The organism is Bacillus sp. BR3(2024), from assembly GCF_039134555.1.
Lineage (GTDB): Bacteria > Bacillota > Bacilli > Bacillales > Bacillaceae_G > Bacillus_A > Bacillus_A cereus.
On sequence record NZ_CP152433.1, the window covers coordinates 5,210,703 to 5,262,431 of the forward strand.

Consider the following 51,729-nt stretch of genomic DNA (forward strand, 5'->3'; position numbering starts at 1 on the left):
ACGAGATTTTTCTAATAAGAAAAACAAACTCAAAATTAAAGAAAGTAAAACTTGAAGGCCAAATTTACCAACATTCGTAATCGATTTATACAAAATGTCTACGCCTTGTCCTACATATTTAGAAAGCTCCATATGATTGACAGCATTAACTGCATACTTAATTAGTTCACTATCTGGTGGGTTTCTTAAAAATACATTGAATTGGTAAATCAGTTGTGAAATTTGTATCGTCAATACTGGTAAATATTTAAATAGTGTAATAGCAATTCCACCAATTAACATTACATATAGAAACGCTATAATAATTTTTCGATTAATAGGCATGAAATGATCTAATTTGCGTGAAATAAACTTTTGGAATCGATCCATTAAATACGTGAGAATAAACGTAATTAATATTAAATTCAACATACTTTGCAGCCCGTATAACACGAGAGCAAGTATTACTAATACGAGTAACCTCTGGAATCCTTTGCTTTGAAACAGGTTTTTTATTTGCATAATCGACGAATACTCTCTCCTGTCCTATAAACTAAAACGTTAATAAGTAGATTTCTCTCTCTTTTCTACTTTTAATTATTCATTCATATTAAGATTTTTATAAACTCATTATATGCCTACCTTAACAGGTATATAGTAGCTTACTTCTTATTTTACAATACAATGACCTAATTCAAAACGTATTCTACATAGTATTAATGAAGATTTAAGGAAACTTACATTTTTTTAAATAGGTCTTACCACTACTGTAACATAAAAAGCAAGCTATCAGTAGAAATCTGTCCTACAAATAGCTTGCTTTTCTTATTTTTTAAGTAAGTTTTACTATCCAATGAATGGCATGAACATTGGGATGACAACTACTGTTACAACCCCAACTACCGTTACAGCAATACTTGCCATCGCTGCCTCTACCTCACCCATTTCAATTCCTACTGCAACTCCTAATGCATGACCCGCTGTTCCAAGTGCTAAACCTTTTGCAATCGGATGTTTCACTCTAAATGTTTTTAAGAATAATGCTCCTAATGCGTATACGATAACTGCGTTGAAAATAACTGCAAACGATGTAATTGCTGGAATACCACCAATACTTTCTGAAATTGGTAACGCAATTGCTGTTGTTGCTGCTTGTGGTAGCATTGAATTCATTACTGCTGTATCTAAACCGATTGCTTTTGCAACAATGAACACGACAATTACTGAGCAAATAGATCCAACCACGATAGCTGATAAAATTTGCCACCAATATTTTTTCAACTTATCAACTTGTTTATATAGTGGGATAGCGAATGCAATTGTTGCTGGCTCTAAGAAGAAACTAATCATTTTTCCGCCAGTATTATATTCTTCAAAAGTAAAGTTACCTACCTTTAGAAATACAATCCCTAATACCATTGCTACGAATAATGGTGTAAATAGGAAGAACCCTTTTGAATGCTTGAATAATAATGTTCCGATTCCGTATGCGATTAATGAAACGACGATTCCGAAATATGGAGTCATTGTGCTTGCCATGTTCATTACCTCCCAACAATATATAAATACAATGGTTACGCAACCTTTCCGTGCTTGCGTCCTTTATTTACTACTTTCAATTCTTTTGTATCTTCTGTTTCTTTTTCATCTTTTCCTAAAATAAATTGTGCAAATAATCCTGTTACAGCGAGTAAAATAACTGTTGCTACAACAATTACAGTTAAAATTTGTACAAAGTATTGTCCCATTACACCAAGAGAATTAATAACTGAAATACCTGATGGGACGAATAAGAATCCAATAATACCTGTTAAAGCTGTTCCGAGTGATTCAACTTGCTCCAATTTAATAACTTTTAAACATAATAGACTAAATAAAATAACTAACCCGATTACCGATGAAGGCATTGGAATTGGTAAATGTGTTGCAATAATATTAGAAATTAACATAATAGCTGAGAATATGAATGCTTGTGATAAGAAACTATATACTTTTTTCGTACTCATTTTGGCCACCTCTTTCGATTTGGTACCTTTATTGTATAGGATATAACCGCCTGAGTAAGCGTTTACATAACAGAGCGTCAAATATACAGAATCAGTTACAAATATAAAAGGATGAAATACAAAAGCTGCTCCTTAAATACGAAGCAGCTTCTTGAGTTCTTTTGCATATGTACGGCTAACAGGTACTTTTGATCCTTCTTTCATGATTAAATTATAAGTAGAATTGAACCATGGCTGAATTTCAGTAATATGATTAATATTTGCAATAAAGCTACGATGAACACGCATGAAACTTACTTGCGGCAACTTCTTTTCCAAAATCACAAGTGTATCGTGTGTTACATATGTTTCCCTCATTGTTTTTACTGTCACTTTTCCGTCCACAAGTCCTACATATACAATATCTTCAATATTAACAAGTACGATTGATTCTTCAATTGGTAATGCTAATTTATGCATCTCTACTGTTACATCTGTCCCCTTTATTTCGTGCTTCGTTTCTATTTGCGATTGTTTTTGTTTTTTATACTTCTTTAATGTCTGCACAATACGCTCTTCATCAAATGGTTTTAAAATGTAGTCTAACGCATCTACTTCAAATGCTTGCAGCGCATATTGATCATAGGCAGTAGCAAATACAATTGCAGGTGGATTTTTCATCTTCTTTAATATATTGGCGATTTCAAATCCGTTATCATCGGATAATTGAATATCTAAAAACACAATATCTGGTCTACTTTGCATTAGTTCTTCTAATGCGTCTTCCACACAATCAGCCTCACCAATTATCTCAACTTCTTTCGTTCTCTCTAATAAATACTTTAGTTCATCACGTGCTAACATTTCATCGTCAACTACTAATACTTTTAACAATCTGTTCTTCCTCCCCTACTTTTTTTGGAATAACAAAAGTAATCTCTGTCCCCTCATTTAATTCACTTTCGATATGAAGCATCGTTTCTTTTCCAAATAATCCAATAAGACGTTCATTAATATTATATAAAGCTGTTCCAGTCCCTTTCTTTGACGAAACTACCATCTTTCCTAATTGTTCTAAACGTTCTTCCTCAATTCCCTGCCCATTATCTTTTACTTCAAAATGAACCATACCCTCTTTTTCAAAAACATGCACTTCCACTTCGCATACTGGTTGCTTCTTCGGAAAGGCGTGTCGCAACGCATTTTCAACCAATAGTTGAAGAACAAATGGTGGTACTAAAGTTGTCTTTAGCTCGTCCTCAATATACATCTTTACCTCATACTTATTTGGGAACCTTGCTTGTTCTAGGGATAAATATGCCTGTACATGGTTTAATTCTTGTTCTAGCGGAATCAATAACTGACGTGCCCCTTGCAAATTACATCGGAAATATACGCTAAGCTGTAATAATAACTTCCTTGCTTTTTCTACATCTGTTCGGCATAAAGCTGATACTGTATTAATCGCATTAAATAAAAAATGCGGGTTAATTTGTGCTTGTAATGCCTTTATTTCCGCATCTTGCAATAATTTACTTTGCAACTCAGCTTCACCTAATTCAAGTTGTGTAGAGAATATTTTTGCTAATCCTTCTGCTAATTCCTCTTCCACACGACTTAACTGGTTAGGATTTTTGAAATACAGTTTTAATGTCCCTATTGTATTTCCATGTGAAGTTAGTGGAATAACAATCGCCGCTTGCAAAGGGCAGCCTTCATGTTGACAATTAATAACCTCACGTGATTTTGCTTTCATTATTTTCCCTGTGTGTAACACTTCTTTCGACAAACCAGTTATTAAACTATGTGACGGAATATGGTGATCTGATGCTAATCCAACATGAGCTAATATTTTCTCTGTATCTGTTAAGGATACCGCATCTGTTCCTGTAAAGCGGTGAATAATTTGTGCCACATGCTTACACGATTCTTCTGTTAAGCCTTGGCGAAAATATGGTAACGTTTTATCTGCAATACGTAATACCTTATGAGTCTGAAGTGCCTTTGCGTTCTCTTCCTGACGCAAAATAGCTTGTATCATAGAAAGTAAAATAAAACTTCCAAAACTATTTACAAGGATCATTGGTATCGCAATTGTTTTCACAATGCTCATTCCATCCTCTACAATTAATAGGATCATAATCATTTCTAAAGAAACAATAAAAACACTTAAAATCGCTGAAAACTTAGGGGTAATTGTACGGTTATATTTTTTAAAAATGTATCCGATATAACCAGTTATAACGCCTGCTAAAATTGAAGAGATTGCACAACTTAGAGCTGTCGTCCCTCCAAGCATATAACGGTGAATACCAGCAATTGATCCTACCCCAATTCCGACGATAGGACCACCAAGCAATCCACTAATTCCAACACCCATAATACGTGTATTTGCAATGGTACTCGATGATGAAACACCTTGTAACCAATTTTCATTCATAATCGTATTTCCTGCTATTTCAATCCCAGTGTAATTGCTTACAATTGTAAATACCGAAAAAATACAAATAAGCTTAAGCTTATCTACATAGCCATCCTGTTTATGAAGGAGGCGTCTGAAAGTTTTAATATGAGAGAGTAAAAATCCTAAAATAACTATAAGTCCGACTCGTTCAATCATCATGAGTACTAAATTTAGCATCTTTGATTCATTCCTTTTTATTTAGTTAGTTTTATTATGGGAAAATAATGAAGTCGGCGTCAAGAAGAATGAAATGTTTTTTGAAATATTTTACACATAATAACTTCCTCTTTATTTGACAATACATATAGAAGAGTGCTAAAAATAAAGTAATATAATACAGTCCTTTAACCCAACCCCGTGAGGTTGAGAAGGAAGTCGGAATACAATATACGTATGTTCTTTTCTTGGGGATACGTATGCTTTTTTGGCCTTCTCATCATATCAGGTGAGAAGGCCTTTTGTTATTCTTCCATAGCGACTGTAGAAAATAAGGAGGAGTAATAATGAACGTCACTACTGATGTACAACAAACAACAGAGGAGACAAAAGCGAAAAGATATAAAACATTATTTGGTTCTGCGCTAGGATATGCAGCAGAAGGTTTAGATATGTTGCTATTATCTTTCGTACTTGTCTATATTTTAAAAGAGTTTCACTTAAGTCCTGTTGAAGGTGGAAACTTAACTTTAGCTACCACAATAGGAATGTTAATTGGTTCTTATTTATTTGGATTTATTGCTGATTTATTTGGCCGTATTCGTACAATGGCCTTCACAATCTTACTGTTTTCACTAGCAACCGCACTCATTTATTTCGCAACAGACTACTGGCAATTATTAATTCTGCGCTTTTTAGTTGGAATGGGAGTTGGTGGTGAATTCGGAATCGGAATGGCCATCGTAACAGAAACATGGTCTAAAGAAATGCGCGCTAAAGCGACATCTGTTGTTGCACTTGGATGGCAATTTGGTGTACTGATAGCTTCACTCCTTCCAGCATTTATTGTCCCACACTTTGGATGGAGAGCCGTTTTCTTATTTGGATTAATTCCAGCTTTACTAGCTGTCTATGTCCGTAAAAGTTTAAGTGAACCGAAAATATGGGAGCAAAAACAACGCTACAAAAAGGAACTATTGCAAAAAGAAGCTGCAGGTAAATTAACAACTACTGAAGCAGAACAACTAAAACATATAAAAAAATTTCCACTTCGAAAGTTATTTGCCAATAAAAAAGTAACAATTACAACAATTGGTCTTATTATTATGTCGTTCATCCAAAACTTCGGATATTACGGAATCTTCACATGGATGCCCACTATTTTAGCAAATAAATATAACTATACATTAGCAAAAGCAAGTGGCTGGATGTTCATTTCTACCATCGGTATGCTAATTGGAATTGCAATCTTTGGTATTCTAGCTGATAAAATTGGTCGCCGTAAAACTTTTGCAATCTATTATATTGGCGGTACAGTATACTGTCTCATTTACTTCTTCTTATTCACAGATTCAACATTATTATTATGGGGAAGTGCATTGCTTGGATTCTTTGCAAATGGAATGATGGGAGGATTTGGAGCAATTTTAGCTGAAAACTATCCTGCTGAAGCTCGCTCTACCGCCGAAAACTTTATTTTCGGTACAGGACGTGGATTAGCTGGATTTGGGCCTGTTATTATTGGCTTACTTGCTACAGGTGGCAATCTACTTGGAGCATTGTCCTTGATTTTTATCATCTACCCAATCGGGTTAATTACAATGCTACTATGTGTACCAGAAACAAAGGGAAAAGTATTAGATTAAACGTAAAAGAGGAAGCATCTCATTTAAGATGCTTCCTCTTTTACGTTTTTATTTATTTTGATTTACTAGCCTTCTGAAATAAGAATGCAGTTTTATCTTCTTCTTTTACAATACCTTGTTTTAATGCTAATTCTCCCGCAACTTTAGGCGCTAACCATAGCATTGGGAATAACAAAATTGATACCGGAACTGCCGTCACCACGATAAACGATTGTAGCGCATTAATACTTCCTTCACCCATATATAAAAGGATCGCTGCAACTGCGCCCATAATAAGCGACCAAAAAATTCGCAAACTAATTCTAGGATCTCCGTCTCCAGTCACTGCCATTGAAATGGAATACGCCATTGAATCTCCTGTTGTCACTACAAATAAAATTGTTAATAAAAGAAATGCTGGTCCAATAATATTAGAAAGTGGCAATTGCCCTGTAATTGCAATCATAGCTGCCGGCATACCAGATTCACTTAATGCGTCCGAGATAGACCCAGGATTCATCAACTCATAAAACACGCCTGATCCACCTAATATAGTAAACCAAAATGTTGTAATAATAGGTGCGATAATTCCAATTGCAACGATGATTTCTCGAATCGTTCTCCCTCTTGAAATTCGACTCACTAAAATTGCCATCATTGGTCCGTATCCAATAAACCATCCCCAGAAAAAGATTGTCCAAGATCCTAACCAACTTGTATCACCACGGTATGTGCTCATCGGTATAAACTCATTTACATAAAATCCAAACGAAGAAACAAACGAATCAATAATAAATCCACCTGGCCCAAATAGTAATATGAATGCCATTAACACAATTGCTAATCTAACATTTAAATTACTTATAATTTGAATCCCTTTATCAATACCTGTTACTGCCGATATGGTAGACACGGCCACCACACAAACAATAATTGCTAATTGAGTAGTAAACACATCAGAAACTCCAAATAATTCTTGTAATCCATAACTTGCTTGTAAACCTAAAAATCCAATTGGGCCAATTGTACCTGCAGCTACTGCAATAATTGCAGCTGCATCAATTATCGTTCCAAGCAGGCTCTTTCTTAATTTTTCCCCAAAAATAGGATATAAAAGTGTTCGAGGTTTTAGCGGCATATCTTTATGATAATGTCCATACATCATAACTACCGCACTAATTGTACCTAAAATCGTCCATGCTAAAAATCCCCAATGCATATAACTTTGTGCTAAAGCAGGCATGACTGCTTCTTTCGTTCCAGCAGATATACCATCATGTATTGGTGGCACCGTCATCAAATGATACATTGGCTCTGCTGCTGCCCAAAAAACGCCACCTCCAGCAAGTAATGTAGACATAATAATAGCAAGCCATTTTGCCGTACTAATCTCAGGTTTTTCTAATCCCCCAAGCTTAACTCTCCCATATTTGGAGAAAGCCATACACATCGCAACAATAAATGTACCTAATAATAAAACTTGCCAGAAGGCACCGAAATATTTAATTGAAAAAGCGAAACTTTTATTAATCGCACTCTCTACATAATCCTTGTTCAAAAAAACTGCAATTACAAATAATAAAAGTGAACCACCACTAATAATAAATACAGGCCAATCAGTTTTTCGACTCTTCATCCTCATTTATACTTCCTCCTTCCTCAGCAATCTAAAAAAACAACTTTATTATGTTTTATTGTTTAAACCCAAAACATAATAATTATATATGCATAACATTTTATCGATTTCCCACATACTTATGTTGTCCCTAAAAATATGCCAAATCCCTTATTAAAAAGAAAAATTCTCTTCCTCTTACATAAAAAAGCAAAACAAAAGACCTTATATTTCTATAAGGTCTTCGAAACAGAAATTTGATTATAACATAAGGTACTCCTTGGTTCAAAAAGCCTCTTCCAAAAATAACCGAGAGTAAAGGCTTCCATTTGCTACATAACAGTAATTAAAAAAAATTATATTTCACAGAAAAAACCTACACTAAATATTATTTATGAAAGAAATTTGGCTTCAAAATTTCATTCGGATACGGTTTATGATAAATGTGAGTGGTAGCTGGAGATAATGGCGGAATAAGCCATACCCAATTACCTGTTACAACACGACCACAAGCAGCTTCTTGCTTCTCAAATTGCTGAAATTGTTGTGCAGCAGTATGGTGATCAACAATACTAACTCCTTGTTTTTTAAAGGAGTGTAGTACGGCAATATTCAACTCAATTAGCGCCTTATCTTTCCATAAGGTACCGTTTCTCGATGTATCTAAATCCATCATCTCCGCAACAGCCGGAAGTAAATTATAACGATCATGATCTGCTAAGTTGCGCGCCCCAATTTCTGTTCCCATATACCATCCATTGAACGGAGCGGCTGTATAAGAAATACCGCCAATTTCTAAACGCATATCTGAAATCATTGGAACACCATACCATTTTACTCCAAGTGATGAAATAGGGTATTCTGGGTGTTCAATTGGCACTTCTTTTACTTCTTCTCTCGGAATTTCTTTATATGTAGGCGCCTTCCCGTTTATAGAGAACACAAGTGGCAATACATCGAAATTCGTACCTTCTCCTTGCCAACCAAGCCCCTGACAAAAGTCCGTAAATGTAGCGGAATGAGAATCACCAATCACTCCCGTTTCTGTTTTATATCCTGCATATCGAATCAATTGGTGATTATAAATTCTTATATTATTTTCTTCACCTTGATATTGCTTAAAAATCGTAATGGTTGGTTTAACTTTCCCGTCGTTCGTTGCATATTTAATATGATGAATTAATGCATTATATACACCCTCTTCATCATTTACTTCGCGCGCATCTAATATGTGCATCTTACTCCAAAATAGTCTTCCAATACATCTATTACTGTTACGCCATGCCATTCGTGAACCATGAACAAGTTCTTCAAATGTATGCTCATATGTCCCTGTCTTCTCTATCTCAATTTGAATTTCTTTTATACGTTCTTCTATCAATTGTTCTTTATGAAGCTCCTTATAACAAATCGTAATAAAATTACTTGCTTCCTCTATTAATTGTTTCGTTTTACTCATAAACAATCTCCTTCTATTTCAACAAAACCCTGCTACTTTACAGTATAAGCAAAAAGGATAGGAGTCACAAATGAAAGTGAGAGTGTTACTTTTATTGTAATATTTTTTAGAAAATTAATGGACTTACTATTGACTTATATGGAAAATGGGTGTATTTTTGACTCAGGTAAAGTATTTTTACCTAGACCAACTTTTTAAGTGGAAAGGAGGTAATGTTATGTCTTCATTTCAATTGCCAAATCTTTCATATGACTATGATGAACTAGAGCCACATATTGATAGCAATACACTTTCCATTCATCATGGAAAGCACCATGCGACATACGTAAACAATTTAAATGCTACTTTAGAAAATTATACTGAATTACATAATAAATCTTTAGAAGAATTGCTATGTAATTTAGATACTTTACCGAAGGAAATTGTTACAGCTGTACGAAATAACGGTGGTGGTCACTATTGTCATAGTCTTTTTTGGGAAGTGATGAGCCCACGAGGTGGCGGTGAGCCTAATGGAGACGTTGCAAAAGTAATTGATTATTATTTCAATACCTTTGACAACTTAAAAGATCAACTTTCCAAAGCAGCTATTAGTCGTTTTGGAAGTGGCTATGGATGGCTTGTTCTTGACGGTGAGGAACTCTCTGTTATGAGTACACCAAATCAAGATACGCCTTTGCAAGAAGGGAAAATCCCCTTACTCGTAATTGATGTATGGGAACATGCTTATTATTTAAAGTATCAAAATAGGCGCCCAGAGTTTGTTACCAACTGGTGGCATACAGTAAACTGGGACCAAGTAAACGAGAAGTATTTACAAGCAATTCAATCACAAAAACATTAGTCGTACGTATAAGGTAAATTTGGTAATGTAAAATCAGTATTGTCGAAATCCTCCAGAATCCCCCGGATTGCCACCGGGGGATTTATGATTACTTCATTGTATTTATATAATGTTTTAAAACATTTTTCATTTCTAGTTTCAGCTCTCGGAACAAAAATCCGAATTCACGAGCCTTTCCATTATGTAATGTACAGTTAGTTACCTCATTATAAGGAGCTATATTTTCCCCAGCTTTCTGAATGAGTGCTTTTATTCCTGTCTTCTCTTCTATGAAATGAATAATTTCTTCCGTAGAAACTACCCCGTTACTACAGGCGTTAATTGGCCCTTTCACATTTTCCATTCCGCACCAAGCTAGAAACTCTCCTGCCTCTTTTTCATGTATAAATGACAAAGTTCCATCTACATGATCCACAACGATAGGTTTTTGGTTCACAATACATTCAACGTAAAATTGTAACCTTTTCGTATAATCGTTTTCTCCAATAACAACTGTAAAACGAACTGCAACAACTGGGAATGTTGCTTGTTGAAATACAACGGCTTCAGCTAATCTCTTTCCTTCACCATAATTGAAGTCATTCCTATCTCCATACGCGATTGCATAATCGTGCGGATTAAAGTCTTCTTCTGATAAGCTTAGGGCAGGTTCATAGACGGCCATTGAAGATGTCATAACATATTTCTTCGTTTTCCCTCGTAACACTTCACATATTATCTTCGCTGCATTCGAGCTATAGCATAAATTATCGTATACAATATCATAACTTTTTCCTTCTAGACGCTTTTCTAGTAGCTTTCCATCTTCTCTATCAATAATTATTCTTTTTACTGCGCTACCAAAAGAATCTTCAGTAACTCCCCTCGTCGCAATCGTTACATCGTGCCCCTCTTGCAAAAGTGCTTCTACTAAATGTTTACCAAAAAATCTTGTTCCCCCTAGCACCAATACTTTTTTCAACTTCATCATCCCCATTTTAGCAAATTGTAAAATACTACCTCTCTATTATAAGTGCCAACATATAAAAAGCATGGAATTCGTTTAACGATTCCATGCTTTTCTACAGAAAATATATTAACGTACTCGATATTTATAAATACAATAACAGAAGTACAAAATAGAAATTACTGATACATAAACCCATAGTTCATATACAAATCCCTCTCCCCACACTCCCATAAAATAAAAGAGTGAAGGTAAAGTCAATGTTACCCATGATTGTACGAAGGCAATCCTTCCAAGATATTGATTAATGTTCTTCTTTTGTGTATTTAATACAAAGAATAAATACCAAAGTAATGCCCACATAAACCACGTTAACGCATTAACAACATCATGGAATTGAACAAATGAAACAACCATATAGAATAAGGCTATAATTGCTACCCAAATACAAAACCATCCTAGACCACTACTATCCATTCCTTTTATAAAAGTAACACCTACATATAAATAAGTTAATCCAAATAAGAAAGTAGCCGCATATGAATACACTGTCCAATTGCTTTGGTCAGAAATCATGATCAAATAAAACGGAATAATAATTTGTAGTGCACCCACAAATAAATTAAAAACACCCGTACTTTTCATCTCTGCTTTCCCTAATATAACAAGACTATTTAAAAATAAAGCTGCCCCTGAAAGTAATAATCCTACATAACCCATATATATTCGTGTGAAAATCTTTACCTTTCACACTTTTAACCTCCCCACACTATAAAGTGATACTTATATTATTTTTCTTCCCATTTAAAACTACATACATAATTTTTCATCCAAATAAGTCAGACCTCCTACCTCAAAAAGGAGCGAACTTAAAACGCTTTCAATAATAAATAATCCTATTAAAACATGAACTAGGATTCCTTGATTATAAACGGACTCTAGCAATGATACAAGTGTTGGAATACTTTTCAATAATACGCTTTCAATTTCTATAAAAAATTAATAAAATAATACATTCCTCTATCTCATTCTACTACCTTCTAGCATAAGATATTGTAAAATCACCTCATTTAAAACAGCGAACGTTCTTTTCTAGGTTCACTAATAAAATTAATAAAAAATGACCTCTTGCTTTTATGCAAAGGTCATTTTTTTATATTCATCATTAAACTTCTAAATAGCCATTTTTATTATTTGATTGCCATTTCCAAGAATCTGCACACATTTCTTCTAATCCGCGTGTTGCCTCCCAGCCTAATTCACGCTTTGCTTTCGATGCATCAGCAAAACATACTGCCACATCACCTGGGCGACGCTCTGTAATTTTATAAGGAACTTTCTTACCCGAAACTTTTTCAAACGCTTCAACCATCTCTAGTACACTATAGCCCATACCTGTGCCCAGGTTATAAGCATCTACTCCCGTTGTACTTAGTACTTTCTCAAGCGCCTTTACGTGACCATTTGCTAAGTCCACAACATGGATGTAATCACGGACTCCTGTTCCATCTTTCGTTGGATAGTCATTTCCGAATACACTTAATTCTTTTAACTTACCTACCGCTACTTGCGTTACATATGGCATTAAGTTATTTGGGATTCCATTTGGATCTTCTCCGATACGCCCACTTTCGTGTGCACCAAATGGATTGAAATAGCGAAGTAATGCGATACTCCATTCTGCATCTGCAAATGCTACATCACGCATAATTTGCTCAATCATTAATTTCGTTTGACCATATGGATTTGTTGCACTTAATGGAAACTCCTCCGTAATCGGTGACGTTTCCGGAATACCATATACAGTTGCAGATGAACTAAAGATTATCTTCTTTACATTATGTTTCTGCATTACTTCACATAGCACTAACGTGCTTGTAATGTTGTTATGATAATATGTTAATGGAATCGCTACTGACTCCCCTACAGCTTTAAATCCTGCAAAGTGAATAACTGCTTCAATTGCATTTTCTTCAAAAATTGCGTCAAGCGCTTCGCGATTTAAAACATCTTCTTTATAAAACTTAAATTGTTTTCCTGTTATTTCTTTCACTCGATTTATAGATTCTACCGAGCTATTCGAAAGGTTATCCACTACTATAACTTCGTAACCGCTATTTAGTAATTCTACACATGTATGACTACCAATATATCCTGCTCCACCTGTTACAAGTATTGCCATAATTATAGTCCTCCATATTTCATTCATTATAAACTTCTCAAAGTATATCACATATTTCTTATCCTATGTTTAACATGCGAACACAGAAACTTACATTTTATCCCATAATAATTTTATAACATATACGATTCTAATCAGGTAATAAAAAAACGCCACATAATTTTTATTATGTGGCGTTTTTTTATTAAATTACATAACAATATACACTTAGAAAATGCGCAAGACTACCTAATAATACAAAAACATGAAAAATTTCATGATGCCCCATATATTTAAACTCTAACCATTTTGGCTTTGTTCCATAAATAAATCCACCAATTGTATAAAAAATGCCCCCAAGTACTAAGAAAATAATGCCTCCTGTACTTAAATTCTCAGCTAACGGTGCAAAGAATAACACAATTAACCAACCCATCGTAATATAAATTGCTGTCGATAACCATCTTGGACAATTAAACCAAAACATTTTAAATACAATGCCACAAATCGCAGTTGCATAGACTAAACAAAATAATAGTAAACCACTTGCTGAATTTAATGTAATTAAGCAAAAGGGTGCATATGTACCTGCAATTAATATAAAAATCATAGAATGATCTAGCTTCCTAAAGAAGTAAATAACACGTGCATTGGCCACAACACTATGATACACAGCTGACGCCGTATAAAGGACCATCATTCCAATACCAAACAAAATAACAGCTGTAATTGCAGCAAATGATGGCATCTTGATAGAAACTTTCACAAGCATAGCTAATAAGGCAATAAATGATAATATCGCTCCACCTAAGTGAGTAAATGCATTAACTGGTTCCCTTACATAAGCATTCATAATAACACCCCTCATATAATTACATGTAGTTTTAATAACTACATGTAATTATATACGCATTTCTTTTTAAGGTCAACATTTACAATTCATTTGTTTCGTAATACCATATTTAAAGATATATTAAACATTAAGTTCCACTAAGTTATAAAAGTGAGGGATTCTACGTGGAAAATATAAATGAATTACTTGAGACATTGCATTTAGAAAAAAACATTAAACTTGAGGATATTCCAAATGTTGACTTATATGTAGATCAAGTTGTTCAACTATTTGAGAATACTTATGCAGATACAACGAGAACTGATGATGAAAAAGTATTAACCAAAACGATGATTAATAATTACGCAAAAGGGAAACTATTCATCCCCATCAAAAATAAAAAGTATTCAAAAGAGCATATGATTTTAATTAGCCTAATTTATCAATTAAAGGGAGCTCTCTCCATTAACGACATAAAAAGTTCATTAGAAACTATAAATGACTCCTTATTAAATGATGATTCATTCGAATTAAATACGTTATACAAAAATTATCTTGCTCTTACTGAAAGCAATGTCGAAAGCTTTAAACAAGACGTAAATAACCGTGTTACAGAAGTAAATGAGATTTCTTCCTTAGAAGATACAAAGCTAGAAAAATTTCTACTACTAACATCCTTCGTGACTATGAGTAATATGTATAGACGTTTAGCGGAGCAACTAGTGGATGATTTAAAAGAATCATAAATAAAAAACTATCCACCTATTAAAGTGGATAGTTTTTTATTTACTTAATTGCTTCATGAACTTTTAGTTGTTTCCCTTTAATCGTTGTAGTCTTCATGACTTTCAAGACAAGTGGTCCTTTTCCATTTAATATTTCAACGTAAGAAACATTATCTTGTATCGTAATAATGCCTATATCTTCTGCTGTAACACCTTTAATTTTAGCAATTGTACCGACGAAATCTACCGCCCTAATTTTCTTTTTCTTCCCGCCATTAAAGTACAGCTTCATAATGCCTTTGTTGATGTCTGCATTTTTATCTTTCTTTATAATTGGTTTAGCATGTATCTTTTCTTCAAATGCAGCTTTCTCTTTCATAACTTCTTCTTTTGAAGGTCCAATTGCCTTTGGAATTTCAAATCCAATATACTCCTCAATCTCTTCTAAAAATCTATTTTCATATGGTGTTATAAATGTAATAGCTTTTCCACTATTTCCAGCTCGTCCCGTTCTTCCAGTACGATGTACATAGCTTTCTTTTTCAAGTGGAATATCATAATTAATAACATGTGTAATATTATCAATATCAATTCCTCTCGCAGCTACATCTGTTGCTACTAAATAACGGAATTTTCCTTTTCTAAAATCATCCATGACTTCAAAACGATCTTCTTGTACCATACCACCATGTATTTTGTCACAAGGATAGTTAGCTCGTTTTAATTGTCTATATACATGATCTACATTTTCTTGTGTACGGCAGAAAATAATACAGCTATCAGGATTCTCAATCGTTGTTACATCTTTAAGTAGTGAAAGCTTCTCGTCTTCTATCACCTCAAAAAGAGTATGTTCAATTTTATCCGTCGTAATCCCAGCCGCTTTAATTTCAATATGAGTTGGTGAATTCATATATGTACGAGACAATTTCTCAACATCTTCTGGAAGTGTTGCTGAAAATAACATTGTCATTCTTTTTGTAGGTAATTCATCAATAATTGCCTCTACTTGATCGATAAAGCCCATATTTAGCATCTCATCTGCTTCATCAATAACTAAATACTTCAAACACTCTAAAGAAAGGGTACCCTTCTCAATATGATCCAACACACGACCAGGAGTCCCAACTACAATATGTGTCTTTTGCTTTAATTCTAATTTTTGACGTGCAAATGGAGATTTCCCATAAACTGCCGCAGCCTTAATCCTTTTGAATCGACCTATATTTGTAATATCTTCTTTTACCTGTACCGCAAGCTCTCTCGTTGGTGTTAAAACTAATGCTTGTGGTTTATTCTCTTCCCACTCCACCATTTCACAAAGTGGAATACCAAATGAAGCTGTTTTTCCACTTCCAGTCTGGGATTTCACAACAAGATCCTTCTTTTGTAATGCAACTGGAATAACCTCACCTTGTACTTCCGTTGGATGATCATACCCTAACCCAGTAAGTGCCCTTACAATTTCCTTACTTAATTTATAATCAGAAAAACTTTTTTTACTCATATATTAACCTCATTTTATTCTGTATTATTTTCTTTTTTATCTTTTGTATACGTTACTATCACCCTACTTATTATACTTGAAACCTCACATAAAAGGTGAATCATGCCAGATTCATCTTTTTATATAGAAATAAACCTTTTCATTTCATATATTGTTCAACTACTTGATAACATCTTTTGCTCGTATTGTTAGCATTAACCTTTTTATAGTATCCTACATCCACTCAAAAAAATAAAAAGAATACATACAACCTTGTATAATTATCTTAATTTTTCAACCCTTCCCATAAACGAACAATAAAAACAAAAAAACGTTTTAAATTCGTTTTTAACGTTTTTTTTCAGATGTAAAATCTACTTTTTTAAAAAATGTTAAGAAATCCTTTGACTTCTTAATAAAAATAATGTAAATTATCCTATGGACGAACATTTTTGATTAATAAAAATAAAATATTCGTATTTTAGGGGTGTAAATGATGGAAAACGTATTTGACTATGAAGATATTCAATTAATTCCTGCAAAATGCATTGTAAATAGCCGCTCTGAATGTGATACAACTGTCACTTTAGGAAAACATAAATTTAAATTACCTGTCGTGCCTGCAAATATGCAAACGATTATTGATGAAAGAATTGCAACTTATTTAGCTGAGAACAACTACTTTTATATCATGCATCGTTTCCAACCAGAGAAACGAATCTCATTCATTAGAGATATGCAATCACGTGGATTAATCGCTTCTATCAGCGTTGGTGTAAAAGAGGACGAATATGAATTCGTACAACAATTAGCTGCTGAGCAACTTACACCTGAATATATCACGATTGATATCGCACACGGTCATTCTAATGCTGTGATCAACATGATTCAACATATTAAAAAACATTTACCAGAGAGCTTCGTTATCGCTGGAAACGTTGGAACTCCAGAAGCAGTAAGAGAATTAGAAAATGCTGGTGCCGATGCAACAAAAGTTGGTATTGGACCTGGTAAAGTTTGTATTACTAAAATTAAAACAGGCTTCGGAACTGGTGGTTGGCAGCTAGCTGCACTTCGCTGGTGTGCAAAAGCTGCAAGTAAGCCAATTATCGCTGATGGTGGTATTCGTACACACGGCGACGTAGCTAAATCTATTCGATTTGGGGCAACTATGGTCATGATCGGTTCTCTATTCGCTGGTCACGAAGAGTCTCCAGGGGAAACAATTGAAAGAGATGGCAAACTTTATAAAGAATACTTCGGTTCTGCTTCTGAATTCCAAAAGGGTGAGAAGAAAAACGTTGAAGGTAAGAAAATGTTCGTTGAGCATAAAGGTTCTTTAGAAGATACGTTAATCGAAATGGAACAAGATCTTCAATCTTCTATCTCTTACGCTGGCGGAACAAAATTAGACGCTATTCGTACTGTAGATTATGTTGTCGTGAAAAACTCGATTTTCAATGGTGACAAAGTATATTAATTCTTAAATTAACTCGAAGGACAAGCATTTTCATGCTTGTCCTTCTTTTTTGTATATAAAAATGTAAAATATTTTAATTTAACTGAATTTTCTAGTATTATGTGTTTAGATAGTCTTAATAAGGAGGAGATACGACTTGAAAAATGTAATGGAAAATCGCCTTAATCGCGCAGAGGTACCTGCTGAACTAACATGGGATTTATCCGATTTGTATAATTCTGATGCCGAATGGCATGCTGCATTAAACGCATTGGAAAATGATATACAGAAACTTGATTCATTTAAAGGGCATTTACATACTAGCTCCCACACTTTATTAAATTGCCTACTTTTAGAAGAAGAGCTTTTAATGACGTTAACAAAACTATACTCATATGCAAATTTAAAAGAATCTACTGATCGTACAAATCCAAGTATTCAAGCGAACTCTTCCAAAATTTCTGCTTTATGGACGAAAGTACATACTGCACTATCCTTTATTCATAATGAAATCCTCTCATTCGACGAAGGAACAATTGAAAAATATTTAACTGAAGAAACAAAACTCGAACCTTTCCGTAAATCGTTACTAGAAATACTACAAAAAAGACAGCACACACTCTCTCCTGAAACAGAAGAAGCACTTGCTGCACTTGGCGAAGTTCATAGTTCTCCATACAAAATTTACGGCATGACTAAATTGGCCGATATGGATTTCACTTCTATACAAGACGAACAAGGAAACGAACTTCCTGTTTCATTCTCATTAGTTGAAAGCAAATATGAATTTTCTCCAAGCACATATATACGTCGAAAAGCATATTCATCATTTGTTTCCACACTAAAACGATATAAAAATACAATTGCCACAACATATGCTACTGAAGTAAAAAAACAAGTAACACTTTCTTGTTTACGTAAATATGAATCCGTTACCCATATGCTATTAGAACCACAAAAGGTTCCACTTGAAATGTATAACAACCAACTTGATATTATTTATAAAGAACTAGCACCTCATATGCGCCGTTTTGCAGATTTAAAAAGGAAAGTATTAGGACTCGATCAAATGCTTTTCTGTGACTTACATGCACCTTTAGATCCCGAATTTAATCCGTCGATTACTTATGAAGACGCAGGCACGCTCATTCAAGATTCTTTAAAAATATTAGGCGATGAATATAGTTCCATAATCGAAAAAGGATTCAAAGAAAGATGGGTAGATCTTGCAGATAACGTAGGTAAATCAACAGGAGCATTTTGCTCAAGTCCATACGGCTCTCATCCCTATATTTTAATTACATGGCAAAATACGATGCGCGGATGCTTTACATTAGCACATGAATTTGGACATGCTGGTCATTTTTATTTAGCAAATAAAAATCAACGTATTATGAACGTACGCCCATCTATGTACTTTGTTGAAGCACCATCAACTATGAATGAATTACTATTAGCTCAGCATTTACTAGCGACTACTGACGATAAGAGAATGCGCAGATGGGTTATTCTGCAACTACTTGGCACATATTATCACAACTTTGTTACTCACTTACTTGAGGGTGAATATCAACGTAGAGTATATGCTCTAGCAGAAGAAGGACAGGCCCTTACAGCTACAACTTTAACTGAAATCAAAACGAATGTCCTATCGACATTCTGGGGAGATTCTGTAGAAATCGATGAAGGTGCAGGCTTAACTTGGATGCGTCAACCTCATTATTATATGGGTCTATATGCTTATACATATTCCGCAGGCCTCACTGCATCCACTGCAGTAGCTCAAATGATTAAAGAGGAAAGACAACCTGCTATTGATCGCTGGTTAGATGTGCTTCGTGCTGGTGGTACAATGAAACCACTTGAACTAATGAAACATGCCGGAGTAGATATGTCAAAACCAGATGCAATCCGTAAAGCTGTTTCTTACGTTGGTTCATTAATTGATGAATTAGAGCATTCTTATCAAGAATAAAAAAATAAGCCCTCGCTTTAATGAGGGCTTATTTCATATTTACTTCCCAAACCGTTTGCGATATCCACATTTCCTGCAAAGTTCTTCAACCGCAACTCTTTTCGAAAATCCATCGACAATGTTTGTTGCTCTTTCACCTTCAATAATGTTAGAAAATGAATCATTATTAATATTCCCAAGGTTAATAATCCCTTCACCATCTAAACAACAAGGAATAACTGTTCCATTCGCTAAAATACCCGCTTGATTACGAAGTCCATGACAGAATCCTTTCCCATCATCCTCTTCCTCATGTAATGCTGGCCACTGGAATTCATAGTCTTGATTAATAAAGACACGTTCTGCAATTTTTATACCTTTTCCTGGTGTAAGCTTCTCTTCAATTTGATAAGATAGATTAAATTCATTTTCAATTATAGATAATAACTCTCTATTTTTCTGGATTTCAGCATTTGTTTTATTATCCTGAGTTAAATTCCATAACCTTAACGATACAATTAAATCTGATTGACTTGTCGCTTCCCTAATGAAGGAAAGTATACTCCTTACATAGCCCTCTTTATCTTGCGAACCTGGATGTCCATCAAAACTATGCAGTGAAAAATTCATTTGTCTTAACGCAGGCTTATTTAACAGCCTATGTCTTCTCTTATTAATTAACGTTCCGTTCGTTGTAATATTAACTTTAAACCCTTTTTCATGACTTAAGTCTAATAGTTGATCTATTTTCGGATGGAGCAACGGCTCACCCTTCACGTGCAAATAAATGTAGTCTGTGTGAGGTTTAATTTGGTCTAATCTTTTAGCAAAATCCTCCACAGAAATGAATTGCTTCTGCCTTTCCGTCGGCGGACAAAAGCTACACGCAAGATTACATACACTCGTAATCTCCAAGTAAAACTTCTTAAACTTCTTCACCTTTAATTCCTCACTTCTCTAACTACTTATACTTTTTCCTCTTCATATTACAGCATATTTTTATGGAAATAGAAACATACTTATTTTAGGAAATCTATATACCATCTAATAATATTTAAAAGACCATCGGTAATTTTTGTCCAATGGTCTTTTTATCCTTTTATATACAAAGAATAAATTTATTTATGATACGGTTCATCGTAACTATTCTAAATAAGGTTATTTTTTATTATTTTCATAATTAAATTTAACAAAAAAGGTAGTGCCTTCCGATCCTGTTTGAATTTCTATTTTTGCATTATGGCGGGCAGCAATGGCATAACATACACCTAACCCCAATCCAGTTCCATTATCTTTGGTCGTGTAAAACGGCGTACCCAGTTTCTCTAATACTTCAGGCCTGATACCTTTTCCTTGATCCCGCACTGCAAGCACCACACAATTTTGACCTTCCTTGTAAGTGCTAATGGTTAGAACTTTCCCTGTATTCATCGCTTCTAAGCCATTACGATATAGATTCATTAATAATTGCCGTATCTCATTACGATTTAAAAGTAATTCTGGAATGTCATTTGTATCGACTTGAATATATTTATTTTGATTGTACGTATCAATCTTTATTAAAGGAATAATATCGCGGATAATTGAATTTAAATCTAACATCTGCAAATCCAATTTCCTTGTATTACCCATTGAGAGAAATTCAGTAATAATAGAATTGGCACGGTTAAGTTCTTCAATCATTAAATGAAAGTACTTATTATGTTTCTCATAGGTATTCTCTTCTTTTAATAACTGTAAAAATCCCAGTACTGTTGTCATTGGATTTCTAATTTCATGGCTGATACCTGCTGCCATTTGCCCTATTAAATCTATATTGGATAATCTTTTCAATTCCTGTTCATATTTCTTTTTTTCCGTTATATTTTTAAAAATACAACAAATACCATCATCATATGGGTATGCAATAACTTCGTGCCAATATTCATCTGCAGTAGAAAGAAATTCGAAATGAACTGTAGTTCGCTCTGACATCGCACGATGAAATTCCTTATACATAACTGTGTCAATTTCACTCGGGAAAACATTCCATATATTCTTTCCTAATACATCTTTTGCTGTTTTTCTTTGCGGAAAATATTGGTGCTTATTTACGTACGTAAATTCCCATTTATTATTTAAAATAAAAAATCCATCCGTAATACATTCAATCACACTTGTAACTTTTTCATTAGCAGCAGCTAGCTCTCTCGTTCGCTCTTCCACTATGCTCTCTAGTTGATCCATATACAACAAATTCGAAAACGTAGGGGCTGTGGCATCAACGATAGATTTTGCTAGTTGAAGTTGGGAATCATCATAATTGTGAGCTTTTCCTTCTTTGCCAACGACGATTACCCCTAATACTTCTCCCATTGAAACCAATGGAATCATCAATAGACCCTTACTATCTATATTTTTTGTTTGAATAACCTCTTGGATCTTGGCTTCATAGCTTTTCTCTGTCCAATCCGCTTCTGTCCAATGACAGTCCTTACTTAATTTCGTTGTTTTAATTGTTGTTTTGTCTAGCGGATCTAGAAGATGAGCAGTCATATTTTTACTCTCTAAAATCTGTTCTAGGTAAAAAAAGCATTTATCAAAACTCTCCTGTATCGAGGAACACATCGATAAATCACGTGTAACATTTAGTAACAGTTGTTTCTCAGCAATAAGGTTTTCCTTTTGTTTTAAATTATTTGCGTTTTGAATTGCAACCGCAGCCATATTTACATAAGCTTCAACACTTTGAATTTCTGAATCTGTTAAGTTCATCGGAATTCCATAATCAAATAAAAAAACCAGACCAAATAACTCTTGCCCAAATGAGATAGGCAGAGCTAATAAGGACTTAATTTTGAATGCATTAACCGGTCTCGGATCTGGTCGATGATCCTTTGAGGTATCAGGAATATAGATGGTTCTTTTCGTTTCAATAACTTCTTTTGCCAGTAAGTCTATTTCAGGATCAATTACTTGCGTATCGAGCGTTACACCATTTATAGTCTCTGGTTTTCCTGCAAACCCTCTAAATGTTCCATCTTCCTGGGGTAAATAAATTCCAACAGCGTCGCACCTAACAATCTCCTCTGATATCGCCATTGTCACACGCTGCAATACGTCACGTAGTTCTAATTTCGTATTTATTATTTTTGTTATATTCGCGAGCCTAGAATATCTCGTCTGATCACTTACCATTCACATAGCCTCCAGTTATAGGCATAATAAAATAAATATGATAATATCAGTGTTTTATATAGAATACATCACTTATGATACGGCTCACCACGATTAATCCGAAACGCTCTATACACTTGCTCAAGCAACACTAATCGCATTAATTGGTGTGGTAATGTCATCTTTGAAAAAGAAAGTGATTCATTTGAACGCTTCATCACTTCTGAGCTTAGTCCAAGTGATCCACCAATTACAAATGCGACTTTACTCTTTCCGTATGTAGCAAGGCGATCTAGACTTATCGCGAATTCTTCTGATGACTTTTGCTTTCCTTCTATAGCTAATGCAATCACATGCGTGTCATCAGAAATTTTATCCAGTATACGTATACCTTCTTTTTCCTTTACAATTAACATTTCTGCTTCACTTAAATTTTCTGGCGCCTTTTCATCAGGCAATTCAATTACTTCTACTTTTGCGTATGCAGATAATCGTTTTAAGTATTCTGCTATACCTTGTTTCAAATATTTTTCTTTTAATTTCCCAATTGAAATAATCGAGATATTCACACGTATCCTCCACCTTACAAACATGTTATCCACAAAACTTATCCACATATCCACAAATACTACCCACATATTGTGTGAGAATCTGTGTTCGATACAACATATGTCGCCTCATTTTGACAAAATTCACATGTTTTTTTCTCTTTTTCCGAGTTATCCACACTGTTGATAACTGGCGCAACTTCACACTCATCCACAATAATATCTAACGCTAATTCAACATGCTCTAAACAACAAGGTAAATTCATTTTCTTCACCTCACTTTTCTACAATAGAAAACAGGAGGTAGGCCCTCCTGTTTTTAATACTTTTGAATGCCTAATTTCACTGTTGTTGTTACTCTTTTTGTGCCACGATAAAACGTAAGAGTCATTTTATCATTAATTTCCTTATCATATAAGGCCGTACGGAATCCAATAATATCGCGAATCGGTTTTCCATCTACCGCCACAATAACATCATGTTCTCTTAAACCAGCATCCGCACCTGGCGAAGGACTTTTCACATCCAAAATACAAACTCCCTCTGTTACAGTACCTGGTAAATGTAATGTTTTTGACCAATAATAGTTTGGAATTTCATTTAATGACCTAAGTTCAATCCCAACATATGGTCTTCTTACTTTTCCATACTTCTCAAGTTCATTCATAATCGGAACAGCTCTAGTCACCGGAATAGCAAGGCCGATTCCTTCTACTTCTTTTGCAGCAATTTTCATTGAATTAATACCAATTAATTGTCCTGCTGCATTTACAAGCGCACCGCCACTATTCCCGGGATTAATCGCTGCATCTGTTTGTAACACTTCTACTTGCCAATCATAATGTCCATCTTGATCTAAATCTACAGGGACAATACGTTCATTAGCTGAAATAATGCCTTGTGTAACTGTTCCAGAAAATTGCAGTCCAAGCGGGTTTCCAATCGCAATAACTGGCTCTCCTCTGCGAACAGTATTAGAATCGCCAATTTCAATTATTTTTTTCACATGCTTTGCATCTATTTCTAATACAGCTAAGTCTGTGACTACATCGGTTCCTAATACTTTTCCAGGAACCTTCTTACCGTCACTTAGACTTACTTCAATACGATTCGCTCCAGCTACAACATGATTATTCGTTACAATATAAGCTTGACCATCTGTCTTTTTATAAATTACTCCTGATCCTGTACCGGCCTCTGAATCTGCCTCTGAAAAGTTATCTCGTTGAATGTTAATAACACCCACAACAGCTTCAGATGCACGATCAACAGCATCTACAAAGCTAATCTGTTTAATCCCTTGAGCTTCGGCCATATTACTTCCGCTTGCTTCAGCTTGCGGAAGCGTATCAGCAGAATTTGAAAATAAAGGCGCTCCAAACCCGAATAAAGAAGCTCCTACAATTGTTCCCGCTATACTAGAAAGAACTATACCTTTGTGCTTCTTTTTTCCTGCACGTTTCATACGATAATTTTCTTCATCAATAAAGGACATATTTGTTCACCTATCTTCCTGAAAACAACTATATTCACCTTTATTGTTTACTAAAATGAAGAATTATACGTATTGAATTTTTGTAGGCATTTTTGGATCTGTATCGTGAATTTCAAAGGATTCACCCACTCCAAATCCTTTTTCCTCTAGTACTTGTGATACTGACATACGCGCTAGTTCTTTCATGTTATTATCTAAGCTTAAATGGGCTAAATAAATATGCTTTGTCTCATCTGTAATTACATCTGCCATCGCTAATGCAGCATCCTCATTACAAACATGCCCAACGTCACTTAAAATACGTCGTTTAATGCTCCATGGATAACGTCCCATACGAAGCATTTCTACATCATGATTACTTTCAAATACGAAAGCATTAGCTCCCTTAATAACGCCTTTCATACGGTCACTTACGTATCCCGTATCTGTAATAAGCGCTAACTTCCTATTATTGTTATGGAAAGCATAAAACATCGGTTCTGCCGCATCATGAGAAACTCCAAATGACTCGACTTCAATATCACCAAAGGTTTTCACATCACCAACTGAGAAAATAAACTTTTGTTCAGTTGGGATATTTCCTATTAAATGTTCCATTGCATTCCATGTTTTCTCATTCGCATAAACAGGTAAATCATATTTACGTGCCAGTACACCTAAACCTTTAATATGATCACTATGCTCATGCGTTACAAGAATACCTGATACATCATTTATATTCAGTTCTGCTTGTTTAAATAAAGCCTCTGTTGCTTTACCACTTAAACCTGCGTCGACTAGTAATTTTTTTTCATCGGTTCCTACGTATAGCATATTTCCTGTACTTCCACTTGCAAGTACGCTAAAATGCAACCCCATTCTTTCTCACTCCAGTATGTTCATCAACCACTTGATTTTCCTTTTCTCCTAATTCCATAACTTGTCCTTCAATTGCATTCACAAAGAAGTCCTGCTTCTGCTCCGTTTTCAAATTCCACGTTGGAGCCAGTACTTGGTTATTAGAAGTAGATGCGGTAAGAGTGGCATAACCAATTTGCGCTTCTTTAACATGCGTATTTCCATGAATTTTATTTTTTAAATACAAATTTTCTAAAGCTGTTTGAGCCGTAATAATTTCTTGCTCTTTCGTTTTTTCACCTTCGCCCATTTCTTTTAAATCAGTTAGCATTGTCTGCGTATATGAAACAAGTTCATTTTTTTCATTTAATTCCACAACAATCATCGCCTGATTATTATAGAAAATAGGCTTATCTTTATATTTTTGGAAGAAATAAATTTTAGAGTCTTTCACCGCTCCAAATTCATACTTTTGTCCATCCAATACATAGTTCTTCAAAAATTCATTATACTTATCTTTTGATAATGATTTCGTATTTAAAAAAGGCTCTTTTAGCTTACTTTCTATCTTGTACATATTTTGTATATGCACTGTTTGATTTTTCAAAGACTGTATATCTTCTTCTTTAAAAGCTTTATTTTCTGCTCTAATAAATGACTCTTTTTTCGGTTCTTTAGGGATATTTCCCATCGTAATTTTGTTTGCTTTTAATTCTTGATCTATCTTTGTTTCTGCAATAAGCTCCAATTGATTACTATCTTGCTTTTGAATGAATTGGAAAATGAGAAAGAGGTCCAAAACAAAAAAGGTCACAATAAATATGGTTTTAATCCGATCCCAATCCATTTAGTCCTCCCTCACTCCACTCATAGATTTTCTGTTTACCTGTTTCATCTTCAACAAGCTTTACATACCAAATTGGTTGTAATCGAACTACTTGTCCATCTAGTGATAACTTGTATCCAATACCAATATCCTTAATTACTTGTTTCTTTATCTCTGGATTATTTTCTAGAGATGCTATTACAACATGCCCTGACGGAAGAGTAACCTTCTGTTCTATACCTTTAGTATTTAAAGACAGCAACGGTCTTTCATATTCCATTACTTCTTCTGATCCCCATATTTGTCTCAATTCAGCTAATCCATCTTCATTGAATACTGAATATCCATCTTCATTTAAACGAAATACTGTCTCTCCTTTATTCATATAGTCCAAACGATATGAATCCAAACTTCCACTGTGACCACTTACGAATTCAAAGCTTTTTTGTAAAAGCATTAAATTATCTATCGTTTTCTCAGTTAAGACAGAAGAGTTTTTATACTTTAGCATGTGACGATCGTTTTCAATTTCCATGGATCTAATACCATCTGTAAATGTTTCTTTCGACATCTCGGTAATCGGACTTAAATAACGAGGATCACTAAACAGAGCATTCTTAAACGTATCAACTGCTAAATTAGATGAAATATATGTTATATTGTTTAACTCTGTCGTTCCATCTGGTAAAAATAACTTTTTCATATCATTAAGTTGATAATCAAAATAAGGCTTTGCTGATACTATAAATTGATTTTGGGCATTTACAATATCTTTTAAATACACGCCACTTAATTTTGCCTCGTATATTTTAAAGTTATCACCATCAGAAACAAAGTTAATTTTAATTTCTTGATCCTTACTTCGAGAAGGATCGAGGAGAATACGATTAAAATGTTTAGGCTTATCTGTACTCTTCTCTTTCATGTTAAACATGGACTTTACTGCATCAAATGGGATATCGGTAGGGAAAACAAGTTCAACTTTCCCTTCACCATGCACATATGAAAGGAAATCACCCTTAGTGATTGATATCTCTTTAAAATCATGTAGTTCCCCTACTTCCAGAGGCTTATAGATTGATTCTATATCTGCCTCTCTTCTGCTCCCATAATGATTTTTATCTTTATGCACGATGATAGAAGTAGGACGGACAACATCGGAAATTTTAGTTTGGTTCATTCCTTCATTTCCCTGCACAAATTTCGCGTTTTGCATGGATGTAGAATCTGGCACATACGTCCATAGGTTAAAAGTAAGAAATAGGCTAATTACAACTAGGTTAATTAAAACTATTGTTTTAAAGTTTTCCATACTCATTCCCAATCGTCCTCTTCATCTGCTGCCATTGGTAACGTGAAATAAATAGTTGTCCCTTTTCCTTCTTCACTCTTCGCCCAAATAGAGCCACCATGTGCCTCAATCATTTCTTTTGCAATTGCTAATCCAAGCCCAGTACCACCCATTTGTCTTGAACGAGCTTTATCTACGCGATAAAAACGTTCAAAGATTTTATCAACGTTTTCTTTTGGAATACCCATTCCTTGGTCACTTACACTAATTTCTAATAAATCACCGCGATCACGTAAACGATATGTTACTGTTCCACCTTCTGGTGAATACTTTAATGCGTTAGAAATAATGTTATACAGCACTTGAGTAATTTTGTCAGTATCCATATCAATAAATCTAGATTTCTTAGAGAAAGATCGTTTGAAACTTACATTTTGCTCTTTAGACATTTCAAAGCGATCAATAATATTATTAAAGAAATCAGTAAAGTCGACCCATTCTTTCATTAAACGATGCTCTGTACTATCAAGTTTAGATAGCTGTAACAACGCATTTACAAGTCTAATCATTCTTTCTGTTTCTTCTTGTGTAACCGTTAAAAATTGTGGTGCAATATTTGGATCCTGCCATGCTCCATCTGTAAGTGCCTCTAAATAACTGCGCATCGTCGTTAATGGCGTCCTTAATTCATGAGAGACATTCGCCACAAACTCACGGCGTTCCCGTTCTATACGCTCCTGCTCTGTTACATCATATAGTACAGCAATTAAGCCGTTTGCCTTCCCTGTTTCTTTTTGAATAACAGAGAAACTAGCACGTAAAATATATGGTTCGTTTCTCGTACTAAAATCTAATAAAACAGAATCTGGCTCTTCATATAAATGATCGAGCGTAAATTCTTCCTGTATCCCTAATACCTCTAAAACAGATTGATCGAGCGCTGTTTCACGAGAAACATTTAACATCTTTTCCGCAGGATCATTTAGTAAAATAATATCCCCTTTTCGGTCAGTAGCAATTACTCCATCTGTCATATGTGATAAAACAGATGATAATTTACGCCTTTCACTTTCTGTAGAAGAACGAGCTTGTTGTAATTTTTTTGATAAATTATTGAAGGATAATGCCAGTTGTCCAATTTCATCATGGCTATGCACTTTTACTTTTCTCGAATAATTTCCTTTTGCCATTTCGATTGCTTGTCTCCGCATATCTGAAATTGGTCTTGTAATTGTTTGAGCCAATAAAATCCCAAGTACGGCCGTTACTAATAAAGCAATTACTGTTCCCGTAGCAAAAATTTGATTTATATCCTTCATTTGTTTATATACATCTTCCATAGATGCCACAATGTAAATAACACCAAGCGCATCCTTACCGTTATCATCTAGAATCGGAGTAAGCATAACTTGAACACGATGACCTGTACTACCATCCTTCTCAATTTTCACTTCCGGCTTTTTTTGTACTAACACTCGCTGAACAGCTATATCAGTTGATGTTCGATTCACCTTATTCTGCTTTGATTCATCTGAAATAGCCAGTAACTTTCTGTGCGAATCAAATACACTTACCTCTTGTATAACTTTCTTCTGATCAGAGGCAAATTTTCGAATTGAAGTTTTAATCGTTTCATCTGTTGACTCTGTTTCTGCTTTTGTATAACTTTTTTTAAACTCTTGCTTCAAATTATATGATAATAAGTTTGTTTGCTGCGTTAAAGAATCCCTAAAACCTTGTACTAAGCTCTTCTCTAATTCCCTTACGAAATATACTCCAATAACTTGCATCGCTATTAATATTAATAGCATATATATAAGCACAAATTTTAAATGAATAGATTGAAAAAAACCAACTTTCTTCATATACTATTCCTGCTCTGGGTCACGCAAGTAATACCCTACTCCACGTCTAGTTACAATTAAAGTAGGATGGCTTGGATTATCTTCAATTTTTTCACGCAAACGACGTACTGTAACGTCTACTGTGCGCACATCTCCAAAATAGTCATAACCCCAAACTGTTTGTAATAAATGTTCGCGTGTCATAACTTGTCCTAAATGTTTCGCTAAATAATGTAGCAACTCAAATTCACGATGTGTAAGCTCGATATTTTCCTCGCGCTTCGTTACACTATATGCATTTGGATTAATCACAATTGGTCCAATAACCATTTCTGTATTTTCTTCTTTTTCCGCAGCACCACCTTGTTGATGGCGGCGTAAATTCGCCTTCACACGAGCAAGTAATTCCCTCGTACTAAATGGCTTCGTTACATAATCATCTGCCCCAAGCTCGAGCCCTAATACTTTATCAATCTCAGAGTCCTTTGCTGTAAGCATAATAATCGGCATTTCTGAGCTTTTACGTATTTCACGGCAAACCTCTAAGCCATCTTTACCTGGTAGCATAATATCTAATAAAACCATATCTGGTTGCTCTTCATTAGCCTTTTCAATTGCTTCATCACCATCATGCGCCATTACTATTTCAAAACCTTCTTTTTCTAGGTTAAACTTCAAAATATCTGCAATCGGCTTTTCATCATCAACTACTAAAATTTTCTTTCCCATCATCGTCTATTTCCTCCTTATAAAAATATGGTCAATAATCCCTAAACATATTGATGTTTACATAGTATGTCCTATATGACCGCATCCTTTGTTTAAGTATTTTCTCCTCTATTCTCATAGACTCATGTATGATCCACTTTTACACGGCATCCTATACGATCTATAGAAAAACCTCTAGCTTCAACTGCTAGAGGCTCCTCGTTCTATTTTAAAATAACTACTCAGTTTTGTAAAATTACATAAATAAAAAGGATATTAAGTGGGCCCACTTAATATCCTGAGAGTGGCTCGGGACGGAATCGAACCGCCGACACGAGGATTTTCAGTCCTCTGCTCTACCGACTGAGCTACCGAGCCAAAACTATATATAAAACCACTAATGGTGGTATAAACAAAAGTGGCGGTCCCGACCGGGGTCGAACCGGCGATCTCCTGCGTGACAGGCAGGCATGTTAACCACTACACCACGGGACCAAAAATAAGCAAAAAAAAACATGACCCGTACGGGATTCGAACCCGTGTTACCGCCGTGAAAGGGCGGTGTCTTAACCACTTGACCAACGGGCCACGAAAAATAAAATGGTGAGCCATGAAGGACTCGAACCTTCGACCCTCTGATTAAAAGTCAGATGCTCTACCAACTGAGCTAATGGCTCATACTCACCAACGTCATATTTTCGTGACGACAAGATGTATCATAACATGTATTCTGTATTTATTGCAATACTTTTTTTGTTTTTTTATAAAGGAATAAGAAAAAAACTCATGCAGACATGAGTTTTTTTCAAAAAATGTTAATTAAGCTTCGTATACGTTACGTACAATATTTGTTTGGTTACGATCTGGTCCAACTGAGAACATAGATATTTGAATTCCTGTTAACTCAGAAACACGTTCTACGTATTTTCGTGCATTTTCAGGAAGTTCATCTAATGATTTTACACCAGTAATATCTTCTTCCCAACCTGGAAGCTCTTCATATACAGGCTCACATTTCGCTAAAATGTTTAAGTTAGCTGGAACTTCATCAATAACTTCGCCATTGTATTTGTAAGCTACACAAATTTTAAGAGTTGGAATACCTGTTAAAACGTCGATAGAATTTAATGATAGATCCGTTAAACCACTAACACGACGTGCATGTCTTACAACAACGCTATCGAACCAACCTACGCGGCGTGGACGACCAGTTGTCGTTCCATACTCGCGACCAACTTCACGAATTTGATGACCAATTTCATCATGAAGCTCAGTAGGGAATGGACCATCACCAACGCGGCTTGTATATGCTTTACATACACCTACAACGCGAGTAACTTTCGCAGGACCAACTCCAGTTCCAACTGTTACACCACCAGCAATTGGGTTAGAAGATGTAACGAACGGGTACGTACCGTGGTCAATATCAAGCATAACACCTTGCGCACCTTCAAATAATACACGGTGATTATTATCTAATGCATCATTTAATACAACAGACGTATCACATACATATTGCGCGATTTGTTGCCCGTACTCGAAGTACTCTTCGAAAATTTCTTCTACAGTGAAACCTTCTGTATCGTACATTTTTTCAAATAAACGATTTTTTTCTACTAAATTGCGCTCAAGCTTCTCTTTAAATGCTTCACGGTCTAAAAGATCAGCCATACGAATACCAATACGAGCAGCTTTATCCATATATGCAGGACCGATACCTTTTTTCGTTGTACCGATTTTGTTATCACCTTTACTTGCTTCTTCTAACTCATCTTGTTTTAAGTGGTAAGGTAAAATAACATGTGCACGGTTACTTACACGTAAATTATCAGTACTTACACCACGATCGTGTAAGTATTTTAACTCTTCAAGTAATGCTTTTGGATCTACTACTAATCCGTTTCCGATTACACAAATTTTCTCTTTATAGAAAATACCAGATGGAATTAAGTGTAATTTATATTTAACTCCGCCGAAAACAATTGTATGTCCCGCGTTATTTCCACCTTGATATCTTGCAACTACTTCCGCATGCTCAGAAAGAAAATCAGTGATTTTACCTTTTCCTTCGTCGCCCCATTGTGTTCCTACAACTACTACTGAAGACATTATTAAAGCACCTCCGCAATTTTCAAACGATCTATTCAAACAATATAATTGTACCAAAACCGAAAGAGAAGTCAACCGAAAAGCGAACATTTTTTCACAAAAAAACATTTTCGTTCGTAAGAATTATATATTTAACTTATGAAAGCCTTATCTTTCTTATAAAAAAAAAGAAACACATCTTATTATAAGAAATGTGTTTCTTTTTTATACTGCCTTTATGCCGGTGGAGCATGTCCATCCTCAAAACGACGTTCTAAGTTAACGAACTTATTGAACTCTTTGACGAATGCAAGTTCCACTGAACCTACTGGACCGTTACGTTGTTTTGCAATAATAATTTCAATTGTATTTTTGTTTTCCGTTTCTCGATCATAGTAGTCTTCACGATATAGGAAAGCTACAATATCAGCATCCTGCTCAATACTTCCAGATTCACGAATATCAGACATCATCGGGCGTTTATCTTGACGAGATTCTACACCACGAGATAACTGTGATAAAGCAATAACAGGCACTTGCAATTCACGCGCAATCCCTTTTAAGGTACGAGAAATCTCAGATACTTCCTGCTGACGGTTTTCTCCTGATTTCCCACTTCCTTGAATAAGCTGCAAATAGTCAATCAAAATCATACCAAGACCTTGTTCTTGCTTTAATCTACGGCATTTTGCTCGAATCTCATTTACTTTAATACCTGGCGTATCATCAATATATATACCAGCATTTGAGAGACTCCCCATTGCCATTGTTAATTTTGCCCAATCATCGGAAGTTAATGAACCAGTACGAAGTCTTTGTGCATCAATATTCCCTTCTGCACAAAGCATACGCATAACAAGCTGATCAGCACCCATCTCCAAACTAAAAATCGCTACATTTTCATCCGTTTTCGTCGCTACGTTTTGTGCAATATTTAATGAAAATGCCGTTTTCCCTACTGATGGACGTGCTGCCACGATAATTAAATCATTTCGTTGGAAACCTGCTGTCATCTTATCTAATTCAGTAAACCCAGTTGGTATCCCAGTAACTTCACCCTTTTGATTATGCAAAAGTTCAATTTTGTCATAAGCATCTACAAGAACATCTTTAATGTTTTGGAATGCTTTTGCATTCGTTTGATGGGATACTTCTAATATTTTTTTCTCAGCCTCGTTTAAAAGACCATCCACATCATCTTCTCTCTCGTATCCATCCGATACAATATGAGTCGCCGTGCGAATTAAACGACGTAAAAGCGCCTTTTCAGCGATGATGCGTGCGTAATATTCTACGTTAGCTGCAGTTGGCACAACTTCTGCTAACTCTGCTAAGTAAGAAACCCCACCAACCTCTTCTAGTAATCCTTGATCAGCCATTGCTGATGTCATCATTACTAAGTCAATCGGCTCTCCCTTATCAGATAGCCCAAGCATGACTTCAAAAATCTTTTGATGTTTCGTTCGATAGAACGAATCAGGTACCAATAACTCTGATGCTGAAGTTAACGCATCTTGATCAATCAATATGGCCCCTAAAACCGCCTGCTCAGCCTCTATATTATGCGGAGGGGTACGATCAGCAAGTACATCACTCATACGCAATCCTCCTTGCTTAATTTATTTTTATTGTTCACTAACATGAACTTTTACTGTTGCTGTTACTTGTGGATGCAATTTCACAGTAACGTTTGTATAACCTAACGCGCGGATTGCATCGTCCATTTCAAATTTACGTTTATCAAGTTTAATCTTGTGTGATTTTTGCATTGCATCTACGATTTGTTTGCTTGTGATAGAACCAAATAAACGGCCACCTTCTCCAGATTTCGCCTTTAATTCTACAGTTAATTTCTCTAAAGTCTCTTTTAACTCTTTTGCATTTTCAAGCTCTGCTGCTGCATCTTTTTCTTCTTTACGCTTTTGAGCTTCTAAAGTTTTCATACTGCTATTTGTTGCTTCAGCAGCTAATCCTTGTTTTAGTAAGAAGTTATTTGCATAGCCATCTGGTACGTTTTTTACTTCTCCTTTTTTACCTTTACCTTTTACGTCTTTTAGAAAAATTACTTTCATGATTGTGTGCCTCCCTGTAAATAGTCATCAATAACAAATCGAAGCTTCTCCTCAGCTTCATCTACTGTAACATTTTTCATCTGTGTGGCTGCATTCGTCAAATGCCCGCCACCGCCTAAGTTTTCCATAATTAGCTGCACATTCACTTCACCTAAAGACCTGCTGCTAATTCCAATGAGATTCTCGCCACGTTTCGCAACAACAAATGATGCAATAATCCCTGTCATCGTTAATAACGTGTCTGCCGATTGCGCAATAAGCACTTGATCGTAGTAATCATCACTATCAACTTTAGCAATCGCAATTCCATTTTTATAAATGTACGCATTTTTTATAGCTTTTGCAACCCGTAAATACTGATCCATATCTTCCTTTAAAAGTTCTTGTACAAGTACAGTATCTGCACCATGTGAGCGTAAATAAGAAGCAGCATCAAATGTACGAGCCCCTGTCCGGAATGTGAAACTTTTCGTGTCGACAATAATACCCGCTAACAATGCCGTCGCTTCTAACATTGTCATCTTTAAATTTTTAGGTTGATACTCAAGTAATTCTGTAACCAATTCTGCCGTTGAAGAAGCATATGGTTCCATATAAACTAGCAATGGGTCTTCAATAAAATCTTCTCCACGGCGATGATGATCAATAACTACCACATTTTCAATTTTATGTAACAGTTTTTGCTCCATCACCATAGAAGGTTTATGCGTATCGACAACAACAAGTAACGACTCATCATTTGCAAATTCCATCGCTTGCTCTGGAGTAATAAAATGAGACCATAACTCCTCATTTTGTTTCACTTTTTCCATCAAACGCTTAATTCCTTTATCGGAATCATTTTCATCTAACACAATATATCCTTTACGCTCATTTAATTGAGCCACTTTTAAAATACCAATCGCAGCACCAATTGCGTCCATATCGGGAGCCCTATGCCCCATAATAATGACATTACTACTTTCTAATACTAAATCCTTTAACGCATGCGAAATGACCCTGGCGCGTACACGGGTACGTTTTTCAACCGGATTTGTCTTACCTCCATAGAACTTAACTTTACCTGTCGCTTGTTTAATAGCTACTTGGTCTCCCCCACGCCCAAGCGCAAGATCTAAACCAGATTGAGCCATTGCTCCAAGCTCTGATAAAGGTAAATCACCTGATCCGACACCCACACTTAATGTAAGTGGTATATTCCTTTTAGATGTTTCTTCACGCACCTGATCTAAAATGCTAAATTTCCCTTTCTCCATCTGCGTCAAAATACTTTCATTTAGCACAACGAAGAATCTTTCTGAAGATGCACGTTTTAAATAAGCACCATACTTAAGTGCCCATTCATTTAGTCGCGATGTCACAAGACTTGTTATATTCGTACGTAATTGATCATCTAATCCTTGTGTAACTTCATCATAATTATCCAAATAGATGACAGCTAAAACAGTCCTTTGATCCTCGTACATCTTTTCAATTTCTGTTTGTTCCGTTACATCAAAGAAATAAATTAACTTTTCTTCTTTCCTTACAAAAACGCGAAACTTTCGATTATTTAAAGAGACTATATCATCAGAAGTTTCTCCTTTAATGAAAAGAAGTAATGTTTCTGATACATCGTAAAGGTGCCATCCAGCTAATGCGTGCTGTCCCAGACATGAAGATAAATAAGGATTTGCCCAATCAATCCCATAATCCTTATTGTATAACAAAATACCAATCGGCATTTGGTTAAATGCTTCATTACTTACTTTCTTTACTCTTGTAATCATATCTGTCGTATGCTTTTCGAAATTCCTTTGAAAATTAAGTTCAAATCGTATAACGATAAAGAATACGATACAAAAAATGACAAAAGCAGCTATACCCATAATTAAATGAAAATAACAGAGAATTAAAATGAGCACAAACACAAAAAATGCCAATACATAAACAGGATATAAAAACCACTGTTTCTTATCAAATTCAGGCATGTATACAACTCCTATAAAGTAAAACTAACTTACCTTCCAGTTAGTTAAACAGATTAAAATAGTATAAGGAATATTATTTTATCCCCCTATTTTAGAACGCAATGAAATCCCTAGGTCAATTATACCTAAGATTGTCACAAGAGGAAACAGCATCGGAATAAACATGCATGCAATAAAACTAATAATAGGAACCCCTTTAGTAAAACCTTTTCTATACGCTAAAAAGGCGATAAATGTCAGACCTTGCAGTACAAGCAATAGTGCAAATATGACATTTAGGTTAGAAAATACCATATGTAAATATGATGTTGGTTCTACTTTTATAAAAGTTGCTAACAAAATAAATATAACGTAATACCAAATGATACTCTTTGGTAATTGTATATCTTTAAATTTAGGCCAAGATATAACTTCATGTTTTAACTTTTTCAAAACACTACCTGATATTATCACTGTAATCCAAGAAAAACATACTGAAACTAGCACAAGTATACTTGGAAGTAACGATTGTAATATATCATTCATTTGTGCAAGTAACTCTTTTTGTTCCTTACTAATCGGCATGCCAGTAGCACTTACTATCTTTTCGCTTTTCGCCATACTTTCACTAAACATACTTTGCATTTGCTTCATTATATCTATGTTGAAAAACTTTATACTCGCAACATAAATAATTACAAAACCAATTAAGTATGCAAGCGTCCCCGCTATTAAGATTTCCACTGGCTTTTTTCTTGTTTTATACATATATCCTAAAACAATCCCTATCAATCCAAACATAATTGTCTTCACTAAATTCAGCGGTTGACTCACAATAATAGTAACAAAAAGTGCTGCTACAAAAACCACGAGCACATTAGATAGTTTATGTCTTATCATTAATAGTATAAATGGTAACGGCAACGCAAAAGTTACAACTGTACCCAAAATCGGAACATACATAGATATAAGCAATAAAATTGCATATATAGCTAATAATGCTGCACCTTCTGTAATAAACTTTGTTTGTTTCACATTTTAACCTCTCTTTCAAAAAGAAAAGCATAGCAAAATGCACAGTAGAGTCCCACTCTACTGTGCATTTCATACGCTATTATTCACCAACATATGGTAAAAGTGCCATTTGACGAGCACGTTTAATTGCAACTGTAAGTTTGCGTTGGTATTTTGCGCTTGTTCCTGTTACACGACGAGGTAAAATTTTACCACGCTCAGAAACGAAACGTTTTAATAAATCAACATCTTTATAGTCAATGCGAGTGATGCCGTTAGCTGTGAAGAAACACACCTTACGACGTTTCGCACGTCCACCTTTGCGTCCTGCCATGTCTATTTCCCTCCATTCTTTGTTAAAACTAACAAATTTACTGTATTAGAACGGTAAATCGTCGTCGGAAATGTCGATCGGTTGACCTACATTTGAAAATGGATCGTCATTCTTCTTAAATCCAGAGTTACCTTGGTTACCTGAATTACTAGATTGACCAAATGGGTTAGAGCCTTGGTTACCGAAACCAGCTCCTGATGGTTGCTGATTAAATGAACCACGTTGCTCCCCACCGCCATTACGCGGCTCTAAAAATTGCACGCTTTCCGCAAGAACTTCTGTTACGTATACACGTTTACCATCTTGTCCCTCGTAATTACGAGTTTGAAGACGTCCATCTACGCCTGCTAAGCTACCTTTTTTCAAATAATTTGCTACGTTTTCTGCTTGTTTACGCCATATTACACAATTAATAAAGTCAGCTTCACGCTCACCTTGCTGATTGGCAAATGCGCGATTCACAGCTAACGTAAAAGTAGCTACTGCGACACCATTGGGCGTGTAACGTAAGTCAGGGTCCTTAGTTAAACGACCAACGAGGATAACACGATTCATCAATCGAACCACTCTCCCTTATATATCAATTATTTTTCTTCTTCTTTAACAACGATATGACGAAGGATGTCTTCGTTGATCTTAGCTAAACGGTCGAATTCGTTAATCGCTTCTGCGTTAGATTTCACGTTTAAGATCATGTAGAAACCTTCACGTAAGTCGTTGATTTCGTAAGCTAAACGACGCTTACCCCACTCTTTCGTGTTAATGATTTCTGCACCATTGTTTGTTAAAACACCTGCAAAACGTTCAACTAAAGCTTTTTGAGCTTCTTCTTCAACGCCAGGACGAATGATGTACATAATTTCGTACTTTCTCATTACACTTTCACCTCCTTTTGGTCTAAACGGCCCGTAATGGGCAAGGAGCAATTAATTTATAGTAATTACTCACGAGTTTAGATTATATCATAGTAAGTTATATGAATCAACTCACCAATACATAAAAAACTTGGCAAACATATAATATATTTGCCAAGTTCATATCTTTATTTTTCCTAGGAAATATTAAATTAAACGTTAAAACGGAAGTGCATAACATCTCCGTCTTTTACGATATATTCTTTTCCTTCTAAACGTACTTTTCCAGCTTCTTTTGCAGCTGTCATAGAACCGTTTGTCATTAAATCATCGTAAGAAACTGTTTCTGCACGAATAAATCCACGCTCAAAGTCTGTATGAATAACACCAGCACATTGTGGTGCCTTCATTCCTTGTTTAAATGTCCAAGCACGTACTTCTTGAACGCCAGCTGTAAAGTACGTAGCAAGTCCTAATAGGTCATATGCTGCACGAATTAATTGATCTAAACCAGACTCTTCAATTCCTAATTCTTCAAGGAATACTTTTTTCTCTTCTTCGTCTAATTCAGCGATTTCTGATTCAATTTTTGCACATACAACGATTACTTGAGAATTTTCATTTGTTGCAAATTCTTTTACCATTTGTACGTATTTATTTTCCGAAGGATCGATAATATCGTCTTCACTTACATTCGCTACGTATAACATTTCTTTTGTTGTAAGTAAATGAAGGCCTTTAACAATCTTCATCTGCTCTTCTGTAAATTCAACAGTACGAGCTGGTTTTCCCTCTTCAAAAGCTTCTTTTAAACGAACTAAAATTTCATGCTCATATACCGCTTCTTTATCTTTTTGTCTTGCTAATTTCGCAACACGCTCGATACGCTTATCAACAGACTCTAAATCCGCTAAAATTAGCTCTAAATTGATTGTTTCAATATCATCAATTGGATCTACTTTCCCTGAAACGTGCGTAATATTTTCGTCTTCAAAACAACGAACAACTTGGCAAATTGCATCTACTTGACGAATGTGAGATAAGAATTTATTTCCTAAACCTTCACCTTTACTAGCACCTTTTACGATACCTGCAATATCAGTAAACTCGAATACAGTCGGAACAGTCTTTTTCGGTTCTACTAATTCCGTTAATTTATTTAAACGCTCATCTGGTACTTCTACAATCCCTACGTTTGGATCAATTGTACAGAATGGATAGTTCGCAGATTCTGCTCCTGCTTGTGTAATTGCATTAAATAAAGTGGACTTCCCTACGTTAGGTAATCCAACAATCCCAGCCGTTAATCCCATATTTTTCACTCCTATGTCTCAATCTTTCATCATTATAGATAGTAACGAAAAAAATGACAAGTTTCCGCCAAACGAAAAAAAGTAACAGTTACCTACTGTAACTGTTACTCTCCCTCTATTCTTCGTGCTTCACAAGTATTTTTTTCACCTTACGATCAAACTCTCTTCGAGGAATCATTACTGAATGGTCACACCCCTCGCACTTAATGCGGATATCCATTCCCATACGAATAATTTTCCAACGATTCTCGCCACATGGATGGGCTTTCTTCATTTCCACAACATCATACAAGTTATATTCCTTTTGCTCCATTCTCCAAACTCCTCTCCATACTAAATTGCTTTTCCACTAACTAATTCTTCACGATTATATAAAACCATACGTGGATATGGAATTTCAATTCCATGTAAATCAAGACGATTTTTAATCTCTTTACGAAGTGCCCTTGCAATAACTGCATGTTGCATCGGTTCTACTTCAGCAATAACACGTAATATAACTTCTGATGCAGCTAATGTTTGCACACCTAATAATTGAGGCGTTGTTACCATTTTTTCGTACTTTGAAGGTAATTCTACTAATAAATCTTCAATAACTTGCTCTGCTTTCGCAATATCAGCCTCATATGAAATAGATACATCAACAAACGCTACACTATTACTAACTGAGTAGTTAGTAACTTGAATAATACTTCCATTTGGTAAAGTATGAATTTCACCTGTCCAACTCTTTACTTTCGTTGTACGAAGTCCAATTTCTAAAACGACTCCTTCAAATTGACCGATTTTAACATAATCGCCAACTGAAAACTGATCCTCTAACAAAATAAATAAACCTGTAATAACGTCTTTCACTAAACTTTGAGCACCAAATCCGACTGCTAAACCAATTACCCCAGCACCCGCTAATAAACCTGATGCATTAATATCAAACACACCTAAAATCGCAATTAGCATAATGAACATAACAACGTACGCTACAATATTTTCAAGTAATTTCGCTACTGTAACTGTACGACGTTCTGAAATTTGAATTGGAGAACGACTCCCCATACGAAACGCATTTCGTACAACCGCCCTTGCAATTCGCACAACAACTGCACCAATTGTTAAAATAATACATATTTTTAATGTCGCAACTCCAATATGAGCCCAACGATCAGCATCTAATAAATACTGTTTCATAGAATTAAACCACTTCGCTAATAAATCCATGTACCTCTACCTCTCTAGCTAAAATTTCTTTTTAGTTACCCTTATTATTGTATCAGAAGTCCCCTAATTGCTGAAAAAATTTTATGATTTTAATCCTATTTTATCCCCGACATCCAGGTATAAAATGGAACGAATATATATATACTAGTACTATTATTTCCGTTTTCATTCACATTTTGCAAAAATTACGCACTTATAACTTTCCATTTTCCTCACCATATAACATATATTGAAAATTTATTAAAAGGATGGGTGCTTCATGAATATTGGAAGTTTTCGCTTACCATTTTTTGAGAAAGAAACTCAAAACGTTATGCACCAAGATCTAGAAGCCTCTGAGATAATCAGTAATTTCTTACTTACCCATATTCCTATTAAAACTAATATACCACTCATTCTCGTTTGTATCGGCACAGATCGCTCTACAGGTGACGCACTCGGCCCATTAGTTGGTACAAAACTTGAACAAATAGACATCCAAAACCTCCAAGTATTCGGTACACTAGATGAGCCAGTACATGCGCTAAATTTAGAGGAGAAAGTTCAGAATATACAGAAAGAATATCCTACTGCATTTATAATTGCTGTTGATGCATGTTTAGGAAAGTCCCAAAATATCGGATCAATCACTACTGGAAAGGGACCTAGTAAACCTGGAGCTGCTATGAATAAGAAATTACCTGCAGTTGGTGATTTGCACATACACGGTATCGTCAATCTAAATGGGTTTATGGAGTTTTTCGTTCTTCAAAATACAAGATTAAGTTTAGTCATGAAAATGGCTGATGTAATCGCAAAAAGTATAAAAGAGACGGATCAAAAATTATCCGCATTAAAAAAAGCAAACCATCTATAAATAATAAGATGGTTTGCTTTTTAATTTTTCTGTGCTAATAGTTCTAAAATACGATTTAAATCTTCTTTATTAAAAAATTCAATTTCGATTTTACCTTTTTCTTTTTTCGTCTCTTTAATTTTCACATCTGTGCCAAACTTTTCTCTTAAGAACGTTTCACGTTCTACGAAAAATATATTTCGCTCTTTTTTCACTTTTTTTGTTTCACGTGAAACGTGTTGATTAATCTCTTGGACGATTTTCTCTAATTGACGAACATTTAATCCTTCTTTTTCAATGCGTTTCAATAAGGACTTCAATTGTTCTTCATCTTTTATCGTAAGTAAAGTTCTCCCATGAGCCATTGAAAGTTGACCATTTGCAATCATATCTTGTACGAAAGAAGGTAGGCTTAATAACCGAGTATAATTTGCAATGTAAGGTCTGCTTTTACCAAGACGCTTCGCTAATTGTTCTTGCGTTACATTTAGCTCATTCATTAACATCTGGTATGCCATTGCCTCTTCCATAGGATTTAAATCTTCTCGTTGTAAGTTTTCTAACAAAGCAAATTCCATCATTTGCTGTTCAGTTAATTGTCTTACAACCGCAGGTACTTTTTCTAAACCAGCCTCTTTTGCAGCACGAAATCGTCTTTCACCTGCAACAATTTCATATCCTTTAATACTCTTCCTAGCAATTAATGGTTGTAGAATACCGTGTTCCTTAATCGAAATTGCTAATTCCTGAATCGCCTCTTTATTAAAGTGTTTACGCGGTTGATATGGATTCGGCCTTAATTCAGTTACAAGAATCTCCTGAATTGTTTCCTCTTCTTTCACATCTAAATCAGGAAAAAACACATTAATTCCTCTTCCTAATCCTTTAGCCACCTGCAATCACTTCCTCTGCTAAATCTATATACACTTCTGCTCCTCTTGATTTAGCGTCATACTGCATAATAGGTTTCCCATGACTTGGAGCCTCGCTCAAGCGTACATTACGCGGAATAATCGAGCGATATACTTTATCCCTAAAATACTTTTTCACTTCATCTATAACTTGAATCCCTAAATTTGTACGGGCATCCAACATTGTTAACAATACACCTTGAATTGCTAAATTTTTATTTAAATGTTTTTGTACAAGTCTAACTGTATTTAATAGCTGACTTAACCCTTCTAGTGCGTAATATTCACACTGTACAGGAATAATAACAGAATCTGCTGCTGTTAATGCATTAATCGTTAATAACCCTAAAGATGGGGGACAGTCGATAATAATATAGTCATATTCATCACGAACTGGCTGTAATGCTCTTTGCAAACGTACTTCCCGGGAAATAGTCGGTACCAATTCAATTTCAGCACCAGCCAATTGAATTGTAGCGGGTAGAACATCTAAGTTTTCAGTTGCGGTTTTCTGTATAACCCCTTGAACATCTGCATCTTCCACAAGAACGTTGTAAATACATTGATCTAATTCAGATTTTTCAATTCCCACACCAGTCGTTGCATTTCCTTGAGCATCAATATCTACAAGAAGGACTTTTTTACCTACTTGCGCCAATCCAGCCCCTAAATTAACAGATGTTGTTGTTTTTCCAACACCGCCTTTTTGATTAGCAATAGCAATGATTTTTCCCATGATGTCACCTACTTTCAACCTTTCTATCTTATTCTAGTAACAATTACGTTTATTGTAACATGAAATAAAACTTTTTCTTTTACGTCCTTTATTAAACTTCAAAATTTATTTCTAAACTCCTTCTTCATTTAACAAGAAAATATAGTAAAAGAGACCTCTCCAATAGGATAAGGTCTCTAGCACGTCATTATTATTTTTTCTTTGGAATTTTAATTGTAATTTGATAGTACTCATCAAATTCTTCTTCCTCAGAATTAACATTCAAACCACTTTCAGTAACCATTTGTAAAGATTGTCTAATTGTATTCATAGCAATCCTCGTATCTCGACTTACTGCTTTTTGCTTTGCCTTACGCTTCGGTTTCGCTTCCTCTAGTAACTTCGCAATTCGTTCTTCTGTTTGCTTTACATTTAGTTGTTTCTCAACAATTTCCTGTAAAACCTTCAGTTGTAATTCCTCATTTTTTAAAGGAATGAGAGCGCGGGCATGACGTTCTGTAATGCTTTTTTCTAATAATGCACTTTTTATTTCTTCAGGCAACTTTAACAAGCGCAACTTATTTGCGATTGTAGATTGTCCTTTTCCAAGTCGTTGTGCCAATGCTTCTTGTGTTAAATTATGTAACTCAATCAGCTTTTGATATGCCACAGCTTCCTCGATTGCCGTTAGTTCCTCACGTTGCAAGTTTTCAATTAAAGCTACAGAAGCTGTCTCTGTATCATTTAAATTCTTTATAATTGCAGGAACCTTTTCCCAACCTAACTTTGTTGCCGCGCGAAAACGTCTTTCTCCAGCAATAATCTCGTACTTATCATCCTCATATTGCCTTACAACAATCGGTTGAATAAGTCCATGTGTACGAATTGTTAATGCTAGCTCATCAATACGCGCATCATCAAAAACTGTTCTTGGTTGATAACGGTTAGGGGTAATATTTACTATCGGAATTTCTTGTATTTCTTCATATACCTTTTTATCTATCTCTTCATGGCTTTCGTCTTGTAATTCGAATTCGCTCTCTTTATCTCCAAAGCCAAATAAACGAGAAAACGTATTTTTCATACATATTCCACCACCTTTTAGGCCTATTGACTATTCTCCATAAAATGTTTCCTATGAAACATTTACGTTTTCATTTATATAATTTAATCTTACGTCTAATAAGATTTATTTTTCAATAGGTAATTTATTGGGTGTTCCCGGTTTGCGTGGATATTTCTTTGGTGTCTTGCGCTTTTTCTCGATTAATAAAATATTACGTTCACTCTCTTCAAACGGCAATTGGAACGTAGACATCTCTTTTAACTCTCCGCCTAGCACCTCTAAAGCATACTTGCCATTTTCAATTTCTTCGTTTGCTGCTGCACCTTTCATTGCAATGAATGTTCCTCCAACTTTTACAAGTGGTAAACATAGCTCACTTAATACAGAAAGACGCGCAACTGCACGTGCCATTACAATATCGTATGATTCACGTACACCTTCTTTTTTCCCAAATGTTTCAGCACGATCGTGACAAAATGCAACATCACTTAATTCTAACTTTTGGGCTAAGTGATTTAAGAAATTAATACGTTTTTGCAATGAATCTACAATTGTTACTTTTAAGTGCGGGAAACAGATTTTTAAAGGAATACTTGGGAATCCAGCCCCTGCACCAACATCACAAATTGAGAATGGTTTTGAAAAATCATAATAAAAAGCAGCTGTAATGGAATCAAAAAAGTGTTTTAAATATACTTCTTCTTTTTCTGTAATAGCCGTTAAGTTCATTTTTTCATTCCACTCTACTAATGTTTCAAAGTAGATTTTGAACTGCTCTAACTGTCTAGAAGAGAGGGTGATTCCCTTCTCTTCTAGCATAGATTGAAATTGTTCTATGTTCATCTAGCAATATCTCCTTACTATTTATTGGTTCGATACGCGTGCAATTTTTCCTTGTTCTATATACACAAGTAAAATGGAAATATCCGCTGGATTTACGCCAGAAATACGTGAAGCCTGCCCCATTGAAAGTGGACGAACATCTTTCAATTTCTGTCTAGCTTCTGAAGCAAGGCTAGAAATCGCATCATAATCAATATCTACAGGGATTTTTTTACTCTCCATTTTCTTCATACGCTCTACTTGCTGTAAAGATTTTTCAATATACCCTTCATACTTAATCTGAATTTCAACTTGTTCTTTAACTTCATCACTTAATTCTACTTCACTTGGTACTAAAAGATGAATATGCTCATATGTCATCTCTGGACGACGTAATAAGTCACTTGCACGTATTCCATCTTTCAATTCACTTCCGCCAATATTGCGAATTAATTCTTGAACTTCAGGACGTGGTTTAATAATAATGCTGCTTAAACGTTCCTTTTCCTGTTCAATTTGTAATTTTTTATTTGTAAATCGCTCATAGCGCTCTTCTTTAATTAATCCAATTTCACGACCAACTTCAGTTAAACGAAGATCAGCATTATCGTGGCGTAATAATAGACGGTATTCTGCACGAGACGTTAATAAACGATATGGTTCATTTGTACCTTTCGTTACAAGATCATCAATTAAGACGCCAATATAAGCATCCTCGCGACCTAAAACAACTTCTTTTTTACCTAAAGAACGGCATGCTGCATTAATTCCAGCCATAAGCCCTTGTCCGGCCGCCTCTTCGTAACCAGAAGTTCCATTAATTTGTCCTGCTGTATATAAATTTTTAATCTTTTTCGTTTCAAGTGTTGGCCATAGTTGTGTTGGCACAATTGCATCATATTCAATTGCATAACCTGTACGCATCATTTCAACATTTTCTAGGCCTGGAATTGTTCTAAGCATGTCACGTTGTACATCTTCTGGTAAGCTTGTGGATAAACCTTGTACATATACTTCTTGTGTATTACGCCCTTCTGGCTCTAAGAAAATTTGATGGCGTGGTTTATCATTAAATCTTACTACTTTGTCTTCAATAGAAGGACAGTATCTAGGGCCTGTTCCTTTAATCATACCAGAATACATAGCTGAACGATGTAAATTTTCATCTATTAAACGGTGTGTTTCTGTACTTGTATATGTCAACCAACATGGAATTTGATCCATAATAAATTTCGTTGTTTCAAAAGAGAACGCACGTGGCTTATCATCACCTGGTTGAATTTCTGTTTTACTGTAGTCAATTGTATTACTGTTTACACGCGGAGGTGTCCCTGTTTTAAATCTAACAAGATCAAATCCAAGTTCCTCTAAATGCTCAGATAATGTAATAGACGGTTGCTGATTATTTGGACCGCTTGAATATTTTAAGTCGCCCATGATAATCTCGCCGCGTAAAAATGTTCCAGTTGTAATTACAACAGTTTTTGCTGTATATTCTGCACCAGCTTGTGTAACTACCCCTTTACATACACCTTCTTCAACGATTAAACGCTCTACCATTCCTTGGAACAACGTTAAGTTTGGTGTTTCTTCAATTGTTTTCTTTAATTCATGTTGGTAAGCGAATTTATCAGCTTGCGCTCGAAGTGCACGTACGGCTGGTCCCTTACCTGTATTTAGCATACGCATTTGAATATGAGTTTTATCAATATTACGTCCCATTTCTCCGCCTAATGCATCAATTTCACGAACAACAATCCCTTTTGCTGGTCCACCAACAGAAGGGTTACATGGCATGAATGCTACCATATCCAAATTAATTGTTAACATTAATGTTTTTGAGCCCATTCGTGCTGCCGCAAGACCAGCTTCACATCCTGCATGACCTGCACCGATTACTATGACATCGTATGAACCGGCATTGTATCCCATTGTTTATTCCTCCTAATAATCTCTATCTTTCTACAACTTCACTATATTATTTTCCTAAACAAAATTGAGAGAACAACTGGTCAATTAAGCTTTCATGCACTGTGTCCCCAGTAATTTCACCAAGTATTTCCCACGTTCTTGTTAAATCAATTTGTACCATATCAATTGGTACACCATTTTCAATCGCCTCAACTGCATCACCGATTGTTTTTCCTGCTTGTGTTAATAATCCAATATGTCTCGCATTAGAAACATATGTCATATCTGCAGAATCGATTGTTCCTTCAAAGAATAAATCAGCTATTGCCTTTTCTAGTTCATCTATTCCTTGTTCCTCAATTAAGGATGTTGTAATAACACGATTTCCCGCGGCTAACTCTGTAACACGTTCCATATCAATCGCTTGCGGTAAATCAGTCTTATTCACAATAACAATAAAGTCTTTTTCTTGTACCGCACGGAATAGATCTTCATCCTCATTTGTTAAAGCCTCGCTATAGTTGACAACAACTAATACTAAATCCGCTTGGCTCATCATTTCTTTTGAACGTTCCACACCAATTCGTTCAACAACATCTTCTGTCTCCCGAATACCGGCTGTATCTATAAGTTTAAGAGGTACACCACGCACGTTAACGTACTCTTCAATAACATCACGAGTTGTTCCTGCAATATCAGTTACAATTGCCTTTTTCTCCTGAACAAGACTATTTAATAACGATGATTTCCCAACGTTAGGTCTACCGATAATTGCTGTAGCAATACCTTCACGTAAAATTTTCCCCTGTTTTGATGTTTCTAATATTTTTTCGATTTCCGAACGAACATGCGTCGCTTTCTCAATTAAAATATTATGTGTCATCTCTTCTACATCATCGTATTCTGGATAATCTATATTTACCTCAACATGAGCTAATGTTTCTAATATTTCTTGACGCAAAAGACCAATTAATTTAGATAATCGCCCTTCCATTTGATTAATTGCTACATTCATCGCACGATCTGTTTTTGCTCGAATCAAATCCATAACAGCTTCTGCTTGTGATAAGTCGATACGTCCATTTAAAAAAGCACGTTTTGTAAATTCGCCCGGTTCTGCCAATCGTACTCCTTGTGCTAGAATAAGTTGCAATACTTTATTTACTGAAACAAGTCCACCGTGACAGTTAATTTCCACTATATTTTCACGTGTAAAAGTCCTTGGTGCGCGCATAATAGACACCATAACTTCTTCAATAACTTGATTTGTATCTAAATCAACAATATGACCATAATGAATAGTGTGAGAAGGAACCTCTGTTAAATCCTTCCCCTTAAAAATACGATCAACTTTCTCAACCGCATCATCCCCACTTACTCGAACAATGGCAATTGCACCCTCTCCAAGCGCTGTGGAAATCGCAGCAATTGTATCAAATTCCATGTCCTTTCACCTCACTTGCTTATTTATCTCTATTTCAACATGATTATTTCTTTCACTAAATTATTAGGATACCATAACGAACCTATCTACAAAAGAAGAATAACTCATTTTATTATATCCCCATGTAAAAAACACTAAACTTATTCACAGTGGATAAGTTTAGTGTTTTTTAGTTATCCACATCTATTTTCCGCTCAAAAAAACCGGCACTCATTTGAGCAACCGGTCATTTAGGAGATATTACAACATGCCGATGTGGTTCATTTCCTTCAGAAGTTGTATTGATACCTTGATGATTTGATAATGCCTGATGAATAATTTTTCGTTCAAAAGATGGCATCGGTTCTAAAATAACTCTTTTTTTCGTATTAAATACTTGTTTCGCTAATCGATAAGAAAGTGATTCTAACGTACTTTTTCTTTTACTACGATAATTTTCAGCATCTAGTGTAATACCGATATACTGCTTCGTGTTACGATTCGCGACAAGTTTTGTTAAATACTGTAAAGAGTTCAATGTATTACCTCTTTTCCCAATTAAAACACCTACATTATCACCAGAAATTGTAAATTCGATTTCGCGTCCTTTTACAATTTTACTAATCTCGACTTCCACACCCATATCGTGAATAACATTTCTTAAATATTCTTCACATTCTTGAATTGGATCTTTCTTTAATACAACTTCTACTACTGCAGGGCGATTCCCAAATAAACCTAAGAATCCCCTTTTACCCTCATCGACAATATTTATATCTACTCGATCTTTTGATGTATTTAATTGCCTTAAAGCATCCTCTACTGCCAGCTCGACTGTTTGTCCTTTAGCAGTAATTACACTCACTTGCTTGAGCCTCCAGCCTTACCAGCCTTACTAGCCTTAATCTCTGGCCCTTTAATAAAGTACATTTGAGCAATACCAAAGATATTACCAACAACCCAGTAAAGTGATAATGCAGCTGGGAAGTTAATTGCAAAGATTAAAATCATAATCGGCATAAGCCAAAGCATCATTGCCATTTGTGGATTTTGACCAGCTGTTCCTGCCATTGCAAGCTTTTGCTGAATAAATGTCGTAATTGCTGCAACGACTGGTAAGATATAGAATGGGTCTGCATGTCCTAAATCGAACCATAAGAAACTATGTTGTTTAATTTCAGCTGTTCTCATAATCGCATGATAAAACGCGAATAAAATAGGCATCTGAACAAATATCGGTAAACATCCTGCCAATGGATTTACACCATTCTTTTGATATAACTGCATCATTTCTTGTTGTAGTTTTTGCTGTGTTGCTTGATCTTTAGAACTATATTTCTCTTTTAACTTCACCATTTCTGGTTGTAACGCTTGCATTGCCTTTGTACTCTTTGTTTGTTTAATCATTAATGGTAATAATGCAAAACGAATGATAAGAGTTGTAATAACAATTGCTAAACCGTAATTACTGTTAAATAAGTCGGCAAAATACGTGATTAACTGAGAAAGCGGATATACGAAATATTCATTCCAAATCCCAGTACTTTTCGATGTAATCGGCTGACCCGTTTCACTACAACCGGTGGCAATCGCCATTAATGCAACGACCATGGCTAGTAAACCTAATTTCTTTTTCAAAGCCTACTCCTCCTTGTATCGGTATGTATATAGTGTAATTCATTTCCTTACGCTACTTTTTTATTCTTTTCATACCAGAGCGTTTAAAGACATGAATTAAGCTTTTCTTTACTTCTTCATATGTCATCTCTGCACAAGGCTTCCTTGCTATTATAACAAAATCTTTTCCAGAAGCTATCTCATCTTTTAACTCTGTAATAGCCTGACGGACCATGCGCTTAATTCGATTACGAACTACTGCATTTCCTATTTTCTTGCTAACAGAAAGGCCGATGCGAAAGTTTGGCTGTTCTTCTTTATCTAATTGGTATACAACAAACTGACGATTTGCATTTGATTTTCCTTTTTGAAAAACCGCCTGGAATTCATCATTCTTCTTTATACGATGTTTTTTCTTCATATCAATTGACACTCCTGTATTTCATCAGCGGAAATTCACTATTATTAGAAAAAAAGACCACTGAACGATCAGTGGTCTACGCAGATAATACTTTTCTTCCTTTACGACGACGAGCTGCTAGCACTTTACGTCCGTTCGCTGTGCTCATACGGCTGCGGAAACCATGTACTTTGCTGCGCTTACGTTTATTTGGTTGGTAAGTTCTTTTCATTATATGACACCTCCCTGAGGAATATCTGTTAAAGACAGTCCTATAAATTATAGTTAATTAACTAGGAAAATGTCAATGGTTCTAGAAATTTTCATCAAATATTCATTTTGAACCTATTCACATACTTTTTCACAGCACCTATATTTCCTTGTGGATAAATATTTTTTCGCGCTTTTTATATCCACAAACTTTTTTCGCACTTTTACACAGTATATCGTGTTGTGGACAAGTTTATTCCACAAGGTATTGATTTTGTGGATAACTTTCTTAAATTCATTGCTATAGCCACTTTTTTTTGATATTATAGTTGTGTTTTCACTTTGAATAAGTTTTCCACATCTTTATCTTATCCACAATTTGTGTATAACATGTGGACAGTTTTAATCACATGTGGGTAAATAGTTGTCCACATTTGCTTTTTTTGTCGAAAACCCTATCTCATATACAAACGACGTTTTTAGGTTTTAAAATACGTTTCGTATAAATATACATTTTATATTTATTAGGTTGTACATTTGTTGCACAACCTTATTCTTTTACCAACTTAGTAAAGGAGGGACACC

At 35.2% G+C, this 51,729-nt stretch carries 49 protein-coding genes and 4 tRNA genes (1 of these 53 cut by a window edge); 6 read left to right on the top strand and 47 right to left on the bottom strand.

The window, feature by feature from the left end:
• From V7S45_RS26840 to lytS, 5 genes are all read right to left on the bottom strand, one after another.
• Positions 1-501: the start of an AI-2E family transporter gene (locus tag V7S45_RS26840; protein ID WP_001166010.1), read on the bottom strand. Its footprint begins 543 nt before the window's first position; 501 of the gene's 1,044 nt are visible here — the first part of the coding sequence; its start codon is at positions 499-501; its stop codon lies off the left edge, out of view.
• A 324-nt stretch (positions 502-825) separates the two neighbouring features.
• The gene (lrgB, locus tag V7S45_RS26845) at positions 826-1,518 is read right to left on the bottom strand and encodes an antiholin-like protein LrgB (protein WP_000168869.1); all 693 of its coding nucleotides are present in this window, start codon (positions 1,516-1,518) and stop codon (positions 826-828) included.
• Positions 1,519-1,553: 35 nt separating this feature from the next.
• The gene (gene lrgA, locus V7S45_RS26850) at positions 1,554-1,985 is read right to left on the bottom strand and encodes an antiholin-like murein hydrolase modulator LrgA (protein WP_000104901.1); all 432 of its coding nucleotides are present in this window, start codon (positions 1,983-1,985) and stop codon (positions 1,554-1,556) included.
• A 132-nt stretch (positions 1,986-2,117) separates the two neighbouring features.
• The gene (locus V7S45_RS26855; RefSeq protein WP_000921843.1) at positions 2,118-2,858 is read right to left on the bottom strand and encodes a LytTR family DNA-binding domain-containing protein; all 741 of its coding nucleotides are present in this window, start codon (positions 2,856-2,858) and stop codon (positions 2,118-2,120) included.
• Complete coding sequence (gene lytS / locus V7S45_RS26860) at positions 2,836-4,605, bottom strand: two-component system sensor histidine kinase LytS (protein ID WP_000933561.1); 1,770 nt, start codon at positions 4,603-4,605, stop codon at positions 2,836-2,838. The genes V7S45_RS26855 and lytS overlap by 23 nt, the downstream gene beginning before the upstream one ends.
• A gap of 326 nt (positions 4,606-4,931) precedes the next feature.
• Here lytS and V7S45_RS26865 point away from each other — a divergent pair, with 326 nt between their 5' ends.
• Positions 4,932-6,230: an MFS transporter gene (locus tag V7S45_RS26865; RefSeq protein WP_001103412.1), complete on the top strand. Its 1,299-nt coding sequence runs from the start codon at positions 4,932-4,934 to the stop codon at positions 6,228-6,230.
• Between the two features lie 52 nt (positions 6,231-6,282).
• On the opposite strand, the gene V7S45_RS26870 is transcribed toward V7S45_RS26865, so the two are convergent.
• Positions 6,283-7,851: a BCCT family transporter gene (locus tag V7S45_RS26870; protein ID WP_001242445.1), complete on the bottom strand. Its 1,569-nt coding sequence runs from the start codon at positions 7,849-7,851 to the stop codon at positions 6,283-6,285.
• Positions 7,852-8,212: 361 nt separating this feature from the next.
• A complete protein-coding gene (locus V7S45_RS26875; RefSeq protein WP_000047627.1) occupies positions 8,213-9,283 on the bottom strand; it encodes a nitric oxide synthase oxygenase in 1,071 nt (356 codons plus the stop codon).
• 217 nt (positions 9,284-9,500) lie between these two features.
• Between V7S45_RS26875 and sodA the strand changes: the two genes are divergently transcribed.
• A complete protein-coding gene (gene sodA / locus V7S45_RS26880; RefSeq protein ID WP_342761613.1) occupies positions 9,501-10,127 on the top strand; it encodes a superoxide dismutase [Mn] in 627 nt (208 codons plus the stop codon).
• Positions 10,128-10,215: 88 nt separating this feature from the next.
• Here sodA and V7S45_RS26885 read toward each other — a convergent pair whose 3' ends face one another.
• From V7S45_RS26885 to V7S45_RS26900, 4 genes are all read right to left on the bottom strand, one after another.
• On the bottom strand, positions 10,216-11,103 hold the full coding sequence (locus V7S45_RS26885) for an NAD-dependent epimerase/dehydratase family protein (RefSeq protein WP_342761614.1): 888 nt from the start codon (positions 11,101-11,103) through the stop codon (positions 10,216-10,218).
• A 99-nt stretch (positions 11,104-11,202) separates the two neighbouring features.
• The gene (locus V7S45_RS26890) at positions 11,203-11,793 is read right to left on the bottom strand and encodes an AmiS/UreI family transporter (RefSeq protein ID WP_000542578.1); all 591 of its coding nucleotides are present in this window, start codon (positions 11,791-11,793) and stop codon (positions 11,203-11,205) included.
• A gap of 445 nt (positions 11,794-12,238) precedes the next feature.
• Positions 12,239-13,255 carry a UDP-glucose 4-epimerase GalE gene (galE, locus tag V7S45_RS26895; protein ID WP_000996540.1) on the bottom strand — a complete coding sequence of 339 codons (1,017 nt, stop codon included), beginning with the start codon at positions 13,253-13,255 and terminating at the stop codon, positions 12,239-12,241.
• A 184-nt stretch (positions 13,256-13,439) separates the two neighbouring features.
• Positions 13,440-14,087, bottom strand: coding sequence for a hemolysin III family protein (locus V7S45_RS26900; RefSeq protein ID WP_342761615.1), 648 nt, complete (start codon positions 14,085-14,087; stop codon positions 13,440-13,442).
• 164 nt (positions 14,088-14,251) lie between these two features.
• Between V7S45_RS26900 and V7S45_RS26905 the strand changes: the two genes are divergently transcribed.
• On the top strand, positions 14,252-14,812 hold the full coding sequence (locus V7S45_RS26905) for a DUF1836 domain-containing protein (protein WP_000427879.1): 561 nt from the start codon (positions 14,252-14,254) through the stop codon (positions 14,810-14,812).
• A 40-nt stretch (positions 14,813-14,852) separates the two neighbouring features.
• Here the strand turns inward: V7S45_RS26905 and dbpA are convergent, their stop codons facing one another.
• A complete protein-coding gene (gene dbpA / locus V7S45_RS26910; RefSeq protein ID WP_000039350.1) occupies positions 14,853-16,298 on the bottom strand; it encodes an ATP-dependent RNA helicase DbpA in 1,446 nt (481 codons plus the stop codon).
• Between the two features lie 475 nt (positions 16,299-16,773).
• Here dbpA and guaC point away from each other — a divergent pair, with 475 nt between their 5' ends.
• Positions 16,774-17,757 carry a GMP reductase gene (gene guaC, locus V7S45_RS26915; RefSeq protein ID WP_000432447.1) on the top strand — a complete coding sequence of 328 codons (984 nt, stop codon included), beginning with the start codon at positions 16,774-16,776 and terminating at the stop codon, positions 17,755-17,757.
• 136 nt (positions 17,758-17,893) lie between these two features.
• The gene (gene pepF / locus V7S45_RS26920; protein WP_342761616.1) at positions 17,894-19,711 is read left to right on the top strand and encodes an oligoendopeptidase F; all 1,818 of its coding nucleotides are present in this window, start codon (positions 17,894-17,896) and stop codon (positions 19,709-19,711) included.
• Positions 19,712-19,750: 39 nt separating this feature from the next.
• Here the strand turns inward: pepF and V7S45_RS26925 are convergent, their stop codons facing one another.
• The 25 genes from V7S45_RS26925 to V7S45_RS27045 all read right to left on the bottom strand — a co-directional run bounded on the left by V7S45_RS26925 (position 19,751) and on the right by V7S45_RS27045 (position 41,234).
• Positions 19,751-20,629 (bottom strand): radical SAM/SPASM domain-containing protein, encoded by an 879-nt coding sequence (locus V7S45_RS26925; RefSeq protein WP_342761617.1) that lies wholly within the window; start codon positions 20,627-20,629, stop codon positions 19,751-19,753.
• A gap of 219 nt (positions 20,630-20,848) precedes the next feature.
• Positions 20,849-22,867 carry an ATP-binding protein gene (locus V7S45_RS26930; protein ID WP_000253113.1) on the bottom strand — a complete coding sequence of 673 codons (2,019 nt, stop codon included), beginning with the start codon at positions 22,865-22,867 and terminating at the stop codon, positions 20,849-20,851.
• A 68-nt stretch (positions 22,868-22,935) separates the two neighbouring features.
• Positions 22,936-23,415 (bottom strand): 23S rRNA (pseudouridine(1915)-N(3))-methyltransferase RlmH, encoded by a 480-nt coding sequence (gene rlmH, locus V7S45_RS26935; RefSeq protein ID WP_001027000.1) that lies wholly within the window; start codon positions 23,413-23,415, stop codon positions 22,936-22,938.
• A gap of 59 nt (positions 23,416-23,474) precedes the next feature.
• Positions 23,475-23,660, bottom strand: a complete 186-nt coding sequence (locus tag V7S45_RS26940; protein ID WP_001052833.1) for a CxxH/CxxC protein — start codon at positions 23,658-23,660, stop codon at positions 23,475-23,477.
• Between the two features lie 53 nt (positions 23,661-23,713).
• Complete coding sequence (locus tag V7S45_RS26945) at positions 23,714-24,889, bottom strand: S1C family serine protease (RefSeq protein ID WP_342761618.1); 1,176 nt, start codon at positions 24,887-24,889, stop codon at positions 23,714-23,716.
• Between the two features lie 63 nt (positions 24,890-24,952).
• Entirely contained in the window at positions 24,953-25,747 is a 795-nt protein-coding gene (locus V7S45_RS26950; protein ID WP_000522837.1) for an MBL fold metallo-hydrolase, read from the bottom strand.
• On the bottom strand, positions 25,731-26,573 hold the full coding sequence (locus V7S45_RS26955) for a two-component system regulatory protein YycI (protein ID WP_000383740.1): 843 nt from the start codon (positions 26,571-26,573) through the stop codon (positions 25,731-25,733). Before V7S45_RS26955 ends, V7S45_RS26950 begins: the two co-directional genes overlap by 17 nt.
• Positions 26,554-27,870, bottom strand: a complete 1,317-nt coding sequence (gene yycH / locus V7S45_RS26960; protein ID WP_000061560.1) for a two-component system activity regulator YycH — start codon at positions 27,868-27,870, stop codon at positions 26,554-26,556. The genes V7S45_RS26955 and yycH overlap by 20 nt, the downstream gene beginning before the upstream one ends.
• The gene (gene walK / locus V7S45_RS26965) at positions 27,867-29,708 is read right to left on the bottom strand and encodes a cell wall metabolism sensor histidine kinase WalK (protein WP_000755367.1); all 1,842 of its coding nucleotides are present in this window, start codon (positions 29,706-29,708) and stop codon (positions 27,867-27,869) included. The genes yycH and walK overlap by 4 nt, the downstream gene beginning before the upstream one ends.
• A 3-nt stretch (positions 29,709-29,711) precedes the next feature.
• Positions 29,712-30,419 carry a cell wall metabolism DNA-binding response regulator WalR gene (gene walR / locus V7S45_RS26970; RefSeq protein ID WP_000971865.1) on the bottom strand — a complete coding sequence of 236 codons (708 nt, stop codon included), beginning with the start codon at positions 30,417-30,419 and terminating at the stop codon, positions 29,712-29,714.
• A 281-nt stretch (positions 30,420-30,700) separates the two neighbouring features.
• Positions 30,701-30,773, bottom strand: a tRNA-Phe gene (locus V7S45_RS26975).
• Between the two features lie 41 nt (positions 30,774-30,814).
• A tRNA-Asp gene (locus V7S45_RS26980) sits at positions 30,815-30,890 on the bottom strand.
• Between the two features lie 21 nt (positions 30,891-30,911).
• Positions 30,912-30,983: transfer RNA gene (locus V7S45_RS26985), tRNA-Glu, on the bottom strand.
• A 13-nt stretch (positions 30,984-30,996) separates the two neighbouring features.
• Positions 30,997-31,072 (bottom strand) — tRNA-Lys (locus V7S45_RS26990).
• A gap of 142 nt (positions 31,073-31,214) precedes the next feature.
• Complete coding sequence (locus V7S45_RS26995; protein ID WP_000100238.1) at positions 31,215-32,504, bottom strand: adenylosuccinate synthase; 1,290 nt, start codon at positions 32,502-32,504, stop codon at positions 31,215-31,217.
• Between the two features lie 215 nt (positions 32,505-32,719).
• Positions 32,720-34,081, bottom strand: coding sequence for a replicative DNA helicase (dnaB, locus tag V7S45_RS27000; protein ID WP_001286148.1), 1,362 nt, complete (start codon positions 34,079-34,081; stop codon positions 32,720-32,722).
• Positions 34,082-34,108: 27 nt separating this feature from the next.
• Complete coding sequence (rplI, locus tag V7S45_RS27005) at positions 34,109-34,555, bottom strand: 50S ribosomal protein L9 (RefSeq protein WP_000864228.1); 447 nt, start codon at positions 34,553-34,555, stop codon at positions 34,109-34,111.
• Complete coding sequence (locus tag V7S45_RS27010) at positions 34,552-36,525, bottom strand: DHH family phosphoesterase (protein WP_342761619.1); 1,974 nt, start codon at positions 36,523-36,525, stop codon at positions 34,552-34,554. Before V7S45_RS27010 ends, rplI begins: the two co-directional genes overlap by 4 nt.
• A gap of 78 nt (positions 36,526-36,603) precedes the next feature.
• The gene (locus tag V7S45_RS27015; RefSeq protein WP_074555684.1) at positions 36,604-37,539 is read right to left on the bottom strand and encodes a YybS family protein; all 936 of its coding nucleotides are present in this window, start codon (positions 37,537-37,539) and stop codon (positions 36,604-36,606) included.
• A gap of 79 nt (positions 37,540-37,618) precedes the next feature.
• Entirely contained in the window at positions 37,619-37,852 is a 234-nt protein-coding gene (gene rpsR, locus V7S45_RS27020; protein ID WP_000918873.1) for a 30S ribosomal protein S18, read from the bottom strand.
• Positions 37,853-37,897: 45 nt separating this feature from the next.
• Positions 37,898-38,410, bottom strand: a complete 513-nt coding sequence (gene ssb / locus V7S45_RS27025; RefSeq protein ID WP_342761620.1) for a single-stranded DNA-binding protein — start codon at positions 38,408-38,410, stop codon at positions 37,898-37,900.
• A gap of 26 nt (positions 38,411-38,436) precedes the next feature.
• Positions 38,437-38,727, bottom strand: coding sequence for a 30S ribosomal protein S6 (rpsF, locus tag V7S45_RS27030; protein ID WP_001233778.1), 291 nt, complete (start codon positions 38,725-38,727; stop codon positions 38,437-38,439).
• Positions 38,728-38,918: 191 nt separating this feature from the next.
• The gene (gene ychF, locus V7S45_RS27035) at positions 38,919-40,019 is read right to left on the bottom strand and encodes a redox-regulated ATPase YchF (protein WP_342761621.1); all 1,101 of its coding nucleotides are present in this window, start codon (positions 40,017-40,019) and stop codon (positions 38,919-38,921) included.
• 115 nt (positions 40,020-40,134) lie between these two features.
• On the bottom strand, positions 40,135-40,332 hold the full coding sequence (locus V7S45_RS27040; protein ID WP_000435485.1) for a DUF951 domain-containing protein: 198 nt from the start codon (positions 40,330-40,332) through the stop codon (positions 40,135-40,137).
• A 20-nt stretch (positions 40,333-40,352) separates the two neighbouring features.
• The gene (locus tag V7S45_RS27045) at positions 40,353-41,234 is read right to left on the bottom strand and encodes a mechanosensitive ion channel family protein (RefSeq protein WP_000364814.1); all 882 of its coding nucleotides are present in this window, start codon (positions 41,232-41,234) and stop codon (positions 40,353-40,355) included.
• Positions 41,235-41,493: 259 nt separating this feature from the next.
• Between V7S45_RS27045 and yyaC the strand changes: the two genes are divergently transcribed.
• A complete protein-coding gene (gene yyaC / locus V7S45_RS27050) occupies positions 41,494-42,090 on the top strand; it encodes a spore protease YyaC (protein ID WP_144560788.1) in 597 nt (198 codons plus the stop codon).
• Positions 42,091-42,110: 20 nt separating this feature from the next.
• On the opposite strand, the gene spo0J is transcribed toward yyaC, so the two are convergent.
• The 10 genes from spo0J to rpmH form a co-directional block, all read right to left on the bottom strand.
• Positions 42,111-42,962, bottom strand: coding sequence for a stage 0 sporulation protein Spo0J (gene spo0J, locus V7S45_RS27055; RefSeq protein ID WP_001051832.1), 852 nt, complete (start codon positions 42,960-42,962; stop codon positions 42,111-42,113).
• Positions 42,955-43,716 carry a sporulation initiation inhibitor protein Soj gene (gene soj / locus V7S45_RS27060; RefSeq protein WP_000516114.1) on the bottom strand — a complete coding sequence of 254 codons (762 nt, stop codon included), beginning with the start codon at positions 43,714-43,716 and terminating at the stop codon, positions 42,955-42,957. The genes spo0J and soj overlap by 8 nt, the downstream gene beginning before the upstream one ends.
• A gap of 190 nt (positions 43,717-43,906) precedes the next feature.
• Positions 43,907-44,779, bottom strand: a complete 873-nt coding sequence (gene noc / locus V7S45_RS27065; protein WP_000799016.1) for a nucleoid occlusion protein — start codon at positions 44,777-44,779, stop codon at positions 43,907-43,909.
• A 105-nt stretch (positions 44,780-44,884) separates the two neighbouring features.
• Positions 44,885-45,604, bottom strand: a complete 720-nt coding sequence (gene rsmG, locus V7S45_RS27070) for a 16S rRNA (guanine(527)-N(7))-methyltransferase RsmG (RefSeq protein ID WP_001019628.1) — start codon at positions 45,602-45,604, stop codon at positions 44,885-44,887.
• 21 nt (positions 45,605-45,625) lie between these two features.
• Positions 45,626-47,515 carry a tRNA uridine-5-carboxymethylaminomethyl(34) synthesis enzyme MnmG gene (gene mnmG, locus V7S45_RS27075; protein ID WP_000541031.1) on the bottom strand — a complete coding sequence of 630 codons (1,890 nt, stop codon included), beginning with the start codon at positions 47,513-47,515 and terminating at the stop codon, positions 45,626-45,628.
• Positions 47,516-47,561: 46 nt separating this feature from the next.
• Positions 47,562-48,938 carry a tRNA uridine-5-carboxymethylaminomethyl(34) synthesis GTPase MnmE gene (gene mnmE, locus V7S45_RS27080; protein ID WP_342761622.1) on the bottom strand — a complete coding sequence of 459 codons (1,377 nt, stop codon included), beginning with the start codon at positions 48,936-48,938 and terminating at the stop codon, positions 47,562-47,564.
• 226 nt (positions 48,939-49,164) lie between these two features.
• The gene (jag, locus tag V7S45_RS27085; protein ID WP_000111516.1) at positions 49,165-49,782 is read right to left on the bottom strand and encodes an RNA-binding cell elongation regulator Jag/EloR; all 618 of its coding nucleotides are present in this window, start codon (positions 49,780-49,782) and stop codon (positions 49,165-49,167) included.
• Positions 49,779-50,555, bottom strand: coding sequence for a YidC family membrane integrase SpoIIIJ (gene spoIIIJ / locus V7S45_RS27090; RefSeq protein ID WP_000727738.1), 777 nt, complete (start codon positions 50,553-50,555; stop codon positions 49,779-49,781). Before spoIIIJ ends, jag begins: the two co-directional genes overlap by 4 nt.
• 52 nt (positions 50,556-50,607) lie before the next feature.
• Complete coding sequence (gene rnpA / locus V7S45_RS27095; RefSeq protein WP_000726619.1) at positions 50,608-50,955, bottom strand: ribonuclease P protein component; 348 nt, start codon at positions 50,953-50,955, stop codon at positions 50,608-50,610.
• A gap of 76 nt (positions 50,956-51,031) precedes the next feature.
• Positions 51,032-51,166 (bottom strand): 50S ribosomal protein L34, encoded by a 135-nt coding sequence (gene rpmH, locus V7S45_RS27100; RefSeq protein WP_000831901.1) that lies wholly within the window; start codon positions 51,164-51,166, stop codon positions 51,032-51,034.
• Between the last annotated feature and the right edge of the window lie 563 nt (positions 51,167-51,729).

Excerpts from the sequence above, each read along its gene's own strand:
- lrgB (WP_000168869.1), bottom strand. The coding sequence starts at position 1,518 with ATGGCAAGCACAATGACTCCATATTTCGGAATCGTCGTTTCATTAATC.
- lrgA (WP_000104901.1), bottom strand. The coding sequence starts at position 1,985 with ATGAGTACGAAAAAAGTATATAGTTTCTTATCACAAGCATTCATATTC.
- lytS (WP_000933561.1), bottom strand. The coding sequence starts at position 4,605 with ATGCTAAATTTAGTACTCATGATGATTGAACGAGTCGGACTTATAGTT.
- V7S45_RS26865 (WP_001103412.1), top strand. The coding sequence starts at position 4,932 with ATGAACGTCACTACTGATGTACAACAAACAACAGAGGAGACAAAAGCG.
- V7S45_RS26870 (WP_001242445.1), bottom strand. The coding sequence starts at position 7,851 with ATGAGGATGAAGAGTCGAAAAACTGATTGGCCTGTATTTATTATTAGT.
- V7S45_RS26875 (WP_000047627.1), bottom strand. The coding sequence starts at position 9,283 with ATGAGTAAAACGAAACAATTAATAGAGGAAGCAAGTAATTTTATTACG.
- sodA (WP_342761613.1), top strand. The coding sequence starts at position 9,501 with ATGTCTTCATTTCAATTGCCAAATCTTTCATATGACTATGATGAACTA.
- V7S45_RS26885 (WP_342761614.1), bottom strand. The coding sequence starts at position 11,103 with ATGGGGATGATGAAGTTGAAAAAAGTATTGGTGCTAGGGGGAACAAGA.
- V7S45_RS26890 (WP_000542578.1), bottom strand. The coding sequence starts at position 11,793 with ATGGGTTATGTAGGATTATTACTTTCAGGGGCAGCTTTATTTTTAAAT.
- galE (WP_000996540.1), bottom strand. The coding sequence starts at position 13,255 with ATGGCAATACTTGTAACAGGTGGAGCAGGATATATTGGTAGTCATACA.
- V7S45_RS26900 (WP_342761615.1), bottom strand. The coding sequence starts at position 14,087 with ATGAATGCTTATGTAAGGGAACCAGTTAATGCATTTACTCACTTAGGT.
- dbpA (WP_000039350.1), bottom strand. The coding sequence starts at position 16,298 with ATGAGTAAAAAAAGTTTTTCTGATTATAAATTAAGTAAGGAAATTGTA.
- guaC (WP_000432447.1), top strand. The coding sequence starts at position 16,774 with ATGGAAAACGTATTTGACTATGAAGATATTCAATTAATTCCTGCAAAA.
- V7S45_RS26930 (WP_000253113.1), bottom strand. The coding sequence starts at position 22,867 with ATGGTAAGTGATCAGACGAGATATTCTAGGCTCGCGAATATAACAAAA.
- V7S45_RS26940 (WP_001052833.1), bottom strand. The coding sequence starts at position 23,660 with ATGAATTTACCTTGTTGTTTAGAGCATGTTGAATTAGCGTTAGATATT.
- V7S45_RS26945 (WP_342761618.1), bottom strand. The coding sequence starts at position 24,889 with ATGTCCTTTATTGATGAAGAAAATTATCGTATGAAACGTGCAGGAAAA.
- V7S45_RS26950 (WP_000522837.1), bottom strand. The coding sequence starts at position 25,747 with ATGGGGTTGCATTTTAGCGTACTTGCAAGTGGAAGTACAGGAAATATG.
- V7S45_RS26955 (WP_000383740.1), bottom strand. The coding sequence starts at position 26,573 with ATGGATTGGGATCGGATTAAAACCATATTTATTGTGACCTTTTTTGTT.
- yycH (WP_000061560.1), bottom strand. The coding sequence starts at position 27,870 with ATGAGTATGGAAAACTTTAAAACAATAGTTTTAATTAACCTAGTTGTA.
- walK (WP_000755367.1), bottom strand. The coding sequence starts at position 29,708 with ATGAAGAAAGTTGGTTTTTTTCAATCTATTCATTTAAAATTTGTGCTT.
- walR (WP_000971865.1), bottom strand. The coding sequence starts at position 30,419 with ATGATGGGAAAGAAAATTTTAGTAGTTGATGATGAAAAGCCGATTGCA.
- V7S45_RS26995 (WP_000100238.1), bottom strand. The coding sequence starts at position 32,504 with ATGTCTTCAGTAGTAGTTGTAGGAACACAATGGGGCGACGAAGGAAAA.
- dnaB (WP_001286148.1), bottom strand. The coding sequence starts at position 34,081 with ATGAGTGATGTACTTGCTGATCGTACCCCTCCGCATAATATAGAGGCT.
- rplI (WP_000864228.1), bottom strand. The coding sequence starts at position 34,555 with ATGAAAGTAATTTTTCTAAAAGACGTAAAAGGTAAAGGTAAAAAAGGA.
- V7S45_RS27010 (WP_342761619.1), bottom strand. The coding sequence starts at position 36,525 with ATGCCTGAATTTGATAAGAAACAGTGGTTTTTATATCCTGTTTATGTA.
- rpsR (WP_000918873.1), bottom strand. The coding sequence starts at position 37,852 with ATGGCAGGACGCAAAGGTGGACGTGCGAAACGTCGTAAGGTGTGTTTC.
- rpsF (WP_001233778.1), bottom strand. The coding sequence starts at position 38,727 with ATGAGAAAGTACGAAATTATGTACATCATTCGTCCTGGCGTTGAAGAA.
- ychF (WP_342761621.1), bottom strand. The coding sequence starts at position 40,019 with ATGGGATTAACGGCTGGGATTGTTGGATTACCTAACGTAGGGAAGTCC.
- V7S45_RS27040 (WP_000435485.1), bottom strand. The coding sequence starts at position 40,332 with ATGGAGCAAAAGGAATATAACTTGTATGATGTTGTGGAAATGAAGAAA.
- V7S45_RS27045 (WP_000364814.1), bottom strand. The coding sequence starts at position 41,234 with ATGGATTTATTAGCGAAGTGGTTTAATTCTATGAAACAGTATTTATTA.
- yyaC (WP_144560788.1), top strand. The coding sequence starts at position 41,494 with ATGAATATTGGAAGTTTTCGCTTACCATTTTTTGAGAAAGAAACTCAA.
- soj (WP_000516114.1), bottom strand. The coding sequence starts at position 43,716 with ATGGGAAAAATCATTGCTATTGCTAATCAAAAAGGCGGTGTTGGAAAA.
- noc (WP_000799016.1), bottom strand. The coding sequence starts at position 44,779 with ATGAAAAATACGTTTTCTCGTTTATTTGGCTTTGGAGATAAAGAGAGC.
- rsmG (WP_001019628.1), bottom strand. The coding sequence starts at position 45,604 with ATGAACATAGAACAATTTCAATCTATGCTAGAAGAGAAGGGAATCACC.
- mnmG (WP_000541031.1), bottom strand. The coding sequence starts at position 47,515 with ATGGGATACAATGCCGGTTCATACGATGTCATAGTAATCGGTGCAGGT.
- mnmE (WP_342761622.1), bottom strand. The coding sequence starts at position 48,938 with ATGGAATTTGATACAATTGCTGCGATTTCCACAGCGCTTGGAGAGGGT.
- rnpA (WP_000726619.1), bottom strand. The coding sequence starts at position 50,955 with ATGAAGAAAAAACATCGTATAAAGAAGAATGATGAATTCCAGGCGGTT.
- rpmH (WP_000831901.1), bottom strand. The coding sequence starts at position 51,166 with ATGAAAAGAACTTACCAACCAAATAAACGTAAGCGCAGCAAAGTACAT.